Annotated in this window: 49 protein-coding genes and 1 pseudogene; 17 read left to right on the top strand and 33 right to left on the bottom strand. The window is 69.4% G+C overall.

Annotated elements, in window-relative coordinates:
- Nucleotides 1–93 precede the first annotated feature (93 nt).
- Complete coding sequence (locus KYX17_RS30565) at nucleotides 94–1200, top strand: DUF262 domain-containing protein (RefSeq protein WP_243233348.1); 1107 nt, start codon at nucleotides 94–96, stop codon at nucleotides 1198–1200.
- Nucleotides 1201–1205: 5 nt separating this feature from the next.
- The gene (locus tag KYX17_RS30560; protein WP_243233344.1) at nucleotides 1206–1913 is read left to right on the top strand and encodes a hypothetical protein; all 708 of its coding nucleotides are present in this window, start codon (nucleotides 1206–1208) and stop codon (nucleotides 1911–1913) included.
- A 79-nt stretch (nucleotides 1914–1992) separates the two neighbouring features.
- Here KYX17_RS30560 and KYX17_RS30555 read toward each other — a convergent pair.
- The 9 genes and pseudogenes from KYX17_RS30555 to rsmA form a co-directional block, all read right to left on the bottom strand.
- Nucleotides 1993–2454: pseudogene (locus KYX17_RS30555) on the bottom strand (ATP-binding cassette domain-containing protein); the annotation flags it as partial.
- A 79-nt stretch (nucleotides 2455–2533) separates the two neighbouring features.
- Nucleotides 2534–3655: a sugar-binding protein gene (locus KYX17_RS30550; RefSeq protein WP_243233342.1), complete on the bottom strand. Its 1122-nt coding sequence runs from the start codon at nucleotides 3653–3655 to the stop codon at nucleotides 2534–2536.
- Nucleotides 3656–3689: 34 nt separating this feature from the next.
- Entirely contained in the window at nucleotides 3690–5042 is a 1353-nt protein-coding gene (gene mmsB, locus KYX17_RS30545; protein WP_243233339.1) for a multiple monosaccharide ABC transporter permease, read from the bottom strand.
- A complete protein-coding gene (mmsA, locus tag KYX17_RS30540) occupies nucleotides 5039–6559 on the bottom strand; it encodes a multiple monosaccharide ABC transporter ATP-binding protein (protein WP_249224526.1) in 1521 nt (506 codons plus the stop codon). Before mmsA ends, mmsB begins: the two co-directional genes overlap by 4 nt.
- Nucleotides 6560–6727: 168 nt before the next feature.
- Entirely contained in the window at nucleotides 6728–7741 is a 1014-nt protein-coding gene (locus KYX17_RS30535) for a LacI family DNA-binding transcriptional regulator (RefSeq protein ID WP_243233338.1), read from the bottom strand.
- A gap of 160 nt (nucleotides 7742–7901) precedes the next feature.
- Nucleotides 7902–8321, bottom strand: a complete 420-nt coding sequence (locus tag KYX17_RS30530) for a hypothetical protein (protein ID WP_243233337.1) — start codon at nucleotides 8319–8321, stop codon at nucleotides 7902–7904.
- A gap of 93 nt (nucleotides 8322–8414) precedes the next feature.
- Nucleotides 8415–9350 carry a 4-(cytidine 5'-diphospho)-2-C-methyl-D-erythritol kinase gene (locus KYX17_RS30525; RefSeq protein ID WP_243233336.1) on the bottom strand — a complete coding sequence of 312 codons (936 nt, stop codon included), beginning with the start codon at nucleotides 9348–9350 and terminating at the stop codon, nucleotides 8415–8417.
- 31 nt (nucleotides 9351–9381) lie between these two features.
- Entirely contained in the window at nucleotides 9382–10449 is a 1068-nt protein-coding gene (mgrA, locus tag KYX17_RS30520) for an L-glyceraldehyde 3-phosphate reductase (RefSeq protein WP_243233334.1), read from the bottom strand.
- Nucleotides 10446–11306 (bottom strand): 16S rRNA (adenine(1518)-N(6)/adenine(1519)-N(6))-dimethyltransferase RsmA, encoded by an 861-nt coding sequence (gene rsmA, locus KYX17_RS30515; RefSeq protein WP_243233332.1) that lies wholly within the window; start codon nucleotides 11304–11306, stop codon nucleotides 10446–10448. The genes mgrA and rsmA overlap by 4 nt, the downstream gene beginning before the upstream one ends.
- A gap of 34 nt (nucleotides 11307–11340) precedes the next feature.
- Between rsmA and KYX17_RS30510 the strand changes: the two genes are divergently transcribed.
- Complete coding sequence (locus KYX17_RS30510; RefSeq protein WP_243233330.1) at nucleotides 11341–12594, top strand: MFS transporter; 1254 nt, start codon at nucleotides 11341–11343, stop codon at nucleotides 12592–12594.
- A gap of 1 nt (nucleotide 12595) precedes the next feature.
- Here KYX17_RS30510 and KYX17_RS30505 read toward each other — a convergent pair whose 3' ends face one another.
- The 4 genes from KYX17_RS30505 to rsmI all read right to left on the bottom strand — a co-directional run bounded on the left by KYX17_RS30505 (nucleotide 12596) and on the right by rsmI (nucleotide 16815).
- Nucleotides 12596–13480 (bottom strand): TatD family hydrolase, encoded by an 885-nt coding sequence (locus KYX17_RS30505; protein ID WP_243233328.1) that lies wholly within the window; start codon nucleotides 13478–13480, stop codon nucleotides 12596–12598.
- A 66-nt stretch (nucleotides 13481–13546) separates the two neighbouring features.
- Nucleotides 13547–15124, bottom strand: a complete 1578-nt coding sequence (gene metG, locus KYX17_RS30500) for a methionine--tRNA ligase (protein WP_243233326.1) — start codon at nucleotides 15122–15124, stop codon at nucleotides 13547–13549.
- A gap of 124 nt (nucleotides 15125–15248) precedes the next feature.
- Nucleotides 15249–15878, bottom strand: coding sequence for a class I SAM-dependent methyltransferase (locus KYX17_RS30495; protein WP_243233324.1), 630 nt, complete (start codon nucleotides 15876–15878; stop codon nucleotides 15249–15251).
- Nucleotides 15879–15993: 115 nt separating this feature from the next.
- Entirely contained in the window at nucleotides 15994–16815 is an 822-nt protein-coding gene (gene rsmI, locus KYX17_RS30490) for a 16S rRNA (cytidine(1402)-2'-O)-methyltransferase (RefSeq protein WP_243233322.1), read from the bottom strand.
- Between the two features lie 36 nt (nucleotides 16816–16851).
- On the opposite strand from rsmI, the gene KYX17_RS30485 reads away from it, so the two are divergent.
- Together KYX17_RS30485 and KYX17_RS30480 are read left to right on the top strand one after the other, a co-directional pair.
- A complete protein-coding gene (locus KYX17_RS30485) occupies nucleotides 16852–18408 on the top strand; it encodes a dolichyl-phosphate-mannose--protein mannosyltransferase (protein ID WP_243233320.1) in 1557 nt (518 codons plus the stop codon).
- A 21-nt stretch (nucleotides 18409–18429) separates the two neighbouring features.
- Nucleotides 18430–18651 carry a hypothetical protein gene (locus KYX17_RS30480; RefSeq protein ID WP_243233317.1) on the top strand — a complete coding sequence of 74 codons (222 nt, stop codon included), beginning with the start codon at nucleotides 18430–18432 and terminating at the stop codon, nucleotides 18649–18651.
- A gap of 6 nt (nucleotides 18652–18657) precedes the next feature.
- Here the strand turns inward: KYX17_RS30480 and KYX17_RS30475 are convergent, their stop codons facing one another.
- The 6 genes from KYX17_RS30475 to KYX17_RS30450 form a co-directional block, all read right to left on the bottom strand.
- Nucleotides 18658–19401: a phosphotransferase gene (locus tag KYX17_RS30475; protein ID WP_243233316.1), complete on the bottom strand. Its 744-nt coding sequence runs from the start codon at nucleotides 19399–19401 to the stop codon at nucleotides 18658–18660.
- A gap of 9 nt (nucleotides 19402–19410) precedes the next feature.
- Nucleotides 19411–20883 carry an HNH endonuclease signature motif containing protein gene (locus tag KYX17_RS30470; RefSeq protein ID WP_243233314.1) on the bottom strand — a complete coding sequence of 491 codons (1473 nt, stop codon included), beginning with the start codon at nucleotides 20881–20883 and terminating at the stop codon, nucleotides 19411–19413.
- A 90-nt stretch (nucleotides 20884–20973) separates the two neighbouring features.
- Nucleotides 20974–22776 carry a thioredoxin domain-containing protein gene (locus tag KYX17_RS30465; protein WP_243233312.1) on the bottom strand — a complete coding sequence of 601 codons (1803 nt, stop codon included), beginning with the start codon at nucleotides 22774–22776 and terminating at the stop codon, nucleotides 20974–20976.
- Nucleotides 22777–22892: 116 nt separating this feature from the next.
- Nucleotides 22893–23729 (bottom strand): aldo/keto reductase, encoded by an 837-nt coding sequence (locus KYX17_RS30460; protein ID WP_243233310.1) that lies wholly within the window; start codon nucleotides 23727–23729, stop codon nucleotides 22893–22895.
- Nucleotides 23730–23783: 54 nt separating this feature from the next.
- On the bottom strand, nucleotides 23784–24074 hold the full coding sequence (locus KYX17_RS30455) for a transcriptional regulator (RefSeq protein ID WP_243233308.1): 291 nt from the start codon (nucleotides 24072–24074) through the stop codon (nucleotides 23784–23786).
- Nucleotides 24071–24721 carry a hypothetical protein gene (locus KYX17_RS30450; protein WP_243233307.1) on the bottom strand — a complete coding sequence of 217 codons (651 nt, stop codon included), beginning with the start codon at nucleotides 24719–24721 and terminating at the stop codon, nucleotides 24071–24073. The genes KYX17_RS30455 and KYX17_RS30450 overlap by 4 nt, the downstream gene beginning before the upstream one ends.
- Between KYX17_RS30450 and hrpA the strand changes: the two genes are divergently transcribed.
- The 5 genes from hrpA to KYX17_RS30425 all read left to right on the top strand — a co-directional run bounded on the left by hrpA (nucleotide 24621) and on the right by KYX17_RS30425 (nucleotide 33418).
- The gene (gene hrpA, locus KYX17_RS30445; RefSeq protein ID WP_374209007.1) at nucleotides 24621–29072 is read left to right on the top strand and encodes an ATP-dependent RNA helicase HrpA; all 4452 of its coding nucleotides are present in this window, start codon (nucleotides 24621–24623) and stop codon (nucleotides 29070–29072) included. The genes KYX17_RS30450 and hrpA overlap by 101 nt on opposite strands.
- A 9-nt stretch (nucleotides 29073–29081) precedes the next feature.
- Nucleotides 29082–30026 (top strand): NADP-dependent oxidoreductase, encoded by a 945-nt coding sequence (locus KYX17_RS30440; protein ID WP_243233304.1) that lies wholly within the window; start codon nucleotides 29082–29084, stop codon nucleotides 30024–30026.
- A gap of 70 nt (nucleotides 30027–30096) precedes the next feature.
- The gene (locus KYX17_RS30435; RefSeq protein WP_243233303.1) at nucleotides 30097–31413 is read left to right on the top strand and encodes an O-acetylhomoserine aminocarboxypropyltransferase/cysteine synthase family protein; all 1317 of its coding nucleotides are present in this window, start codon (nucleotides 30097–30099) and stop codon (nucleotides 31411–31413) included.
- 60 nt (nucleotides 31414–31473) lie between these two features.
- Nucleotides 31474–32457, top strand: a complete 984-nt coding sequence (locus KYX17_RS30430; RefSeq protein ID WP_243233302.1) for a Gfo/Idh/MocA family protein — start codon at nucleotides 31474–31476, stop codon at nucleotides 32455–32457.
- 4 nt (nucleotides 32458–32461) lie between these two features.
- On the top strand, nucleotides 32462–33418 hold the full coding sequence (locus tag KYX17_RS30425; RefSeq protein WP_243233301.1) for an NYN domain-containing protein: 957 nt from the start codon (nucleotides 32462–32464) through the stop codon (nucleotides 33416–33418).
- Between the two features lie 27 nt (nucleotides 33419–33445).
- On the opposite strand, the gene KYX17_RS30420 is transcribed toward KYX17_RS30425, so the two are convergent.
- The 6 genes from KYX17_RS30420 to KYX17_RS30395 form a co-directional block, all read right to left on the bottom strand.
- Complete coding sequence (locus KYX17_RS30420) at nucleotides 33446–34300, bottom strand: sugar phosphate isomerase/epimerase (RefSeq protein ID WP_243233300.1); 855 nt, start codon at nucleotides 34298–34300, stop codon at nucleotides 33446–33448.
- Nucleotides 34301–34365: 65 nt separating this feature from the next.
- A complete protein-coding gene (locus KYX17_RS30415; protein WP_243233299.1) occupies nucleotides 34366–35574 on the bottom strand; it encodes a substrate-binding domain-containing protein in 1209 nt (402 codons plus the stop codon).
- Complete coding sequence (locus KYX17_RS30410) at nucleotides 35574–36653, bottom strand: ABC transporter permease (protein ID WP_243233298.1); 1080 nt, start codon at nucleotides 36651–36653, stop codon at nucleotides 35574–35576. The genes KYX17_RS30415 and KYX17_RS30410 overlap by 1 nt, the downstream gene beginning before the upstream one ends.
- Nucleotides 36650–37729 (bottom strand): ABC transporter permease, encoded by a 1080-nt coding sequence (locus KYX17_RS30405; protein WP_243233296.1) that lies wholly within the window; start codon nucleotides 37727–37729, stop codon nucleotides 36650–36652. Before KYX17_RS30405 ends, KYX17_RS30410 begins: the two co-directional genes overlap by 4 nt.
- Entirely contained in the window at nucleotides 37726–39252 is a 1527-nt protein-coding gene (locus KYX17_RS30400) for a sugar ABC transporter ATP-binding protein (protein ID WP_243233290.1), read from the bottom strand. Before KYX17_RS30400 ends, KYX17_RS30405 begins: the two co-directional genes overlap by 4 nt.
- Nucleotides 39249–40358 (bottom strand): Gfo/Idh/MocA family protein, encoded by a 1110-nt coding sequence (locus tag KYX17_RS30395; RefSeq protein ID WP_243233288.1) that lies wholly within the window; start codon nucleotides 40356–40358, stop codon nucleotides 39249–39251. Before KYX17_RS30395 ends, KYX17_RS30400 begins: the two co-directional genes overlap by 4 nt.
- Before the next feature lie 114 nt (nucleotides 40359–40472).
- Between KYX17_RS30395 and KYX17_RS30390 the strand changes: the two genes are divergently transcribed.
- From KYX17_RS30390 to KYX17_RS30380, 3 genes are read left to right on the top strand one after another with little or no spacing between them, the layout of a single operon-like run.
- A complete protein-coding gene (locus KYX17_RS30390) occupies nucleotides 40473–41666 on the top strand; it encodes an ROK family transcriptional regulator (RefSeq protein WP_243233285.1) in 1194 nt (397 codons plus the stop codon).
- Nucleotides 41667–41695: 29 nt separating this feature from the next.
- Complete coding sequence (locus KYX17_RS30385) at nucleotides 41696–42313, top strand: DUF4166 domain-containing protein (RefSeq protein WP_243233283.1); 618 nt, start codon at nucleotides 41696–41698, stop codon at nucleotides 42311–42313.
- A complete protein-coding gene (locus KYX17_RS30380; RefSeq protein ID WP_243233281.1) occupies nucleotides 42310–43281 on the top strand; it encodes an epimerase in 972 nt (323 codons plus the stop codon). Before KYX17_RS30385 ends, KYX17_RS30380 begins: the two co-directional genes overlap by 4 nt.
- A gap of 7 nt (nucleotides 43282–43288) precedes the next feature.
- Here the strand turns inward: KYX17_RS30380 and KYX17_RS30375 are convergent, their stop codons facing one another.
- Both KYX17_RS30375 and KYX17_RS30370 read right to left on the bottom strand, forming a co-directional pair.
- A complete protein-coding gene (locus KYX17_RS30375; protein WP_243233272.1) occupies nucleotides 43289–43669 on the bottom strand; it encodes a PLDc N-terminal domain-containing protein in 381 nt (126 codons plus the stop codon).
- 31 nt (nucleotides 43670–43700) lie between these two features.
- Complete coding sequence (locus KYX17_RS30370) at nucleotides 43701–44630, bottom strand: aldo/keto reductase family oxidoreductase (protein ID WP_243233270.1); 930 nt, start codon at nucleotides 44628–44630, stop codon at nucleotides 43701–43703.
- 50 nt (nucleotides 44631–44680) lie between these two features.
- Between KYX17_RS30370 and KYX17_RS30365 the strand changes: the two genes are divergently transcribed.
- A complete protein-coding gene (locus tag KYX17_RS30365) occupies nucleotides 44681–45283 on the top strand; it encodes a GNAT family N-acetyltransferase (protein WP_243233268.1) in 603 nt (200 codons plus the stop codon).
- Nucleotides 45284–45310: 27 nt separating this feature from the next.
- Here KYX17_RS30365 and KYX17_RS30360 read toward each other — a convergent pair whose 3' ends face one another.
- The gene (locus KYX17_RS30360; protein WP_243233266.1) at nucleotides 45311–45520 is read right to left on the bottom strand and encodes a hypothetical protein; all 210 of its coding nucleotides are present in this window, start codon (nucleotides 45518–45520) and stop codon (nucleotides 45311–45313) included.
- Between the two features lie 133 nt (nucleotides 45521–45653).
- On the opposite strand from KYX17_RS30360, the gene KYX17_RS30355 reads away from it, so the two are divergent.
- Nucleotides 45654–46262, top strand: a complete 609-nt coding sequence (locus tag KYX17_RS30355; RefSeq protein WP_243233264.1) for a flavodoxin family protein — start codon at nucleotides 45654–45656, stop codon at nucleotides 46260–46262.
- 37 nt (nucleotides 46263–46299) lie between these two features.
- A complete protein-coding gene (locus tag KYX17_RS30350; RefSeq protein WP_243233262.1) occupies nucleotides 46300–46584 on the top strand; it encodes a hypothetical protein in 285 nt (94 codons plus the stop codon).
- Nucleotides 46585–46620: 36 nt separating this feature from the next.
- Here the strand turns inward: KYX17_RS30350 and KYX17_RS30345 are convergent, their stop codons facing one another.
- Genes KYX17_RS30345 through KYX17_RS30335 form a run of 3 tightly spaced genes read right to left on the bottom strand, consistent with a single transcriptional unit; the run spans nucleotide 46621 to nucleotide 48652 of the window.
- Nucleotides 46621–46992 carry a YciI family protein gene (locus KYX17_RS30345; protein WP_243233260.1) on the bottom strand — a complete coding sequence of 124 codons (372 nt, stop codon included), beginning with the start codon at nucleotides 46990–46992 and terminating at the stop codon, nucleotides 46621–46623.
- A complete protein-coding gene (locus KYX17_RS30340; RefSeq protein ID WP_243233249.1) occupies nucleotides 46989–48302 on the bottom strand; it encodes an RNA polymerase sigma factor in 1314 nt (437 codons plus the stop codon). Before KYX17_RS30340 ends, KYX17_RS30345 begins: the two co-directional genes overlap by 4 nt.
- Nucleotides 48302–48652, bottom strand: coding sequence for a YciI family protein (locus KYX17_RS30335; protein WP_243233247.1), 351 nt, complete (start codon nucleotides 48650–48652; stop codon nucleotides 48302–48304). The genes KYX17_RS30340 and KYX17_RS30335 overlap by 1 nt, the downstream gene beginning before the upstream one ends.
- A 186-nt stretch (nucleotides 48653–48838) precedes the next feature.
- Between KYX17_RS30335 and KYX17_RS30330 the strand changes: the two genes are divergently transcribed.
- The gene (locus tag KYX17_RS30330) at nucleotides 48839–49024 is read left to right on the top strand and encodes a hypothetical protein (protein ID WP_243233245.1); all 186 of its coding nucleotides are present in this window, start codon (nucleotides 48839–48841) and stop codon (nucleotides 49022–49024) included.
- Nucleotides 49025–49036: 12 nt separating this feature from the next.
- On the opposite strand, the gene KYX17_RS30325 is transcribed toward KYX17_RS30330, so the two are convergent.
- Both KYX17_RS30325 and nrdF read right to left on the bottom strand, forming a co-directional pair.
- Nucleotides 49037–50338: a hypothetical protein gene (locus KYX17_RS30325; RefSeq protein ID WP_243233243.1), complete on the bottom strand. Its 1302-nt coding sequence runs from the start codon at nucleotides 50336–50338 to the stop codon at nucleotides 49037–49039.
- A gap of 141 nt (nucleotides 50339–50479) precedes the next feature.
- Nucleotides 50480–51460, bottom strand: a complete 981-nt coding sequence (gene nrdF / locus KYX17_RS30320; protein WP_243233241.1) for a class 1b ribonucleoside-diphosphate reductase subunit beta — start codon at nucleotides 51458–51460, stop codon at nucleotides 50480–50482.
- Nucleotides 51461–51552 lie beyond the last annotated feature (92 nt).

Below are 51552 nucleotides of genomic sequence, written 5' to 3'. Positions count from 1 at the left end.
GCCATCGCTTCAAGGGTACGCAGGTGGATACCGACTCCCGCGCGTAGCCAACATTGGGATCGCCAGAGAGTTTCGGGGCTGTCGAACCACCGCATGTCGCGGTTCGACCGCTACCTTGGGAGCGTGAAAACTACTTCGGAAGAACTCCCCAGCGACCTCGAGCTTCAGGCTGCGCTGCAAGAGCGCCGTCAGCGTGTCGACACTGACTTCTTCGACCTGAGCTTGCGTGAGCTCGTTCGAATGGTGGATGAGGACGAGCTTCAAGCGCGGCCAGAGTACCAGCGCAAGTTTAGGTGGACTGAGAAGACTCAGTGCGAGTTGATCGAATCGCTCCTGATGGGACTCCCGATACCTGCCGTTTTCGTTGCAACAAACGCAAATGGCTCGTGGGACGTGGTAGACGGTCTCCAGCGAGTAAGCACCATTGCGCGCTTCATGGGCACTGAGAAGACGCGAAAGAAGCTGGGCATGGACGGCCCGCTGATCCTCCGGGACCTACCCCAGTTACAGAGCTTTGAGGGCGTAAGCTTCGAAGCACTGCCTCGACAAATCAAGTTCCTCCTCGAGAAGCGTTACGTCCGGGTGCAAGTCCTGAACGACCAATCCGTCCATGAGGTGAGGTTTGAGCTCTTTCGACGACTGAATGCCGGAGCAATAGCTTTGACCCCGCAGGAAGTTCGAGGAGTCCTTTATCGCGGGCCGTTTAACGCGGCACTCGAGGAGTTGTCAGAATATCCGAGCTTTCGTAGCTTGATCAAACTGAAGCGGTCTGACAAGGACAACGGAACCTACGGAGAGCTTGCGCTAAAGTTCTTCGCCTACCTGGATTGGCAAGAGAAATTCACGGGCGCGGTCACCGACTTTCTCAACGACTACATGGACAGTCGAAAAGACGACACAGACGTTGCCGATGACGTAGCGCTCTTCACAAGTGTGAGCGACGAGCTGATGCGGGTGGTCGGCGGACCCATTAAGCGACCAGGTGTGGGTTGGACTCCGCAGAACCAATTCGAGGCCGTCATGGTCGCAGCGGGGAGGCTAATCCGAAGCGGAACAACCTCGTTCAGTCCGCGTCCTGGTTGGCTTGAGGATCGCGTTTTGGTCAACAGCTCGACGAAGGGCACAAACACGCCGAAGGCCCTCGCGACCCGCATCGATCGATCGGTGCAGCTCCTGACAGGCGCGGCTCCGTCGAAGTAACCGATGTGGCAAAGTGGCAGATTGAGCAGCCGTTCGAGGACTGCCTAGAACGGCTCGAATGGCAACGCCGTAATTTACAGACCCGTGACGTCCAGTGGCGAAAGGCCAAACAGGCTCAACGGATCGCGCAGGACGCACAGTCTCGCGCTGAACGAGCCTTCACCTTCGTCTTCGCGGCGGGTGCGCTGGAGGACTTATTCCGCCGGATCGACACTGATCTCCCTGACGACCTGCGGAGACTAGAGGTAAAGAGACGGCATCTACGGCCCACCGCCATGGCGATGCTGATGCCGGAGGCGTGGGAGTCAATCAGCACCGACCGTGTTCTTCGCATGACGAGGCGATCGGAGGTGGTGCGGGCGGCGAACAACTTCTACATCGATGAAGAGCCGCTCGAGTTCGGCCAACTGCGGCAACTCGGGATCTCTGATGGCAGAACAGTGAATGCCCACCATTTCGAGGCGCTTTGGGAAGGTTTGTGCCTATCAGCAGGTTCCGAGCCCGTTTGGGAGTCTCCGGCTCACAGGCAGGCTGTCGCGAAGTTGGCTGAGACGCGCAATCTCATTGCGCACTTCGAGACGGATCCCCGCCAGGAAGCGTTCCGCTCCACCTACGGTGACCTCGAGACCACGATCAAACGAGTAATCGAGTCCGTGACTCGCCTTAACGAGCACCTCGTGCTTTGGCTCGACAGGTTTGAGAAGGTCCTTTAAGGACTGATCGTGGGTGCGCCCTGCAGAGCTCATCAGGGCTTCGGTCTTGGCATGTTCTGCCGCGCATTGCACGCAGTGCTTCCAACTGGTTGGTCGGCTCATCCAGGGCGATGATGTCCCAGTCCCGGGTCAGCAGCGCGGCGAGCGCGACGCGACGGCGCTGGCCGCCGCTGAGGGCGTCGACGGGCGCGTCCCAGTCGAGATCCCCGAGCAGACCGTGGATCACGTCGCGGACCCGCGGATCACCCGCCCACTCGTGCTCGGGGGTGTCGCCGACGACCGCCTGCCCGATCGTGTGACCGTCGTCGAGCGTGTCCGCCTGATCGAGGACTCCGACCCGGGTTCCGGCGCGCATCGTGACCCGCCCGGCATCCGGCTCCTTCCGGCCGGCGAGCATCGCCAGAAGCGACGACTTGCCGTCGCCGTTGCGGCCGACGATGCCGATCCGGTCCCCCTCCTCGATGCCGAGGGTGACGGAGTCGAAGACGACCTTGGTCGGGTATTCCAGGTGGAGGCCCTCGGCCCCGAGAAGATGTGCCATGTCCTCTCCAGGGTAGTCGCGGGAGAACGCGAGAGCCGCCCGGGTCGGAACCCGGGCGGCTCTGGCTGCACGTCGTGACTTACTGGTAGGACTCGACGATCTCGAGGAGGCTCGGGACGTTGGCGTACGCCTCGGCCGCGTTCTCCTTCGTGACGATCAGCGGCTCCAGCAGGTAGGACGGGACGACCTTGACGCCGTTGTCGTACGACTCGGTGTCGTTGACGTCGACCTCCTCGCCCGCCTGGAGCTGGCCGACCATCTTGATGGCCTGCTCCACGAGCAGCGTGGTGTCCTTGTTGATCGTGGAGTACTGGATGCCCTCCATGATCGACTTCACCGACTCCACCTCGGAGTCCTGACCGGTCACGACCGGCACGGGCTTCCCGGCCTGCTGGACCGAGGTGATGATGGCGCGCGCGAGCGTGTCGTTCGGGGACAGCACGCCGTCGAGCACCGTGTCGCCGCTGTACGAGCCGGTGAGGATCGTGTCCATCCGGTTCTGCGCGTTCTCGGCCAGCCAGCCCTCGGTCGCCGTCTGGGCGATCTCGGTCTGACCCGACACGACGTTCAGCGTGCCGTCGTCGATCTTCGGCTGCAGCACGCTCATCGCGCCGTCGAAGAAGACCTTCGAGTTGGCGTCGTCCGGAGATCCGGAGAACAGCTCGATGTTGTACGGCGCCTCGTGACCGGCGCGCTCCTCGAGACCCTGCAGCAGCGCGTTGCCCTGCAGCTCGCCGACCTTGAAGTTGTCGAAGGCGACGTAGTAGTCGACGGCCTCGGTGTTCTCGATGAGACGGTCGTAGGCGATCACGTAGGCGCCGGCGTCCTTGGCCGCCTGCACCTGCGTGGCCAGCTGCTTGCCGTCCTTGGCGCCGATGATGATGACCTTGGCGCCGTTCGTCACCATCGCCTGGATCTGGTTCTGCTGCTCGGCGACGGTGTTGCTGGCCGGGGCGTACTGAACGTCCGCCTTGAAGCCGGCCTCGGCGAGTCCGTCCTCGAACAGCTGTCCTGCCAGGACCCAGTTCTCACTGGTCTTGTCCGGCAGGGCGACGCCGATCGTGGAGCCGGCCTCGAATCCGGCGTTCTCGCCGGAGCCCGAGCCCTCCTCGGACCCGCCGCCTCGCTGGGAGGAGCAGCCGGTGAGGGCGAGCGCTGCTGCGGCGACCAACGCTGTCGCCGTCACTGCCATTCTCTTCATGCGATCTCTTTCTCTGATGGTGCGGACACTGCCGTCAGGACGACGGAGTCTCCTTCTTCCCGCTCGCGGTGCCCGCGGCGGAGGTCGGATAGTCGGTGAGGTTCGGGGCGTCCTTCTGGTGGCGCCGGCGGGTCAGCAGTCCGATGAGCGACGGCCGCCCCTGCTGCTTGTTCCACACGTCGATGCCGACAGCGAACAGCAGCACGAGGCCCTTGATCATCGCCACGACGTCGGCGCCCTGACCGAGCAGCGCCAGGCCGTTGTTGAGGAACGCCATCACGAGGCCACCGATGATCGAGCCGATGACTGTGCCGATGCCGCCGGCGACGGCCGCGCCGCCGATGAAGACGCTGGCGATCGCGTCCAGCTCCCAGCCGGTGCCGTCGTTCGGACCCGAGGCCTGGGAGCGGGCGACGAAGATCATGCCGGCCAGGGCCGCGAGCATCGACATGTTCATCATGACGAAGAAGTCGACCCAGCGGTCCTTCACTCCCGAGAGGCGCGCGGCCTGCCGGTTGCCGCCGACGGCGTAGATGTGGCGGCCGAAGATCGTGTTGCGCGTGAGGAACGAGTAGATGATCACGAGCGCCAGCAGGATGAGGCCGGGGACGGGGAAGCTGGTCCCCGGACGCCCCGTGGCGAACATCCATCCCGCCGCGAGGACGACGATCGACAGCAGCACGACCTTGGTGACGCTCACCCACGCCGGCGCCATCTCCGACCCCATCCGGCGCTGGACGCGTCGGGTGCGGATCTCCCAGAAGATGAGCCAGGCGACCGCGACGAGGGCGAGGAGCATCGTGAGCACGTTGAAGTTCAGCGGGATCGCGAGCTCGGGCAGATACCCGGTCCCGATGACCTGGAATCCCTTCGGGACGGGAATGGTCTGCGCGTCGCCGATGAACTGCTGAGCGCCGCGGAAGAACAGCATGCCGGCCAGCGTCACGATGAACGCCGGAACGCCGACGTACGCGACCCAGAATCCCTGCCAGGCGCCCACGAGCGCACCCACACCCAGTCCGAGGAGGATCGCCAGAGGCCAGGGCAGGTTCCACTCCGCCATCGACTTCGCCACGATGATGCCGACGAAGGCCGCGACCGACCCGACGGACAGGTCGATGTGACCCATGATGATCACCATCACCATGCCGATGGCGAGGATCAGGATGAAGGAGTACTGGTTGACGACGTTGATCAGGTTGCCCGGCGTCAGCGTCGCCCCGCCGGGGCCGTTGTGCAGCAGCGTCAGCAACTCGAAGAGCAGGACGATGACGATCAGGCTGCCGAGGATGCCGAACTGGCGGAGAGATGACGTGTTGCCGCCGAACATCTTCCTGATGTCGCCGAAGTGGAAGCCCTGCTTCGGTGCCGGGGTGGTCGTCGTCATGCGTTCGCCTTCTGGTTCGTGGAGGTCATGCTGCGCATGAGCGCCTCCGGGGTCGCCTGTTCGCTGGGGATGCAGTCCGTGACGCGTCCCTCGAAGATGGTGTAGATGCGGTCGGAGATGCCCATCAGCTCGGGCAGTTCGCTGGAGATGACGATGACGCCCTTGCCCGCCGCCGCGAGCTCGTTGATGATCGAATAGATCTCGTACTTGGCTCCGACGTCGATGCCGCGGGTGGGCTCGTCGAGGATGAGCAGGTCGGGATCGGTGAACATCCACTTCGCCAGGACGACCTTCTGCTGGTTGCCGCCCGAGAGCTTCGCGACGCCCTCCTCGACGTTCGGCGTCTTGATCCGCAGCGCCTTGCGGTACTGCTCGGCGACCGCGTACTCCTGGCGGTCGTCGACGACACCGCGCTTGGCGATCTTCGACAGCTTCGCCGAGACGATCGAGCGCTTGATCGTGTCGAGGAGGTTGAGTCCGAGCACCTTGCGGTCCTCGCTGACGTACGCCAGGCCGTGGCGGATCGCCGTGGCGACGTCGGGGAGTTCGATCTCCGCCCCGTCCTTGAACAGGCGGCCGCCGAGGTACGTGCCGTAGGAGCGCCCGAAGATGCTCATGGCGAACTCGGTGCGCCCTGCGCCCATGAGCCCGGCGATCCCGACCACCTCTCCGCGACGGACGTTCAGGCTGGAGCCCTTCACGACCATGCGCTCGGAGACGGTCGGATGCTGGACCCACCAGTCCTTCACCTCGAACATCACCTCGCCGATCTCCGGCGTGCGATCCGGGTACCGGCTCTCGAGCGACCGGCCCACCATGCCGCGGATGATGCGGTCCTCGTTGATCTCGCCCTGCGTGATGTCGAGCGTCTCGACGGTGCGCCCGTCGCGGATGATCGTGATCTCGTCGGCGATCTGCTCGATCTCGTTGAGCTTGTGGCTGATCATGATCGACGCGATGCCCTTGGCCTTGAGGCCGAGGATGAGCCCGAGCAGGTGCTGCGAGTCGTTCTCGTTGAGGGCCGCGGTGGGCTCGTCCAGGATGAGGAGCTTGACGTCCTTGTTGAGCGCCTTGGCGATCTCGACGAGCTGCTGCTTGCCGACGCCGAGGTGCTTGATGGCGAGATCGGGGTCCTCCTCGAGCCCCACCCGAGCGAGCAGCTCGGTGGCTCGGGTCTTCGCCGCCTGCCAGTCGATGCGACCGCCCCGGGCGATCTCGTTGCCGAGGAAGATGTTCTCGGTGATCGACAGCTCCGGGATGAGAGCCAGCTCCTGATGGATGATCGCGATACCGGCCTGCTCACTGGCGGCGATGTCCTTGAAGCGCTGCTCCTGGCCGTAGAGGAGGATGTCGCCGTCGTACGACCCGTAGGGGTACACGCCGGAGAGGACCTTCATCAGGGTGGACTTGCCCGCCCCGTTCTCGCCGCAGATCGCGTGGATCTCGCCGGCTCGGACGGTGATCGAGACATCGGACAGCGCCTTGACGCCAGGGAACTCCTTGGTGATGCCGCGCATCTCCAGGATCGGCCCCGACACGACAGGCAACGTTGCTGTGCTGCTCACGGATCTTCCTCGAAACTTGACGGCCACTCCCGATGTGACCGTTCACATGAGAGTCAATATTGCGCTTCCGTCGACCCGCTGTCAAGTGGGCCGGTGATTTCGGCGAGACCGGCGGAACGCCTACCGCGGCGCGCTCGACGAGCGCACGCGCAGGAGCGGGTCCGCGGGACCGAACTCCGGTGCCCGCTCTCCGCGGATCTCCGCGAGAAGGATGGCCACGGCCCTGCGCCCCAGCTCGGGGAAGTCCTGATGAACGGTGGTCAGCGGCGGCCACACGTGCGCGGCGACCGGGATGTCGTCGAAGCCCACGACGCTGACGTCCCGCGGCACGTCCAGCCCGGCATCCCGGAAGCCGTGCATGAGTCCGATCGCCATGAGGTCGTTCGCCGCGAACACGGCGGTGAAGCCCCGCCGGCGGGCGAGCTCGGTGCCGGCGAAGTATCCGAAGTCCGCCGTCCAGTCGCCGCGGATGGGCGGGAAGGTCGGGAGGTCCGCCTCGCGCAGGGCGTCCAGGTAGCCGCGCATACGGGACTCGGCCTCGATCCAGTCCTGGGGACCCGCCAGATGAAGGATGTCGGAGTGGCCGAGCCCGATGAGATGCTCGGTGATCGAACGCGCGCCGGCCACCTGGTCGGCGGAGTGGGTGAACCCGTCGGACCCCGATGCGGTCTGCAGGCTCACCAGCGGCACACCCACGGCCATGCCGCGCAGCACGTTGAACACGCGCACCTGCGGGGCCAGCGCGACGATGCCGCTCACCTGCTCCCGCCCGAGCTGGCGGATCGCGTCGCCGATCGCCTCAGGAGAGGTCGCCGGCAGGTTCACCGTGTTGACGGAGTACCCCTCGGCCCGCGCGGCATCCTCGATCCCGGCGATCGACGAGGTCGGACCGAACTCGCCGATCGTCGCCGACAGGATGCCCAGCGTGCGCGTCGTGCTCGTCACGAGCGCCCTGGCCGCGAGATTCGGCCGGTAGTCCAGCACCGCGATCGCGTCCTGGACCCGCTTCTTCGTCTCCGGGCGGATGCTCGGGTGATCGTTGAGGACGCGCGAGACGGTCTGATGCGAGACGCCGGCCAGCCGCGCGACATCGCGGATGCTGGGGACCCGTGCACGCTCGCCGGAGGACGCCATGGCATCGCCTCCTTCGCGTGTGCACGGTCACATCGATCTTTCCATTATGTCGGGATGGCACAGCAGACGCATCCCGCCGGCGTCCGGAGCGGTCGATGGCGTACAGAAACGGGGCCGGAGTGCTCCCCCGCACCCCGGCCCCTGGGTTCGCTCCGCGACGTCAGGTGCGCGGCGCGAGCCCGGCATACAGCAGGTGTCCGTTCTGCGGCTCCCGCAGCACGAGCACCTTCTCACCCACCCTCGGGATCTCCAGGCGGGACACCAGCGTCGCGACCGCGACCTGCTGCCCCTCCACGTCGAGGGTCAGGACGATGTTCGGGTTGTCGTTGATGGTCTGCCCGGTGTCCTGCATCCCGAGGACGGTCGCCTCCCGGGTGGGCACGCCGGTGGCGCGCAGCTGCGCGACGTACTCGGCCTGGTGCATCGAGGTCGTGGCGCTCTGCATGGCTTCGGTGAAGTCGCGCCCCATGAAGGCCTGGGTCATCTTCCCCATGAGGCCGCGCCCCTGGGCGATGTCGTCGGCCATCTGCATGGCCTCCTGCTGACGCTCCTGCTGCGTCCTGCGGCTGAACAGTCCCATGATCACTCCTGACGTCTCGTGATGTTCGGTCAGGACGACGTTACGAAGCGGCGACCGGCTCCCGATCACAGGTGCGAGAAGACCCGGTGAACGTCAGGCGGACAGGATGCGCGCTCCCGACACCGGGCCGTGCACATGCAGGGCGTCGCGCCCCTGCGCCTCGAGCTCCTCCTGCACATAGCGCGCCGATTCCGGGGTGTCGCACAGGAAGGCGATGGTGGGCCCGGATCCGGAGACGATTCCGCTGAGCGCTCCGGCGTGCAGACCTTCGCGGATGACCTCCTCGAGCGCCGGCCTCTCCTCCAGGGACGCGACCTCGAGGTCGTTGTGCATGCTCGCGGCGAGCGAGTGCGGGTCTCCGGCGCGCAGCGCCTGCAGGACCGGGATGGGCACCTCCAGCGACATCGGGGGGTCGTCGGCGAGCGCCTCGCCCCGCGCCCGGTGCTCGTCGAGACGCTGGTAGATCAGGGGCGTGGACATCCCCTCGTCGCTCATCACCAGCACCCAGTCGAACCGGCCGCGGGCGAGGGCGGGGTTGAGCTGATCCCCGCGCCCGGTGCCGACGGCCGTGCCGCCGTGCAGCGCGAACGGGACGTCCGCGCCGAGCCGGGCGGCGAGAGCGCTCAGCCGGGACGGAGCAAGCCCCGTCCCCCACAGCGTGTCGCAGGCGAGGAGGGCGGCTGCGGCATCCGCCGACCCGCCGCCCATCCCGCCGGCGACGGGAACGCTCTTGCGCAGCTCGAGCGCAGCTCCCCCCTCGTACCCCGTCACCGAGGCGAGCAGCTTGGCCGCCCGCATCGCGAGGTTGCGGTCGTCGAGCGGGACGGATGCCGGATCCGCCACGCCCTTGACGACGATCGAGAAGTCGTCGGCCGGTCGGGCGATGACGTCCTCGTAGAGCGAGACCGCCTGGAAGACGGTCGCGAGGGCATGATAGCCGTCGTCGTGACGGGCGCCGACGCCGAGGTAGACGTTGATCTTGCCCGGCGCGCGCACGTGCACCGCATCCGGAAAGGGCAGCAGGCTCATGTCTCGGTCCTCTCTCGGCGCGGCGGGAGTGTCAGAGTGCGGAGGACTTCGCCCACAGGTCGACGTCGATGCCGTGCGACAGCGCATCGATGCGCGCGAGCTGATCCGCCGTGAAATCCTCCCCCTCGAGCGCGGCGACGTTCTCGTCGAGCTGCTCGGGGCGCGATGCTCCGATCAGTGCGGATGCGACCACCGGATCGCGCAGCGTCCATTGCAGCGCCATCTGCGCAAGACTCTGTCCGCGCTCGGTCGCGATCTCATCGAGCGACCGCAGGATCGCGAGCCCCTCCTCGCTGAGCGGCTTGTCCGGCAGCGAACGGCGCTTCTGCGCACGGTCCGCCGTGCCCCCGGCGAGGTACTTGTCGGTGAGCAGGCCCTGCGCGAGCGGGGTGAAGGCGATCGCCCCGAGACCTTCGGCCCTCAGGGTGTCGGTGAGACCGTCCTCGACCCAGCGGTTCAGGATCGAGTACGCCGGCTGATGGATGACCAGCGGCGTGCCGAGTTCGCGCGCGACCGCGACGGCCTTCTCCGTGCGTTCCGCGCTGTAGGACGAGATGCCGACGTACAGCGCCTTGCCCTGACGGACCAGGGTGTCGAGGGCGCCGATCGTCTCCTCGATCGGAGTCACCGGATCGACGCGGTGCGAGTAGAAGATGTCGACGTAGTCCAGGCCCATCCGGGTCAGCGACTGGTCCGCGCTCGCCAGGATGTACTTGCGGCTGGCGAGGTCGCCGTAGGGACCGGGCCACATGTCCCAGCCCGCCTTCGACGAGATGATGAGTTCGTCGCGGTACGGACGCAGATCTTCGGCGAGGATCCGGCCGAAGTTCTTCTCCGCCGAGCCGTAGGGCGGACCGTAGTTGTTCGCCAGGTCGAAGTGCGTGATCCCCAGATCGAACGCGTGACGCAGCAGGGCGCGCTGGTTGTCGAGAGGGATGTTGTCGCCGAAGTTCCACCACAGGCCGAGCGAGATCGGCGGGAGGTAAAGGCCGGACGTGCCGACCTGACGGTAGGCGAAACGGCCGTAGCGACCGGCATCCGCCGCGTACGGACGGTGCAGCTCGGGGACGTCGGGACGGAAGCGGGGGTTCTCGGTCACGACTCCAGGCTAGCCGCCCGGGCCTCGGCGATCCGCACGAAGTCGTCGATGGTCAGCTGCTCCCCGCGCGCCGTCGGGGCGACGCCCGCGCGTTCGAGCACCGCGGATGCCGAGGCCGATGATCCCCCGAGCACTCCGGCGAGCGCCTGCCGCAGCATCTTGCGACGTTGCTGGAACGCGGCGTCGACGACGTCGAACGTCGCACGGCGCAGGTCCTCCCCTCCGCGGACCTCGGCGGAGCGCTCGAACGCGACCAGCACGCTGTCGACGTTCGGCACGGGCCAGAACACCTGCCGCGAGATGGTCCCCGCGAGTCGCCACGGCCCGTACCAGGCCGCCTTCGCGCTCGGAGCGCCGTACGCCTTGCTCCCCGGCGGGGCTGCGAGTCGCTCGCCGACCTCCGCCTGCACCATGACGACGCCGCGGCGCAGGTTCGGGAAGGTCTCCATGAAATGCAGCAGCACCGGCACCGACACGTTGTACGGCAGGTTGGCGACGAGCACCGTCGGGTCGCCCGGAAGCTCCGCCACGCGCAGGGCGTCGGAGTCCACCACGGTGAGGAGGCCCTCCGGAACGCCGTGGTCCGCGGCGGTCTGCGGCAGCCGAGCAGCCAGGCGGTGGTCGATCTCGACCGCCGTGACGCGCGCGCCGGCCTCGAGGATCGCGAGCGTCAGGGATCCGAGGCCCGGGCCGACCTCGACGACGCTCTCCCCCGGCTGCACAGCGCCGGCCTGGACGATCTTGCGGACCGTGTTGGCGTCGACGACGAAGTTCTGACCGAGCTTCTTGGTGGGGGTGACGTCGAGGTCTGCGGCGAGCCTGCGGATCTCGGCCGCGCCGAGCAGAGTGACGGTCATTCCCCCATTCTTCCCTACCCGCTACTCTGAACGGATGCCCTCGCTCGGTGACCTGATCGCTCCCCGCCGGATGGGCAGGGATTTCCGCTGGCTGCTGGCGTCGTCCTGGACGAGCAACGTGGGCGACGGGGTCGCTCTGGCGGCCGCTCCGCTGCTGATCGCCTCCATGACCTCCTCCCCGATCCTGGTCGCCGCCGGAGCCGTGCTGCAGTTCCTCCCGTGGCTCGTGTTCGGCCTGCATGCCGGCGCCATCGCCGACCGCTTCGACCGCAGACGTCTCGTGATGTTCGCGAATGCGGCCCGGGCCGTGGTGCTCGCGGCGCTGTGCGTGTTCCTGGTCACCGGCACCGCGAACATCTGGATCGTGCTCGCCGTGGCGTTCCTGTACGGCACGGCCGAGGTGTTCGTGGACACCGCGGGCAGCACCCTCCTGCCCATGATCGTGAAGCCCGCGGACCTGGGCATCGGCAACGCACGTCTACAGGCCGGCTACCTCGTGGCGAACCAGTTCGCCGGTCCGCCGCTCGGCGCCTTCCTCTTCGCGGCGGGGAGCGCCTGGCCGTTCCTGATCGAGGTGCTGTGCGTGTCGCTCGCCGTCGTGCTGATCTCACGGATGGCGCGGACTCCCGTGCCGCCGCGCGAAGAGCATGCGCCCGTGCACACCGACATCGCGCAGGGGCTGCGGTGGCTGTGGCGCAATCCCCCGGTGCGCACGCTCGTGCTCATCATCCTCGTCTTCAACGTCACGTGGGCGGCGCCGTGGGGAGTGCTCGTGCTGTACGCCACCGAGCACCTGAACATGGGCGCCGTGGGGTACGGCGCCCTGACGACGGCGTCGGCAGCGGGCGGGCTGCTCGCGACGATGAGCTTCGGATGGCTGGAGCGGCACGTCTCGTTCGCCACGCTCATGCGCGTCGTGCTCTCGATGGAGGTGCTCATGCACCTCGCGTTCGCCCTGACGACCTCGGGCTGGGTCGCCCTGGTCATCATGTTCGTGTTCGGCGCCTACGCGTTCGTGTGGGGCACGATCTCGACGACCGTGCGCCAGCGGCTGGTTCCGACCGCCCTGCAGGGCCGGATCGCCTCGGTCAACATGGTCGGCGTCTTCGGAGGCATGGTGTTGGGGCAGGCCATCGGCGGCGTGATCGCCCAGTTCTGGGGACTCACAGCGCCCTGGTGGTTCGCCTTCGTCGGGGCCGCCCTGACGCTGCTGCTGGTCTGGAAGCCGATCTCGCACATCGTCAGCGCGAAACCGGTGAGCGACCCCGAGCCGGACCCGGTGGCCTGAATCAGTCCTCGAACGGGCCGTAGACGGCCAGGGTGTTGGCCGCGAGCTGCGCGGACAGCTCGTCGACGTCGAGGCCGAGCTCGGCGGCCATGAACCGCACCGTGATCGGCACGAGGTAGGGGGCGTTGGGCCGCCCGCGCAGCGGCACGGGGGTCAGGAACGGCGCGTCGGTCTCGACGAGGATCCGCTCGATAGGGGTGACCTTCAGCGCGTCGCGCAGGTTCTGCGCGTTCTTGAACGTCACGTTGCCCGCGAAGGACAGGTGGTAGCCGGCTTCCGCCGCGATGCGCGCCATGGCGTCGTCGCCGGAGAAGCAGTGGAACACGGTCCTCTCGGGAGCGCCGACGCGGGTCAGCGTCTCGAGCACCGCGTCGTGGGCATCCCTGTCGTGGATCTGCATCGCGAGGCCGTGCTTCTTCGCCAGGGCGATGTGCGCTTCGAAGCTCTCGAACTGAGCGGGGCGGCCCGACTCTTCGGTGCGGAAGAAGTCCAGCCCTGTCTCGCCGATCGCGCGGGTGCGGGGATGCGCGGCGAGTTCGTCGATGACGGCGATCGCCTCGTCGAGCCGCCCCTGTCCGGCGTACACCGGGGCGTCGTTGGGATGGATCGCGACCGCGGCCAGCACGCGCGGATCCTGCTCGGCCGCCGCCACGGCCCAGCGGGAGGACTCGATGTCTCCCGAGGCCTGGACGACGCCGGCGATACCGACGGCCGCGGCACGATCGAGCTGCTCGACGAGGGTCAGGGGCTCATCGCCGTCCAGGATCTCGAGGTGCGCGTGGTTGTCGTACACGGGCACCGCCAGCGCGGCCGGGGCCTCCGGGTACCGCAGGTCCTTGCGCCCGCTCGTCGAGCGTTCGCGGACGTAGGTCTCGGGATCGGTCATGCGTTTCGACTCCTCGCTTCGCTCGTCGCTCAACGAGCGGGTGAAGGGTGTGCCCGTCGCTCGACGTCAGGCCTGCGACTCCACCCGCGGGAACAGCGGAGCGAGGCCGTTCACGTTCGTCCCCGGCTTCAGGATGCCCCACGCGCCGGCCTCGCGGATCGGCTGCTCGTGCAGGCGGCCGATGCTCTCGGCGGCGCCCAGCGCGATCCACAGCTTCTCGGTGGCCTGCGGCATCACCGGCGACAGCAGCACGGAGAGGGCCCGAAGACCCTCGGCACACGTGTAGAGCACCGTTCCGAGGCGTCCGCGCTGATCCTCTTCACGGGCGAGGGCCCACGGCTCGTTCTCGGTGATGTAGCCGTTCAGGGCATCCACGATGGTCCAGATGCGCGCGATCGCCTCGTCGATGCGGAACTGCTCGATCGCGGCATCCGCTGCCGTCGCGGCGTCCGCGACGATCTTCTGGATCTCCAGATCCGCCTCGGTGTACTCGCCGGCAGGCGGCACGATGCCCTCGAAGTAGCGCTCGATCATCGCGACCGTGCGCGAGGCGAGGTTCCCGAACCCGTTGGCGAGCTCGGCCTGGTAGCGGGCGGACAGGTCCTCCCAGCTGAACGAGCCGTCCTGGCCGAACGCGATCGCGGACAGGAAGTAGAACCGGTACGCGTCGGAGCCGAACACGTCGGTGATCTCGGTCGGCGCGATGCCGGTGAGCTTGGACTTCGACATCTTCTCGCCGCCGACCAGCAGCCAGCCGTGCGCGAAGACGCCCTTGGGGACGTCGAGGCCTGCAGCCATCAGGAGCGCGGGCCAGATGACGGCGTGGAAGCGCAGGATGTCCTTGCCCACGACGTGGTAGGCGGGCCAACGGCGCTCGAACTGCGCCTCGTCCGAGCCGTATCCGACGGCGGTGGCGTAGTTCAGCAGCGCGTCCACCCACACGTAGATGACGTGCGACTCGTCCCAGGGCAGCGGAATGCCCCAGTCGAACGTGGAGCGCGAGATCGAGAGGTCCTTCAGCCCCTGGCTCACGAACGAGACGACCTCGTTGCGCGCCGAGTGCGGGCGCACGAAGTCGGGCTCGGTCTTGTAGAGCTCGAGCAGGCGGTCCTGGAACTCGCTGAGCTTGAAGAAGTAGTTCTTCTCCTGCAGCAGCTCCAGCGGCTTGGAGTGGATCGCGCAGACCTTCAGACCCTCGAACGGGCCGGTGCCGTCGACGATCTCCGACTCCGGCTTGAACTCCTCGCAGCCCACGCAGTACAGCGCCTCGTACTCGCCCGCGTAGATGTAGCCCGCGTCGTACAGCCGCTGGAAGAACACCTGGACGTTGGTCTCGTGCCGCTCCTGCGTGGTGCGGATGAAGTCGTCGTTGGCGACGTCCAGCGTCTTCAGCAGCGGGAACCAGCTCTCGGTGACGAGCTTGTCCACCCACTCCTGGGGCGTGACGTTGTTGGCCGCCGCGGCCCGCAGCATCTTCTGACCGTGCTCGTCCGTACCGGTCAGCATCCAGGTGTCATCGCCCGCCTGGCGGTGCCAGCGCGCGAGCGTGTCGACCGCGACCGACGTGTACCCGTGGCCGATGTGCGGCACGTCGGACGGGTAGTAGATGGGCGTGGTGATGTAGAAGGAATCGCCTGCGGGCATGCGCACAATTCTAGGTGCGAATCCGCGCGCGTTACGCCGGGCGGCCGGCCGTCACACCCAGGCCGGCGCCGTTGCCTGCGCAGGAGGAGTCCCCCGTCGGACGGGCCGCTGCTTCCGCTCCGACCTACGCGATCTCTCCGATACCATGGCGAACCGCGACGACGGAGCCGTGCGGTCGTGTGCTCGGTTCGCCGGCGACGCGCTCGCGGCGTTCATGCGCGGTCACGGTGAACCCGGCATCCCGCAGCAGGATGCCGAGCGATTCGGCGTCCCAGAAGTACGCGGTCGTGACGGCATGCGCAAAGGGCTCCCCCGGCGTCCCCTCGAAGTACCCGATCAGGAGGGAGCCGCCGGGTGCGTGCACGCGGGCGAGCTCGGCCACGATCGCGGGAAGCTCCGCAGGCGGAGTGTGGATGAGCGAGTACCAGGCGAGGATGCCGCCGAACGAGGCATCCCGGAAGGGAAGCGCCCGGAGCGACGCCCGTTCGAATCGCAGTTCCGGATGCCGCGCCAGCGCCGTCGCGAGGAACCGCTCTGACAGGTCGACCCCGACGACGTCGCGGCCGCCGTCCCGGAGGAAGCGCGTCCAGTGCCCCGGGCCGCATCCGGCGTCGAGCAGCGCACCGGGCGTCGCGTCCCGCCAGGCCGCGATGAGGCGACGGTCGGCGGCGTCCATCTGCTCGATCGAACCGGCGACGTCGACATAGTCCGTCGCGCGGGAGTCGTAGGCGGCGGAGATCGAAGCGTCGGTCATGATGAGGAGCCTACGGTCCAGCCACGCGGCGCCCGTTCCCCGCAGATCAATACCGATCTCGCAGGAATCCGGCAGGAGTCTTCGAGATGCGCGTCGTCCTGCGAGATCCGCGTCGTCATGCCTTCTTCGCGGCGAGCGCCTGCTGATACAGGTCGCGCGAACTGAGCCCTGTGACCGCGGCGACTTCGGCGCAGGCATCCTTCAACCGCATGCCGGAGGCCACGAGCGACTGGACCTGTGCGGCGGCGTCCTCGGCGGACACCTCGACGGGAGCCGCCCCCTCGACGACGACCACGATCTCGCCCTTGACGCCCTGCTCCGCCCAGGCCGCGAGCTCGGATGCCGTGCCTCGCCGCACCTCCTCGTACAGCTTCGTCAGCTCGCGGCACACCGCGATGCGGCGGACGTCGCCGAAGGCATCGCCCATGTCGGTCAGCGTCGCGGCGAGCCGGGACGGCGATTCGAAGAAGACGAGAGTGCGGGATTCTGCGGCGAGCGCGGCGAGGGCTGCACGCCGCTCCCCCGGCTTGCGCGGCAGGAAGCCCTCGAAGGCGAACCGGTCGGTCGGCAGGCCCGAGATCGCGAGCGCCATCAGCACGGCGCTCGGCCCGGGGATGGCGGTGACCGTCACCCCGGCTTCGACCGCCGCCGCGACCACGCCGTAACCGGGATCGCTGACCGCGGGCATCCCGGCGTCGCTGACGAGGACGACGTCCTGAGCGGCGGCGAGTTCGACGAGCTCGGAGGCCTTGTGCTTCTCGTTGTGGTCGTGGAGGGCGATCAGCCGCGGGCGGTTCGAGATGTGCAGCGCCTGCAGCAGCCGCTGTGTGGTCCTGGTGTCCTCGGCCGCGACGACCTCGGCGTTCTCGAGCACCTCGATCAGGCGCCGCGACGCGTCGCCGAGATTGCCGATCGGGGTGGCGGCCAGGATGATCACACGTTCAGCTTAGGCGGCACGATCTAGGCTTGAGCCGTGACCGAGCCCGTGCCCCTGCTGCCGCCTCCGGCCCAGCGCTCGACCCTGTGGGGGCGGTTCCGGATGCGGTTCCTGGCGGACCCGGAGTGGGCGGGCATCCTCCGATGGTTCGTGCCGCTGCTGATCACCACCCTCGCTGCGGTGCTGCGTCTGGTGAATCTCGACCGGCCGCACGAACTGGCCTTCGACGAGACCTACTACGTCAAGGATGCCTGGTCGCTGTGGGCGCTCGGCTACGAAGGCACCTGGGGGGACGGCGCCAACGAGCAGCTTCGGACGGGAGACACCGGTGCTCTGGACGCCCGCGGCAGCTTCATCGTGCATCCACCCCTCGGCAAGTGGATCATCGCGATCGGCATGGGGCTGTTCGGGCCAGGGTCCAGCGGAGGCTGGCGGCTCACGACCGCGATCCTCGGCACGGCGACGGTGCTCGTCGTCTACCTGGTGGCACTCGTCCTGACCCGCTCTCTCCCGGTCGCCGCGATCGCCTCGTCGCTGCTCGCGATCGACGGGTTGAGCATCGTGATGAGCAGGATCGCGCTGCTCGACGGCATCCTGACCTTCTTCATCGTGCTCGGGTTCCTGTTCATCCTGCTCGACCGGCGACGCACCATGCCCGTTCTCGAGAGGCCGGACGACACGGCCCCCGATCCGCTCTGGGGACGTGTCCTGTGGCGACGGCCGTGGATCGTGGCGGCGGGCCTCGCGCTGGGTGCGGCCACGGCGGTGAAGTGGTCGGGGCTGTACGCGCTGGCGGGCCTCGGGATCTACCTGGTGGTGACGGACGCCCTCGCCCGGCGGCGCGCCGGAGTCCTGTACTGGCCGATGGATGCCGCGGCGCGCCAGGGTCCGATCACGTTCCTGCTGCTCGTGCCGCCGGCTCTGCTCGTATATCTCGTCTCGTGGACGGGATGGCTGGTCACGAGCGCCGGGTACGACCGGCAGAGCGACGCGAATCCGCTCGTGGCGCTGTGGAACTATCACCAGTCGATGTACGGGTTCCACACCGGTCTGACGAGCGGGCACGCCTACGCGAGCCCGGCGTGGCAGTGGCCGTTGCTGCTGCGTCCGACGGCGGTGTGGGTGGACAGCGCCGACCAGTCCTGCTGGGGCACGGATCACTGCATCGCCGTCATCAGCGCCGTTCCCAACCCGCTGATCTGGTACGGCGGCGTCGCGGCCGCCGTGTACTTGCTGTACCGCTTCGTCCGCGGGCTCGTCCGACGTCAGCCGATGCCCTGGCAGTACGGCGTGCCGCTGGTCGGCCTCGCCGTCACGTACGTGCCCTGGCTGCTGGTGCCGGGACGACCCATCTTCCAGTTCTACACGGTCGCCATGATGCCCTTCCTGGTGCTCGCGCTCGCCCTCGCGCTGCGGGATCTCGCCGGATCTCGACGCGACCCGCTCTACCGCCGACAGGCCGGCGAGCGGACCGTGATGGTGTTCCTCGTGCTCGCGGTTCTGATCTCGGTGTTCTTCTATCCGATCTGGACGGGGATGAACGTGCCCTACACGTTCTGGCTGGTGCACAACTGGCTGCCGGGGTGGGTGTAGACGGTCGGGTACCCTCGTCGGATGACTCCCGCTCCGAACGGCTTCGCGTACGTCGTCCACGGCCAGGACGTCGTGATCACGCACCACGGCGCACGCGCCGGAGTCCTGCGCGGCGCGAAGGCTACTGCCTTCCTGGATGCGGTGGACGAGACCGACCTGCAACTGCTCATGGCGAAGGCGACCGGGAACTACCGTCACGGCAATGAGCGCACGGCGAAGAGGCATCCGCGCAACCAGGGGTGAGCGGGTTCACCCCCGCTCCGCCCGCGCTCGCAGGCGCGCTGCGTCCCTTTCGTACATCGCGGCGTGTCCGTCCAACTCGGGCCGCGTCTGCGCGCGACGGCGGGAGTCCTCGGCCAGGGCATCCAACCGCGTCGCCATCATCAGCCAGAGCTCCTGTGCGCTCGCGTCCGAGCCGTACGCCGACAGGAGCAGTTCCCGGCGCCGCTCCTCTGCGTCGAGGACGTGCACGGGCGCACCGGCATCCTCGACGTACGGGACCAGGCGGTAGGCGAGATACGCGAGATCCCAGAGCCGCGGCCCCGGGGAGGCGGTGTCGAAGTCGATGACGCCGACGAGCCGGTGTCGGTCGAAGATCAGGTTGTAGGGCGCGAAGTCGTTGTGACAGACCACCTCGACGGGTTCCCTGACGGGGCTGCGCCATCCCGTCCCGATGCGCGCAAGTCCGGCGCTCGCGTCGTGGATGCGGCGCAGCAGGCGCGCCGAATCCATCAGGATCGCGTCATCCCACAACCACTCGGGCAGCGGATAGTGCGCGGCTTCGCCCGGGAGGTACGAGAGTCGCTCACGGCCGTCCGGTGCTATGCCGAGGGCGCGTGGCGTCTCGGAGATCCCTGACCGCTCGAGCGCACGAAGAAGCGCGTGCACGTTCGCCGTCCATGCCCCGGCCGGTCGCCGCACCTCGGCACCCGCGCGCACGACGGCGTTCATGTTGCCGCCGGCGAGCACGGTCTCGCTCGCGCCCTCGATCATCCCCCGATGCTACGCGGGTGCGCGGGCGGGATGGCGCCTGCGATGCGGCGACCGGGCGCGGTGCCAGTGCTGATGCGGATCCCACCAGGCGGGGCCGCGGACCTCGGGGACACCGCGATTCATCCGGATCGTCCATTCGGTCAGGTGCAGGCTGCGATGATGCCACCAGCACAGCAGCACGCCGTTGTCCGTATGCGTCGGACCGCCGTCGGCATGCTCGCGCACATGGTGCACCTCGCACCATGTCGCCGGCACCGTGCATCCAGGGATGATGCACCCGCCGTCGCGGACCGTGATCGCCCGCCGTTGCAGCGCGTTGAAGATACGCGCGCTGGTCCCGATGGACGCGATGCGTCCGCTCTCGTCGAACAGCACCCGCTGGATCCCGCCCGCACATCCGGTGCGGAACGCGCTGGACAGCGGCACCGGGGCTCCGGTGTTCAGGACCGTTCCCCACCCGCTCCCCCGGGCCAGATCCTCCGCGGTCGCCGTGACGACCAGAGTCGGCGCGGCTCCCCCGACATGAGGGAGAGCGTCAGCCGCGGCGGCGACATCGAGGATCGTCGCGAAGGCGTCGTGCAGCTTCTGCGCCCGCGTGCGATCGTCGACGAACAGGATGTCTTCGGGGGCGTGGTCGAACGAGAGGTCCTCGTCGTCGCTCGGCTCGAAGCGCACGCCGTCCGCCCCGACGGCCGCACCCGGGACGTCGGCCCGAGGACCGAGGACGCTGTCCAGCAGCAGCATCAGCTGCGCGGCCACCTCGGGCAGGACGCTTCCCCGCAGGGCGTGACAGCCGTCGCGCAGCCTCCCGATCGAGAGGAACCGCGAGCGAGCGGCTTCCTGCGCCGAGGGCTCCGCGCCGTCCGGATCCAGGTAGGCGACGATCACCCGCGCGTACGTCTCCAGGTCCTCGGGCAGCGCCGCGGGGCGGGGGACGGTGTCCGTGTCCCGCTCGTCCGGATCGAGCCCGCACGCCAGAGCGGCGAGCTGCTCGTCCGCCGCCAGCCGGTCGTCGTCGGCGATTCTTCGGACGGCATGCTCCAGCGGGCCCGTCGCCGCCAGCAGTCCGCTCACTCCGACCGCTCCGGTCGTGAGCGCTGTGCGCATCGCCGGGTACGACGGGGGCAGGAACTCGCCGTCGCTGATGCCGCGGATCCGGTTCACCAGGCGTGATGCCTTCACCAGCCGCGACGCCGCTCGCGTGTCGGATCCGGTCAGCAGCCGCACCAGATCGACCGGACGCGAGCATCCGTACGCCGCGGTCATCTTCTCGTCGCGGCACCCCTCGGACCGGGTGCGGATGACATCCGCCGCCTCGACCTGCAGCCCCTCGACCCGACGCTGGATGCGCCCCGTGATCGTCAGCAGTTCGGCGACCTCGGCATCGGGCAGTCCCTGGATCTCATCCGTCGAGAACGCGTCGCGCGCCGCGGCGTCCAGCGTCTCTTCGAGACTCCGGAGCCGAGCGACGATGCTGTCCATGCCTCTGATTCAACACCGGGCCTCCGACATCCGAACATCGATTCCGCCGCCGTCCTCGACCCGATCGCACCCCTCGTCGGATGCCCGTCCTCAGCGTCGCGGGACGAGAGCGACAGGATCCTCCGTCGGCAGGCGGCAGACGAAGGATCGGCAGTCGTACGCGACGTTCTCCGCCTGCGCCTTCCCCTCGAAGAGCTCGAATCCGGCATCCGCGAACGCCTGCGCCTCGGCCTGCGTGACCACGGCGACGACGTCGGCGTCCGTGGCGCGGGCCGCCGATGCGAGCGGGGACTGGGCATCCGCCGTCACGACGACCACCTGCCTCGGCGGGTCGGCGAGCCCGGCGGCGACGAGGAGCAGACTCCCGTGCCCGAACGGATGCCGCAGCGCGGCCTCGCCGTGCCGCCGGACCCGCTCGACGGCCGCTTCCCGGTACCGTTCCCCTGCGCCGAGCAGCCACGCCGAGAGCGCGGCGCGGGCGACCGCGGCGATCCCTGACGGAAGATCGCCATCCGTCTGATCCGGCGCCGGAGCGATCCCCTGCGCGCTCAGCACCGGGTCGCGCTCCGCCCCGTCGTCGAGGATCCCGTCGAGCAGCGAGCGCGCCGTGACCGCCCACGACGCCGTCCCGGTCGCGAGAGCGAGTGCGAAGAGCCCGTCGGCGAACAGGCCGACATCGGATGCGGTCGCGACCGCGGGTGACGCCATCCCGTCCAGCGACGTGCGCACCAGACGTCCGGACGCATCGCGGTTCGTCTCCAGCACGAACCCGGCGGCGTGCGCGGCGGCATCCACCCAGGCGGGATCGCCGAGCGCGACGCCGGCCCTGGCGAGGGCTCCGACGGCCAGCCCGTTCCATCCGGTGATGACCTTGCCGTCGACCGCCGGCGGCTCGAGGCCGGCGCGGTCCACGAGAGGCCGGAGGTAGAACCCGCCCTCGCTGCGTTCTCCGTCGATCCAGGATTCCGAGTCCTGCGCGGCCCCGAATCCGCCGTCCTCACGACGCAGCACGTCGAGCAGGAAGGACGCGATGCCCCGGGCGATCTCTACCTCGCCCTCGCGCACGGCGACGTCCAGCAGCTGGGCGTTGTCGGTCAGCATCCGCTCGTAGTGGGGCACGGTCCAGTCGCGCTGCGTGGCGTAGCGGAAGAACCCGCCGTCGAGATCCCGCAGAGCGGATGACGACATCGCGGTCAGGGCACGCGAAGCGGATGCCGCGGCATCCGGTGCGTGCGCGCGCACCGGGCGGGACTGCAGGAAGCCGAGCGTCGTCGCGACGGGGAACTTCGGCGCGCCGCCGAACCCTCCGAACGAACGATCCTCCTGGGCCGCGATCGACCTGGCCGCCGCGGCGAGGTCCTCGACCGAGGGCAGATCCACGGGGGCGGACTCGGATGCCTCGGCGAGTGCGCGGGCGACGGCATCCGCGGTCTCGAAGACCTGCGCGTGACGGAGCATCCACGCCTCCCGCACGGCGGCCAGCACGTCACGGAATGCCGGCAGGGGGCCGCGTGCCTCGGGCGGCCAGTAGGTGCCCGCGAAGAAGGCGCGTCCGTCCGGGGTCGTGAACACGGTCAGCGGCCAACCCAGGTTCTGCGTGAACGCGGAGGCTGCGGCCATGTAGGCGCCGTCGACGTCCGGATGCTCCTCGCGATCGACCTTGACGGCGACGAAATCGCGGTTCATGATCTCCGCGGTCTGCGGATCCGAGAACGACTCCCGCGCCATCACATGGCACCAGTGGCACGTGGAGTACCCGATCGAGATCAGGACCGGCACGCCGCGCCGCCGCGCCTCGGCGAACGCCTCCGCACCCCAGGGCCGCCAGTCCACCGGATTGTCCGCATGCGCGCGCAGGTACGGGCTCAGGGTCGCGGCGAGCCGGTTCGTCATGGTCCCCACGCTACGCCCGCGGGGCGCCGGACGGGTGCGGGATCAGCCCGTGAGCGCCGAACGCGAGGACGCCCCGCGTCGCACGGAGCGACACGGGGCGTCCAGGAGCCGACGACTCAGTTGAACTCGTTGGGGTGCGTGCCCACGCGCCCGGACCCGTCCTGCGGGTCGAGTGCGTCGATCGCGGCGATCTCAGCGTCGGTGAGCGTGAAGTCGAAGACGTCGATGTTCTCGCGCAGGCGCTCGGCGTGCACCGACTTCGGGAAGACGATGAAGTCCTTCTGCAGGTGCCAGCGGAGCACCACCTGCGCCGGGGACTTGCCGTGCGCGGCTGCGGCCTCCGCGACAGCCGGCGTCCCGAACAGGTCGTACTTGCCCTGCCCCAGCGGACCCCAGGACTCGATGCGGATCCCCTTGTCGGCGGCCCATGCGGTGACCTCGCGCTGCTGATAAGCGGGGTGCAGCTCGATCTGGTCCACGGCAGGGACCACCTGGGTCGCCGCGACGATGCGCTCCAGGTGCGGCACGAGGAAGTTCGAGACACCGATGCTGGTGGCGAGCCCCTTCTCGCGGATCTCGATCAGCTTCTCCCACGCGTGGACGTAGTTCTCCTTCGCCGGAGTCGGCCAGTGCACGAGATACAGGTCGACCCGGTCGAGACCGAGCTTCTCAAGGCTCTCGGCGATCGCCGCATGCGGGTCGTCGCCGTCGTGGCGGTCGTTCCACAGCTTCGTCGTCACGAAGAGCTCGCCGCGCGGGATGCCGCTGGACGCGATCGCCGCACCGACTCCTTCCTCGTTGCCGTAGATCGCGGCGGTGTCGATGTGGCGATAGCCGACCTCGAGCGCCTCGGAGACCGCGCGCTCGGTGTCGGCCGGATCGACCTTGAAGACGCCGTAGCCGAGCTGGGGGATCGTGTGGCCGTCGTTGAGGGAAAGCGTGGGAATGGTCATGAACCAAGCCTAGAACCGGTCGACCGGTTCGGCACGGATCATCTGTGATCCCGATCAGCCGCCCAGCACCTGGCGGAGCGCGGCCGTGTAGTCCTCGAACGCGCGCCGGCCGTGCACGGACAGTGACACGTAGGTGACAGGGGTGCGTCCGCGATGCGCCTTCTCCACGACGACGTATCCGGCGTCCTCGAGCTTGCGCAGGTGCGTCGAGAGGTTGCCGGCCGTCATGTCGAGAAGCTCCTGCAACCGAGGGAACGTGATGCTCTCGTCGGCCGCGAGCGTCGCCAGCGCCGCGGTGATCCGCAGACGCGCAGTGGCGTGGATGACGGGGTCGAGGTCGGTCATGAGGCATCACCTCCGCCGACGCGACGCCGAGCGCGCTCGGTCCAGACGAAGGTCCAGACGGCTCCGGCGAGGAACCCGCCGCCGCCCGCGATCGCGAAGACGAGGAAGTGCGCGGGTGCGCCCGCGAACGGTGCGACCGCGCTCACGAGGATCGCCCAGGCGCCGAGGACGACCATCGGAACGGCGCGCCAGAGCGCGCCACCGACGAAGTACATCAGTCCCGCGAAGAACACGTATGCCGACGGATAGAGGATGCCGAGCAGCTCGGGTTCCATACCGTTCGCGACCATGCCCTGCGCGATCGCGAAGATCGCGATGCCGCCGACCCACCAGGCCTGTCCGTACACGGCCCCGACGAACGCGGCGTCCTTCCCGGTGCGCACGCCCCGGTTGGAGCGGATGCCCAGGACCACCGACACCGCGCCAGCGGCGAGGAACAGGACCACGCAGACCGGTGCGGCGACCGCCATCGGGATCGACACCGGGCCCGCCTCGAGCCACAGCACGAGGAACCCGCCCAGCCAGGCGACGGCCCACGCCAGCAGGATGTACGGCACGAAGACCCCCATCCGTCCGTTCACGCTGCGCTGCTGGTCGCGCGCGAGCGCGAGCATGTCAGCCGGATCCGGTTCTGTTCCGTGGATCATGTCAGGCTCCGTTCTGAGTGAGGAGGGACGGCGTCGTCCGTTGACTTTGTACTGCAAAGTCGTTTGTCAGTCAAGACACAAGCGCGGACGAGTCCCTCGCGGCGTCGTACGATGGAGGGCTATGTCTTCCCCCGTGATCTCCTACCCCCCGGAGCTGCCCGTCAGCGCGGCCAGGGGCGAGATCGCCGACGCCATCCGCGAGCATCAGGTCGTCATCGTCGCCGGCGCGACAGGTTCGGGGAAGACGACCCAGCTGCCCAAGATCTGCCTGGAGCTGGGGCGCACCGACATCGCGCACACGCAGCCGCGACGCCTCGCCGCGCGGACCATCGCCGAACGGGTCGCCGAGGAGCTGCAGGTCGAGCTCGGCGGACTCGTCGGATACAAGGTGCGGTTCACGGATCAGGTCTCGGACGCCACGCAGATCGCCCTGATGACGGACGGCATCCTGCTCAACGAGATCCATCGCGATCGCCTGCTGCGCCGCTACGACACGATCATCATCGACGAGGCACACGAGCGCTCGCTCAACGTCGACTTCCTGCTCGGCTATCTCACCCGGATCCTCCCCGAGCGGCCCGACCTCAAGGTCATCATCACCTCGGCGACCATCGATCCGGAGAGCTTCGCCCGGCACTTCGCCGCAGCGGACGGCACCCCCGCGCCGATCATCGAGGTCTCCGGACGGACGTTCCCGGTCGAGATCCGGTACCGGCCGCTGATCGACGAGAACGCGGATGCCGAGACGGACCGGGAGCCGGCCGACGAGGTGTCCGCGATCGTCGGCGCCCTGGCCGAGCTCGACCGCGAGGCGCCGGGCGACGTCCTCGTGTTCCTCCCGGGCGAGGCCGAGATCCGGGACGCCGCGGACGCCGTGCGCGCCGCGACCGCCGCGGACCGCGCGCCCACCGAGGTCCTCCCCCTGTACGGCCGGCTGTCCGGGGCCGAACAGCACCGCGTGTTCGAGCGCAGCCGCGTCCCTGGTCTGCGCCGCCGCGTGATCCTCGCGACCAACGTCGCCGAGACCAGCCTCACGGTGCCCGGCATCAAGTACGTCATCGACGCGGGAACAGCGCGCATCTCGCGCTACAGCAGCCGTTCGAAGGTGCAGCGCCTGCCCATCGAACCCATCTCGCAGGCCTCCGCGAATCAGCGCTCCGGGCGCGCGGGACGAACGAGCGAGGGCATCGCGATCCGGCTGTACGGGCAGGAGGACTTTGACCGGCGTCCGGAGTTCACGGAACCGGAGATCCTGCGCACCTCGCTCGCCTCGGTCGTGCTGCAGATGCTCTCGCTCGGGTTCGGCGACATCACCGCCTTCCCCTTCCTCACGCCGCCGGACTCGCGGGGCATCAAGGCCGCCTTCGACCTGCTCACCGAGCTCGGCGCGGTGTCGCTCGCGGGCGAGACGCCGAAGCTCACCCGGGTCGGACGGGACATCTCGCGCATGCCGATCGATCCGCGGTTCGCCCGGATGCTGATCGAGGCGCACCGGACCGGCGTCGTGGCGGAGGTGCTCCCCATCGTCGCGGGGCTGTCGATCCAGGACGTCCGCGAGCGTCCCTCGCAGGATGCCCCTCAGGGCATACGCGACGAGGCCGACCGGATGCACGCGCGCTTCGCCGACCCGACGAGCGACTTCCTGGCGATCCTGAACCTGTGGAACCACCTGCGGGAGCAGCAGCGGGAGCTCGGATCGAGCGCGTTCCGACGGATGTGCCGCAGCGAGCACCTCAACTATGTGCGCGTGCGGGAATGGTTCGACGTGCACCGCCAGCTGCGCACGCTCGTTCCGGCTTCCTCTCGCCCGTCGAGCGAGCGCACCTCCCCCCGTTCGCTGAGCGAGCGCACCTCCCCCCGTTCGTTGAGGGAGCGCTCCTCCCCCCGTTCGTTGAGCGAGCGCTCCTCCCCCCGTTCGTTGAGCGAGCGCTCCTCCCCCCGTTCGTTGAGCGAGCGCTCCTCCCCCCGTTCGTTGAGCGAGCGGAGCGAGTCGAAACGCGGTCGCGACGAGGAACGCGTCCCGCCCCGGTCGGATCCGCCGTCCTCGGACACCGAGCGAAGCGAGTCCACGCGGGACGACCGAGGGGCCGCCGATCCGGACGCCGTGCACCGGGCGCTGCTGGCCGGGCTGCTCTCGCAGATCGGCATCCTGGACGAACGCACCACCGCGGCGAAGGGCCAGCGCAAGACCCCGGCGAAGGACGCGAAACGGCGCGTCACCGAGTACCGCGGCGCGCGCGGCATCCGCTTCTCGATCTTCCCCGGGTCCGCCCTGCGCAAGAAGAGTCCGCGTGCCGTGATGGCGGCCGAGGTCGTGGAGACCTCCCGCACGTTCGCGCGCACGGTCGCGGCGATCGATCCCGCCTGGGCCGAATCCCTGGCCGGCGATCTCGCCAAGCGGCAGGTCTCGGAGCCGCACTGGTCGAAGGACGCCGGTGCCGCCGTGGCCTTCGAGAAGGTCATCCTGTTCGGCGTCGAGATCATCCCGCGCCGGCGCGTGCAGTTCGCGCGCATCGACCGCGCGGCGGCCCGGGAGCTGTTCGTGCGTCATGCCCTCGTCGAGGGCGAATGGGACCCGAACCGGATCGACAAGCGCGTCAGCGCGTTCTGGCGCAGCAACGGCGAGCTGCGCCGGAGGCTCGAGAAGCTCGAGGAGCGCGAGCGCCGCCGGGACATCCTCGCCGGAGACGAGGCGGTCTTCCGCTTCTACGACGAGCGCATCCCGTCCGATGTCTTCGACGTGCGCTCCTTCGAGCGGTGGTGGCGCGAAGCGCTTCAGAAGACGCCGAAACTGCTCGTCATGCGCGAGAGCGATCTGATCGATGACGACAGTCGTGCGGATCAGAGCGAGTTCCCCACTCGCTGGGCGCAGGGCGATCAGGTCCTGGGTCTCGCCTACCGGTTCGAACCCGGCGCGCCGGACGACGGCGTCAGCGTGGTCGTCCCGCTGGCGCTGCTGGCCCAGATCGAGGATCGCGGCTTCGACTGGCAGGTCCCAGGTCTGCGCGCCGAGCTCGTGACGGCGCTGCTGCGCGCTCTGCCGAAGGCGATCCGACGGCACGTGGTCCCCGCCGCCGACTGGGCGGAGAGATTCGGCGCCGAACTCGCCGCCGACGGTCCGGAGCACCATGCGGGCCTGCCGCCGCGATCGCTCAAGGAGTCGCTGGCGAAACTCATCCAGCCGCTCGCGAATCAGCCGGTCTCGGCATCCGACTTCGACGACGAGCGTGTCCCTGGGCACCTCCGGATGAACTTCCGCGCGGTCGACGAACGCGGGCGGGTCGCGGGATCCGCACGCGACCTCACGCGCCTGCAGGACGAGCTGTCCGATCGCGCCAGGGAGAGCGTCGCGCGCTCGATCGCTCGGCCGCCTGCCGGACGGGAAGCCCGCCCGGAGACCGCGGTCGCGGCGGCGCTGCGCCAGGCCAGGGACGGCCAGGACACCGCGTCAGGTCATCGGGCGACCGGGGCCACCGCCTTCAGCGCGCAGGACGGGCTGACCGCCTGGACGTTCGGAGAGCTGCCGCAGGTGCTGGACACGCGCGTCGCCGGCGGCGTCGTCCGCGGATACCCCGCGATCGTGGATGCCGGCAAGACGGTCTCCGTGCGCGTCGAGGCGACCGCGGAGGCCGCCGAGAAGGCGACGCGCGACGGCATCCTCCGCCTGGTGCTGCTGAACGTGCCGTCACCGGCGTCGTACGTCCAGGAGCACTTGACCAGCCAGGAGAAGCTCGCTCTCGCGGCATCCCCGTACCAGAACGCCGCCGCGCTGATCGAGGATGCCAGAGCGGCCGTCGTCCGCGCGATGATCGATGACGCGGCTCCCGGAGGGATCGTCCGCGACGAGCCCGGCTTCACGCGCGTGCGCGACACCGTCAGCGCAGGTCTCGTCGATCGGCTGTTCGCGTGCGTGTCGCTCGTCGCGAAGATCCTGGCCAAGGCGCGGGAGGTCGAGCGCGGGATCAAGGCGCAGAACTCGCTCGCGCTGCTCGCTCCCCTGAACGACATCCGCACGCAGCTGGCCGGGCTCGTCCACCCCGGCTTCATCTCCGCCACCGGCGCGGAGCGCCTCGTCCACCTGCCGCGGTACCTCGACGGGATGCTCGAGCGCCTGAACACCCTCGCCAACGAACCGGGCAAGGACCGCGCGCGACTCAGCGAATACGAGCGGATGGCGAAGGCGTTCGAGGATGCCGGAGGCACCATCCCGCTCCCGGCCGACGCACCGCCCGCACTCCTCGAGACCCGCTGGCTGCTCGAGGAGTACCGGATCAGCGTGTTCGCGCAGCGCCTCGGCACCGCCCAGCCGGTCTCGCCGCAGCGGATCCAGAAGGTGCTGACCGGCCGCTAGCCTGGGTTCATGGCACGCGCGATCGTCTACACCGAAATCGGCACCCCCGACGTCCTGCAGCTGGTGGAGATCCCGGTCCCCGTCCCGGAACCCGGACAGGTCGTCGTCCGGATCGAGGCGGCGGGCGTGAATCCCCTCGACGCCAAGCTGCGGCGCGGCGCGCGACCCGGACCGCCGATCACCGAGCCCCGGCGCGTCGGATTCGACGGGGCCGGCGTCATCGAATCGCTCGGCGACGGAGTGACCGGGCTCGCGGTGGGCGACCGCGTCGCCATCCGCGACACGGTCGGCACGTACGCCACGCACCTGGCGGTGCCCGTCGATCACCTGTCCCTGCTGCCCGACGCGGTGACGGCAGACGAGGGCGCGAGCCTCGGCATCCCGATCGGCACGGCCTACCAGTGCCTGCGCTCGCTCGGAGTCGGCCCCGAGGACACCCTGCTCGTGCACGCCGGATCCGGAGCGGTCGGGCAGGCGGCGATCCAGTTCGCGGTGTCCTGGGGCGCCCGCGTCATCGCCACCGCCAGCCCCGCTCGTCACGCCCAGCTGCGCGAACTCGGCGCCGTTCCGGTCGCATACGGCGACGGCCTCGCGGATCGGGTCCGCGAGGCGGCGCCCGAGGGCGTGACCGTGGCGCTGGACTGCATCGGGACGGACGAGGCGATCGACGTGTCGAAGCAGCTCGTCGCGGATCACGAACGCATCGCGACCATCGTCCGCGGCCCCGACGCCGCGGAGCTCGGCATCCGCGCCTTCAGTGGCGGCTCCCCTCAGCCGCTCACGGAGCAGGAGCGCGCCTGGCGCGCCGAAGCCGTGCCGCTGGCGATCGCGAAGCTCGCGGCCGGCGACTTCCAGATCGAGCTCGGCCCCGAGCTCCCGCTCGCCGAGGCATCCCGCGCGCACGAGCTGATCGAGCAGCACGCCGCCCGCGGCAAGATCGTCCTGGTCCCCTGACCTCGCGACCACGGCTGCAACACTTCGACACAGGCACGCGCGGCGTGATCGCGGTCAGGACAATGGACGGATGACCGCATCCGCCGAGCCCGGCTCGACCGCCTTCGCCACCCGCCAGATCCAGGCCGGGTACGTTCCCGGCACGCCGCAGAACAGCGCCGTTCCGCCGATCTATCAGACGGCGGCGTACCAGTTCGCCTCGCTCGCGGATGCCGCCGACCTGTTCGCGCTGCGTCAGGCCGGCAACCTGTACAGCCGCAACGCCAGTCCCACGCAGCAGGTGCTCGAGGAGCGCGTCGCCGCTCTCGAGGGAGGCGTCTCGGCGGTCGCCGTCGCCTCGGGACAGGCCGCCGTCGCCGTGACCCTGCTCGCTCTCGCCGGGCGAGGCGGCCACATCGTCGCAGCGAACCAGCTGTACGGAGGCACGGTCGATCTCCTCCAGGACACCTTCGACGACTTCGGCATCCCGGTCACCTTCGTCGACCAGGACGACGCCGATGCGTGGCGCACCGCGATCCGACCCGAGACGCGAGCGCTGTTCGCGGAGTCGGTCGCCAATCCGATCGCCCAGGTGCTCGACATCCGCCTCGTCGCCGACATCGCGCACTCCGCCGGAGTGCCGCTGGTGATCGACAACACCGTCGGCACGCCGTTCCTCGTGCGTCCAGGTGAGCACGGTGCGGACTTCGTCGTGCACTCCGCGACGAAGTTCCTCTCCGGCCACGGCACCTCGCTCGGCGGTGTGGCCGTCGACCAGGGGACGTTCGACTTCGGCGCCGAACCCGAGCGCTGGCCGCAGTTCACCGGCCCCTACCCGCGCTTCGGCGACCTCGTGCTGTGGGAGCGCTTCGGCATCGGGTTCGCGTTCGCGGCACTGGTGAAGTCGAAGTACGTGCACGATCTGGGCCCGTCGCTGTCCCCGTTCAACGCCTGGCAGATCCTGCAGGGCATCGAGACCCTAGATCTGCGCGTCTCGCGCCAGAGCGCGAGCGCGCTGGCAGTCGCCGAGCACCTCGCGCAGCATCCCCGGGTCGCGGCCGTCCACCACCCCGGCCTCGCCGGCAACCCGTGGCACGGACTCGCCGGGCGGTATCTGCCCCGGGGCGTGCCCTCGGTGTTCTCGTTCGATCTCACCGGCCCCGAGGATGCCGGGACGCAGGAGCGCGTGGCGCAGGTCATCGATTCCCTGAACGTCATCCGGCTCGTCGCGAACATCGGCGACGCGCGCAGCATGGTCGCGCACCCGGCGTCCATGACGCACTCGCACCTCAGCCCCGCCCAGCGTGCGGCGGCCGGGATCTCCCTAAACACGATCCGCTTCTCCGCCGGCCTGGAGGACCCGGCCGACCTGATCGCCGACCTCGATCAGGCCCTCGCCCGCCTCTGACATCCGGGAACGGGGAGGCCGGTTCGGAGCGGCGGCGGAGCCGCCCGCTACGCTGAGAGCATGACTGGTCTTCGCTGGGGAATCCTCGCCACCGGCGGCATCGCCGCCGCGTTCGCCTCCGATCTGCGCACCGCGGGTCTCGACCTCGTCGCCGTCGGATCGCGCTCGCAGGCGTCCGCGGACGCGTTCGCGGCACGTTTCGACATCCCTCGCGCGCACGGCTCGTACGAGGCGCTGGCCGCGGACCCGGACGTGGACATCATCTACGTCGCCACACCCCATCCGATGCATCATGCCGACGCCCGCCTGGCGCTCGAGAACGGCAAGCACGCGCTCGTCGAGAAGGCGTTCACGGTGAACCGCGCCGAGGCCGAGGACCTGCAGCGCCTCGCCCAGGAGAATGGTCTGCTCGTCATGGAGGCGATGTGGACCCGGTATCTCCCGCACATGATCCGCATCCGCGAGCTGATCGCAGAGGGAGCGCTCGGCGAGATCCGGGCGGTCACCGCCGATCACACCCAGCTGATCACCGCGGATCCGGCGCACCGCCTGAACGCCCTCGAGCTGGGCGGCGGCGCGCTGCTGGATCTCGGCATCTACCCGATCTCCTTCATCTGGGACATCCTCGGCGCCCCCGAGACCGTCAAGGCGGTCGCCCGTCTCGGAGACACCGGCGCGGATGCCGAGGTGGCCACGGTCATGACGCACGCGGGAGGTGCGGTGTCCACGAGCCTGTCGTCGTCCCGCGCCGCGGGCCCCAACGCGGCATCCGTCATCGGCACGGAGGCGCGGATCGACATCGACCGGGTCTGGTACACGCCGACCTCCTTCCGCCTCGTCGGTCCCGACGGCACGGTGCGCGAGAGCTACTCCTCCGAGGTCGACGGACGGGGAATGCAGTATCAGGCGCTGGCGGCCGAGCGCCTCGTGAGCAGCGGAACGCTCGCGGGCGACGTCCTGCCGATCGCCGAGAGCGCCGCCATCATGGGCACGCTCGACGAGATCCGCGCCCAGATCGGCGTGCGGTACCCGAGCGAGGGGTGAGGACATGGCCGACACGCAGGACACCCGCGTCGCCGTCTACCTGGACTTCGACAACATCGTCATCTCCTGGTACGACCGCGTGCACGGCAGGAACGCCTACGGCAAGGACCGCCAGCGCATCACCGAGAACCCGGACGACCCGGAGGTCGCCGACCGCCTCAAGCGAGCCATGATCGAGGTGGGCGCCATCATCGACTACGCCGCCTCGTTCGGCACGCTCGTCCTCACCCGCGCGTACGCGGACTGGTCTTCGCCCGTCAACGCCGAATACCGCTCTCAGCTCGTCGCGCGGGCGGTCGATCTCGTGCAGCTGTTCCCGGCGGCCGCGTACGCCAAGAACGGCGCCGACATCCGCCTCGCCGTGGATGCCGTGGAGGACATGTTCCGCCTGCCCGACCTCACGCACGTCGTGATCGTGGCCGGCGACAGCGACTACGTGCCGCTCGCTCAGCGGTGCAAGCGGCTGGGCCGCTACGTCATCGGCGTCGGCGTCGCCGGCTCCACCGCCAAGTCGCTGGCCGCCGCGTGCGACGAGTTCGAGTCGTACGACTCCCTGCCGGGCGTGGCTCGGCCCGCCGCGAAGACGCCGGCCGTGCAGCCCGAGCCCGTCATCGCGGAACCGGATCCGGCGGCAGAGGCGCCCGCGAAGACCAAGACGCCCACCCGTTCGCGCGCCAAGAAGGCCGCAAAGGCCCCCGAGCCGGAGGCGCCCGCGCTGACCGAGCAGGAGGAGGCGACGCAGCTGCTGGAGCGCGCGCTGCGCCTCGGGCACGACAAGGCGGATGCCGACGAGTGGCTGCACAGTTCGGCCGTCAAGACGCACATGCGGCGCATGGACCCGTCGTTCAGCGAGAAGGCGCTGGGATACCGCTCGTTCTCGGACTTCCTGAAGTCCCGGGACGACATCGCCGAGCTCGAGGAGACCGGGCACGAGCGGCTGGTCCGCCTGCGCGAGCGCTGACGCAGGGCGCCGACGCCGCACCGGAGGTCACGCCGCGCCGAGCTCCCTCAAGGCCTGGATGCTCCGCTCGGCGAGGGCGTCCTGCGACGGCGCGAGCGGACGCCACACGGACGCGGCGACCGCGATGGTCGCGTTCTCGCCCGTGAAGCTCTCCAGTCCCAGGACGCCCTCGTAATCGGCATCGTCCAGCGCACGAAGGATCCCGGGCCAGTCGGTGTGATCGTCGCCGACGGCTCCGCGGTCGCTGCCGCAGACCTGCACGTGCGCGATGGCGGATCCCGCGCTTCGGATCGCGTCGGCCGGTTTCTTCTCCTCGATGTTCAGGTGATAGGTGTCCAGCGCGAGGCCCACCCCCTCCCCGAGCAGCGGCCCGAGGACGTCGAGGGCCTGCTCGACCGTGTTCAGGATGCTCGTCTCGTACCGGTTCAGCGGTTCGATCGCGAGCGTCTTCCCCGACGCCGCGGCCGCGTCCGCGAGGGGTGCGAGGTTCTCGCGCAGCTCCGCGACGACGCGGGCGCGCTCGGCGCCGTCCATCCGCCAGGTGACGCCGGTCGGCGCATAGAACGGTCCCGCCAGCACCGGCGCTCCGAGGACGGCGGCGGCACGGACGCATGCGGACAGGTAGTCCTGGGTCGCCGCGACATCCCCCGCCCGCGAGACCAGCGAGCGGCCGGGGCCCATGGCCCCGATGACGACGGCGCCGAGCCCGAGCCCGTCGAGCACGTCCCTCGCGCGGGCGGGATCCCAGTCGTCCGGGTTCTCCAGGGGCAGCTCCAGCGCGGTGTAGCCGAGCGCCGCCGCCTTGCGGGCCAGCGGTTCGAGCGAAGCGTCGGTGAGCGGAGACGTCCACACCCAGGTGTTGACCGCGATCGTGCGCAGCATCCGATGTCCTTCCGCACGCGGGCGACCGGAGGAGGATCCCCGGTCGCCCGTGTGCTGATCGTTCCCTACGGGATGACCCGCTCCTGCCACACCTGCGGGTAGCCCGGCAGGTTCTCCCCGCCGAACTTCGCGTAGTGGCCGTCGGGCATACCCTCGTTCGCCGCGAGATACTCGTCCAGCTCGGCAGCCGTGATCGGGCTCTGCGGCAGGATCCACTCCTTCGGCACCTCCTCGCCGGCGAAGATCTTCTGCGCGGCGAGCAGCGGCGTGCGCCACTGGAAGTTGGAGTACACCGGGGCGAGCCCCGTGAGTCCGGTCTCCTTCCACTTGCGCAGGAAGCTCATCTCGTCCTCACCCGTCATGACGGGGTAGTCGACTCCGGCGTCCTCGAAGGCCTCGATCGCGGCGACCGCTCCGTCTCCGGCATCCATCCAGATGCCGTCGACATCGCCCTTGGCCAGCTCGTCGCTGATGATGTTCTTGATCTCCGCCGGGTCCGCGCCGGTGAAGTGATCGACGGCCTCGATGCCCGCCTCGTCGAAGAGCTTCTTGGCTCCCGCCCAGCGCTGTTCGAGGACGTCGACGCCCGGGAGGATCCGCAGACCCACGACCTTGTCGCCCTCCTCGAGGTTGTCGATGAGGAACTCGGCGGTGTCGATGCCCCACGCGAATCCGCCGATCGGATGGATGAAGGTGACCGGGCAGTCCGTGTTCACGCCGCGGTCGAACACGATCACCGGCTTGCCCGTCTCGCAGGCGCGTTCGACGGCCGGGGTCATGGCCGCGGTGCTGTTGGGCGAGATGAGGAAGACGTCGCAGTCCCCCTCGGCGATGAAGTAGTCGATGTCGGCGATCTGGGTGTCATCGGAGTCCTGCGCATCGCGGGTCTCCATCTCGCTGATCGCGCCGGCCTCCTGGAGCACCTTGAGCTGCTCGTTCATCGTGATCCAGCCGGTCTGGCGCCACGGGTTCGAGATCGACGCGTTCGCGAAGCAGGCCTTCTTGGGCCCTTCGCTCGCGAACTCGGAGGTGTCGACCATCTCGGCGTTGATGTACTGCAGGTACGGCTCGTCCTCCGGGCCCTCCGGGACGACGTCGCGCTCGGCGTCCTGCTTGTCGAACAGCTCCTGGTCGAACCACTCGGTGGTCTCGCTCGACGGCTCCGTCTCCTCGGACTCGGGCGGCGCCACGGACGGGTCGGTCGTGCACCCGGCCAGCGCGATGAGTCCGAAGACGGCCACCGCTGCGGTGGCGATCTTCCTTGATCGTCGCATTACTGAACTCCTCTGGTTTCTGTGGAACCCTCGGATGCGAGGGCGGATGGTGCGGGCGGTTGAGCGGGTCCGCCCTGTGGCGGCTCCTGCTCCTTCCCCGGATCGGGGGAAGATCTCGCAGCGCGCCTGCGGCTGCGGAACGACACGGCGGAGTACGCCACGGCGGCGATGATGATGACGCCCTGGACGGCGTCCCGGAGCGTGGACGGGACCCCGGCGATGTTCAGCAGCAGGAACAGGGCCTCCAGCACGAACGCGCCGGCCACCGCCGAGACGATCCAGCCACGGCCTCCGCCCAGGACCACACCGCCGAGCACGACCGCGGTGATCGCGATGAACTCGTAACCCGTGCCGACGGACGGATGCACCCCCGCGTAGCCCACCAGCAGCACGGCGGACAGTGACGCGGAGAGCGCCGAGATGACGAACGCCTGGATGGTGTCCCACGACCGCCGCGCTCCCGCGTAGTCCACGGACCGGGCGTTGTCGCCGATCGCGATGAGGAGCTTGCCCAGCGGACGCCGCGTGACCCAGATGCCCAGGGCGAGCCAGGCCGCGAGGATCAGGACCGACCACGGGATGAAGTCCAGCAACGGGACGTCGCGGATTCCTCCGCGCCCGATCTCGCGGAAGCTGTCCGCGGGATTTCCGGTCGCCGCTCCCCCGGTCCACCATTTGACCCCGCCGAGCAGCGCCAGCATCATGCCCAGCGTCACGATGAACGAGGGCACCTTGAGCAGCGTCGTCAAGATGCCGTTGACCAGACCGACCACGACGCCGAAGACGAGCATGAGCCCGAGCACCGGCAGCGTGCGGGCGTCGTCCTGGCCGACGAGGTTGCCGGCGATGATGACCTGCGCCGTGATGAGCGATCCCTGCGACAGATCGAACTCCCCGGCGATGATCACGAAGTACTGCCCGATCGCGACGATGGCGATCGGCGCGACCCGCTGGATGAACCGCATCAGTTGGCCGGGCTCGGCGAAGTTCGGGTTGAGCACCATGACCGCGACCAGCAGGATCACGAGCAGAAGGAACACGGCCCCCTGGGGGCTGACGAGTGCGCGCAGCGCCTTCATGCCCGGCCTCCGTCCGCCGGCTCGGCGTTCTCGAGGTCGGCCGCCGCCGCGGCCATCGCGGGCTCCGCAGCCCGTGCCGCGTCGTCCCCTCCGGTCCTCGTCCCGCCCGGCCCGAAGCGCGGCCGGCGCCGCACGATCGCGCGGCGGCTGTAGACCGCGACGGCCGCGACGATGACGACACCTCGGACGACGTCCTTGAGGAACGGGTTCACCTGCATGACGCTCATGACGTTGTCGACGACCGCCAGGATCGCGACGCCTCCGATCGTGCCCCAGATCGAACCGCGCCCGCCCAGCAGCAGCGTGCCGCCCAGGACCACCGCCGCGATCGAGAGCAGCGCGTACCCGCCCTGCTGCCCCACGGTGGGACTTCCCACTCCGAGCCTGCTGGCCAGCAGGAGCCCGGCGAGTCCCGCGAACACCGAGCACAGCACATGCGCGGCGATGAGCGGCGGTCGCGTGCGGACGCCGGACAGGCGGGCGATCTCGGGATCGCCGCCGACCGCGAAGAGGTGCGCGCCGGTGCGCGTGCGATCGAGCAGGAACCAGACGAGGACGGCGAGCGCGATCATGATGATCGTCGACACCGGCACGGGACCGAGACCCGTCGCCCCGATCAGCTGGAACTCCCACGGCACGGCGCCCGCCGAGCCCTCGAAGTTCGTGTTCAGCACGCCCTGCAGGATGAGCCCGACTCCGAGGGTCGCGATGAAGCCGTTGACCCTCAGCACGGTGACGATCAGCCCGATGACCAGGCCGATGCCCGCGCACACGAGCAGCGTCACCGCGACGGCGGCCGGGATGTTCGCGGGGTTGCCCGCCATGATCGTGGCCGCGAGGAGGCTCGACAGGCTGATCACGTAGGTCACGGACAGGTCCAGGGACGCCCCCAGCACCACCAGCGTCTGGCCGATCGCGACGAGTCCCAGCACGCTCATCCCGGTGAGGATGTCGCGGATGTTGCCGGCGCTGAGGAAGTTGCGACCGACCGTGGACACCAGCACGGCTCCCACGATGAGCGTCAGGACCAGGATGCCGAGGACGATCATCGTGGAATCGATGCGCACGCGCTTCATCGCGTCTCCCCCTCCGCGTCGGAATCGGCTGGGCGGCTCGCCCCGGTGGCGGCGGCGAGCACCTCGTGCTCCGCCGCGCCGCCCGCGAGCTCGGCCACGAGCTCGCCGTCGTGCATCACGAGGATCCGATCGCTCATGCCGATGACCTCCGGCAGCTCGCTGGACACCATGAGCACCGACTTCCCCTGCGCGGCGAGTTCGCGCATGAGCTGATACACCGCGTACTTCGCCCCCACGTCGATGCCGCGCGTCGGCTCGTCGAACAGCACGATCTGCGGTTCCGTCAGGAGCCACTTCGCCAGCACGACCTTCTGCTGGTTGCCGCCGGACAGGAAGCGCGTCTCCTGATCCAGACCACGGGAGCTGATCTCCAGCGCGCTGAGGATGCCCGGGACCTGGCGTCGCGCGGCGGCGGTCCGGCCGGCGAACACGCTGCGGATCACCAGCAGCGCGTTGTCGAGCACGGACTGCCCCAGGGCGAGCCCCTGCGCCTTGCGGTCCTCCGAGACGAGCGCGAGGCCGGCCCGGACCGCCGCGCGGGCGCTGCGGATCTGAACCGGCGCCCCGTCGACGCGCAGCGAGCCGCGGGCGAAGGCCTGGACGCCGAAGATCCCCTCGACGAGCTCGGTACGGCCGGAGCCCTGGAGACCGGCGACCCCGAGGATCTCTCCGGCTCGCAGCACGAGCGACACCCCGTCGACGAATGCGTTGCCGCAACCGTCGAGCTCGAGCCTCGGTCCGCCGGTGACGGTTCCCTCCGAGCGATCCGGGAAGTACGACTGGATGGACCGGCCGACCATCCGGCGCACGAGCTCGTCCGTGGTGAGGTCGGCGGCGTCGTCGGTCGACACGCGTACGCCGTCCTTGAGGATGGTGATCCGATCGCACAGATCGAAGATCTCCTTCAGTCGGTGCGACACATAGATCACCGCCACTCCGCGAGCGGTGAGGCGGTGGATGATCGCGTAGAGCAGCTCCACCTCGCGGTCGCTCAGTGCCGCGGTCGGCTCGTCCATCGAGATGACCCTGGCCTCGAAGGACAGCGCCTTCACGATCTCGACGATCTGCTGCTCCGCCACCGTGAGCGAGGCCACGCGCGCCCGCGGATCGATGAACGCGACGCCGAGGTCGTCGAGCAGGGCGCCGGTGCGCTTGATCATCGCCTTCTGGTCGACGAACCCGAACCGTCGCGGCTCGCGTCCGAGGTACACGTTCTGCGCCACCGTGCGCTCCGGCAGGAGCGTGAACTCCTGGAACACCGTGACGATCCCGGCATCCATCGCCTGGCGGGGGTGCGTGTGGTGCACCTCGGCGCCCTGGTACTCGATCACACCGCCGTCCGGCGACTGCACGCCCGCGATGATCTTCATCAGCGTCGACTTGCCGGCGCCGTTCTCGCCGACGAGCCCGTGGACCTCGCCGGGGCGGACGTCGAAGTCGATGTCGGACAGGACGCGGACCCCGAAGAACGACTTCCCGACGCCGCGCACGGTCAGGACCGGCTCGGCCTGCTCCGTGGTCATGCCGCCACCTCCGTCCATCGTCCGCCGTCGGCGGCGGACGCGAGGACGGCCTCGGTCAGCTCCGCGGCCCGCAGCCCGTCCGCGAACGTCGGCAGCCCCTCCGGCTCGCCGCCGGCCACGGCGCTGTGCACGTCCGCCATGAAGGCGTCGAACGCGTCCTGATAGCCCATCGGATGCCCGGCAGGAAGCCGCTGGAGCCGCGCGGAGTCCGAGGACGAGACTCCCGGGTCGCGCAGGAGCATCCGCGATTCGCGTCGCGAACCGAGCCAGAGCTCCTCCGGTCGCTCCTGTGCAAAACGCATCGTCTCGCGGGATCCGTGCAGCTCGATCGTCAGGGCGTTCTTGCGACCCGCCGCGGTCTGGGAGACCAGGAGCGTGCCGATCGCCCCGGAGGCGGTCTCCACCAGCAGCGCCGCGATGTCCTCGGTGTCGACGGGGTGCCCGGCGCGTTCGCCGAACACCGTCCGCGTCCGTGCAGTCAGCGCGGCGATCCGATCCCCCGTGACGAACTCGACGAGGTCGCACAAGTGGGATCCGATGTCGGCGAACGCCCGCGACGGACCGCCGAGGGCGCCCCGCGTGCGCCAGTCGTCGTCCTCGGGGAGGAGCATCCAGTCCTGCAGATAGGAGCAGTCCAGGCTCAGCAGGTCGCCCAGTTCCCCGCTGCGGACCCGCGCCCTCGCCTCGCGGACCATCGGGTGGTAGCGGTAGACGAACGGGACGGCCGCGACGCGTCCGGCCTGGTCCGCGAGCGCCACCAGCTCCCGCGCATCCGCCGCGGATGTCGCCAGCGGCTTCTCGCACACCACGTGCTTTCCGGCCCGCAGCGCTTCGGTCGCGAGAGGGACATGCGACGCGTTCGGCGTGCAGACGTGCACGATGTCGATGTCCGCGGAGGAGATCAGCTCCGAGGCGTCCGAGGCCGCGCGGGCGGCCCCGAGCGCTGCGGAGGCTCGCACCGAACCGTCCGGATCCGTCGTCGCCACGGCGATCAGCGCTCCCCCGGCCGCGCGGGTCGCGTCGCGGTGCACACGGGCCATGAAGCCCCCGCCGAGGATGCCGGCGCGGATCGTCCCGATGCCGGAGTCGATGACATCCGTTGTCATGGTCCGGAGTCTGACACAGCCGCGAGACTTTTGCTAGATGTTTGTCAAAAGTCTCGAGTTCGACATCAGGAAGAACTTCGTTACGAACGCGAAAGCGTGTGGTTTACTGGCGCAATGGTCGAGGCACTGCGCGCGGGCACGGCCCCCAGCCCCGGGGCGGGAGAGATCTTCCAGCTGCTCCGGGACGGGCGGGCCCGCACCAAGGCGGAACTCGCGTCCCTCACAGGCCTCGCCCGATCCACGGTCGCACTGCGGGTCGACGCCCTGCTGTCGGCGGGGCTCCTCGCCCCCGCCGGAGAGGCCGCCTCGACCGGGGGGCGTCCGCCCGTGCGCGTGGCGTTCAATCCCGCGGCGGGGCGCACGCTGGCCGTCGATCTCGGCGCGACGCACGCGACGGTCGCCGTCGCCGATCTCGCCGGAGGCATCCTCGAGTCGCGCACCCGCGCGATCGACATCGCCGACGGCCCCGAGACTCTGCTCGATGCCATCCTCGCCGACGGCGCGGCGCTGCTCGAGACCGCGGGAACCGGGCCGTTGCTCGGCGTCGGCATCGGGGTCCCGGGCCCCGTCGAGCACTCGACCGGACGCCCCACCAATCCGCCGATCATGCCGGGCTGGGATCGGTTCGACATCCCGGGATACGTGCAGCGGAGGTTCGCCGTACCGGTCCTCGTGGACAACGACGTCAACATCCTCGCCCTCGGCGAGCAGGTCACCTCGTGGCCCGGGGTCGACGACCTCGTCTTCGTGAAGGTCGCCACCGGCATCGGCGCCGGGATCATCGCCGGAGGGGAGCTCCAGCGAGGCGCGCAGGGTTCGGCGGGCGACATGGGACACGTGCAGGTGCCGCACGGCACCGGCGGAGAGCGCGACCCCGGCGACGAGCGCGATCTGGAGGCTCTCGCGAGCGGCTCGGCGATCGCGGCGTCCCTGCGCGCGCAGGGACTGGAGGCGGCGAACAGCTCGGACGTCGTCTCGCTCGTCCGCGCCGGCCACCCCGCAGCGATCGCCGCCACCCGGCAGGCGGGGCGCGATGTCGGGGAGGTGCTCGCCACGGTCGTGAACCTGCTCAACCCGTCCATCATCGTGCTCGGAGGCAGCATCGCCCGCGCCGGGGAGCATCTGCTCGCCGGCGTCCGCGAGGTCGTGTACCGCCGCTCCATCCCCCTGGCGACCCAGCACCTCGCGATCGTGCAGACGCAGGCCGGAGAGCGCGCAGCGGTCGTGGGCGCCGCCATCATGGTCGCGCGCGAGGTGCTCTCCCCCGCGAGCGTCGACGCCTACGCCGCCGCCTCTGCGGCGCGTTGAGCTCGCACCGCGCGAGTACGCTCGAGGGCATGAGGCATCCCTCCACGTCCCCGTACGCCCGTGCCCTGGGCTCCCGGATGCCGCTGCTGGACGCGTCCACCCGGCGCTACTTCTCGGCGATCCCCGAGGGCCGCGTCGGCGTCGGCGAGGGCGTGTTCGAGCGCGTCGGCACGCGTCGCGGCTGGCTCGCTCCGCTGCTGCGTCCCCTGCAGCGCCGCGGCATCCTCGTGGCGGGCTGGTACGAGGACGTCCCGTTCCGGATCGAGAACCGGACGGTCGCCGGACGTGCCATCGCCGAGCGCACGCTGCGGCTGCCCGGCGGCGACTGGGTGATGCGCGACGCCGTGGCGCTGAAGCCGCACGGCCGGCTGGTCGACGAACTGGGCGAGCCGCCGCTGCTGGCCGCGAGCTTCGACGTCGGGACCGACGGCGGGTCCCTGCGGCTGACGAGCCGCGCGATGGGCCTGCGCGTCGGCCGGATGCGTCCGCGCCTCTCCGGCCGGCTCGCCCCGCGCATCCGGCTGCGCGAGGGGGCCGACGAGGCATCCGGTCGTCAGCGCGTCGAACTCACGGTCGATGTGCCCCTGATCGGCCGGATCTACGAGTATGCGGGCACGTTCACCTACCGGATCGAGGAGGAGTCATGAGCGCGGGCCGGGTCGTCATCGGCGGATCCTCGGGGTTCATAGGGCGCCATCTGACGGACGAGTACCGATCCGAGGGCCGAGAGGTCGTCACGATCTCCCGCTCCGGCGCCGACCTCTCCTGGCCCGACCAGGCCGGCATCGACGCCGCGGTCGACGGTGCCGCGCTCGTCATCGGACTCGCCGGCAAGAGCGTGAACTGCCGCTACACGCCCGAGAACCGCGCCGAGATCTTCTCCTCGCGGCTCGAGACGACCGCGGCGCTCAGCCGGGCGATCGGTCGCGCCGCTGCGCCGCCGCCGCTGTGGGTCAACTCATCCACGGCGACGATCTACCGGCACGCGGAGGACCGCCCGATGACGGAAGCCGACGGCGAGCTGGGCACAGGCTTCTCGGTCGAGGTCGCGAAAGCCTGGGAGCGCGCACTGTTCGCGGATCCGTTGCCGCGAACACGTCGCGTCGCCCTGCGCAGCGCCATCGTGCTCGGACACGGCGGTGTGCTCGGGCCGCTGCGCACCCTGGCACGGCTCGGCCTCGGCGGCGCCCAGCACGACGGCCGGTGGCCGGTGCCCGCCCGGCGACGGGATGCCGGGACGGCGCACCTGCCGGGGGCCCGGCGCGGTCGGCAGCGCTTCAGCTGGGTGCACGTCGACGACGTCGCCGGCATCATCGACTTCCTCGAGGAGCATCCCGAGCTCGAGGGTCCGATCAACGCAGCGGCGCCGGCCCCGGTGGACAACGCGACGTTCATGGCGACGATCCGCGGAGTGCTCGGCGTGCGGATCGGTCCGCCGCTGCCGCGCTGGATGCTGGAGATCGGCGCCATCGGCATCCGCACCGAGACCGAGCTGATCCTCAAGAGCCGGTGGGTCGTGCCCGAGAAGCTGTCCGCGGTCGGCTACGCCTTCCGCCACCCGACGCTCGAGCCGGCGCTGCGCGAGTCCTTCGACCTCGTCCCTGCTGCGGGCTGAGACGGCGTCAGGCCTCGCCGCGCTCCTGCTTGCGCTTCTCGATCTCCGCCCGCAGCCGCCACTCCTCGATCTCGCGATCCAGGTCGGCGATCTGCTCCTCGGTCGTCCTGGTGTCCACCGGCCGCGCCGGCGGAGCGGTGGGGGCGGCCGCTCGCGGGGTGCGCTGCGCGCGCTCTCGACGCGGCATCCGGGGCATCGCGACGCCGTCGGAGGAGTACTCGCGCCCGAGGGCGAACCACAGGACGCTCCCGATCAGCGGAAGCAGGATCACGATGATGATCCAGACGAGTTTCGGCAGGTGGCGCACCTGGGAGTCATCGCGCGTGATGATGTCGATCAGGGCGCCGATCATCAGCGCGATGACCAGGAGCGAGAAGACGAACGGCATGGCTACAGGGTAGACGACGACGCGCGGCGGGTCAGGGCAGCAGGTGTCCGGCGGCGCGGTACAGCTCGTACCATTCGGTGCGGCTGAGCCGGACGTCGGCGCCCTGCGCGGCCGCCGACAGGCGCTCGGGAGTGGTCGTCCCCATTACGACCTGCATCGCGGCGGGATGACGGGTGATCCACGCGACGGCGATGCCGGTCGGCGTCGATCCGTGCGTGTCGGCGAGACGGTCGAGCACAGCGTTGAGCTCCGGGTGATCCGCGCTGCCGACGAAGGAGCCCTGACCGATGGCGGCCTGCATCGGAGACCATGCCTGGATCGTGATGCCGTTGATCCGGCAGTACTCGAGGATGCCGCCGCCGTCGCGGGTGATGCTCTGATCGGTCGCCTCCCGGTTGGCGGCGATGGGCCCGGCGATGATCGACGCGTGCGTGAGCGACAGCTGCAGCTGGTTGGCGACGAGCGGCTGCGCCACCGCGGTGCGCAGCAGGTCGATCTGACGCGGCGTGTGGTTGGACACGCCGAAGGCGCGGACCTTGCCGGAGGACTCCAGCTCGTCGAAGGCGCGCGCGACCTCGTCCGGTTCGACCAGAGCATCCGGCCGGTGCAGCAGCAGGACGTCGATGCGATCCGTGCGCAGCGCGGCGAGAGATCCGTCGACCTGACGGAGGATGTGCTCGGCCGAGAAGTCGTAGGCCCCTTCGGCGGGGACGATGCCGCACTTGGTCTGCAGCGTGATCTCGTCGCGTTCGGACGGACCCAGCTGCAGGGCCTCGGCGAACCGCTCCTCGCACCGGTGCATCCTCCCGCCGTAGATGTCGGCGTGATCGAAGAAGTCGATGCCTCCGGCGCGCGCCGCGTCATAGAGCGCACGGATGTCGGCATCGTCCTTGTCGTGGATGCGCATCATCCCGGCGACGACGGCGGGGGCGGTGGCCTGAGCGAACGGAACGATCTTCATGGGCATCACGCTAGCGCGGACCGCGCACGGCCGGCTGATTGAATAGACGCATGGCCTTCCGCATCGCCCCCGCACCGCTCACCCTTACCGGTCGCCTCGTGGAGCTCCGACCGCTGGAGCGCTCGCATCACGACGGCCTCGTCGAGGCGGTGCAGGAGGGCGAGCTGTTCACGACCGCGTGGTACACCTCGGTCCCGGCGCCGGACGGAGTGGCCGCGGCGATCGAGGAGCGACTGGCGAAGGCCGAGCGCGGTGAGATGGTGCCGTTCACGGCGTTCGATGCGACCGGACGCATCATCGGCCAGACCGCGTTCTACGACCTCGCCGCCGACGTCCCCCGGCTGCACATCGGCTACACCTGGAACCGGCCGTCGGCGCACGGGACCGGGACGAACGCCGAATCCAAGTACCTGCTCATGCGGCACGCCTTCGAAGAGCTCGGGGTGTACCGCGTGGGTCTGACGACGCAATGGGTGAACTTCCAGTCCCGCGCGGCGATCGAACGACTCGGCGCCAAGCAGGACGGCGTGATGCGCGCGGTGATGCGCTATCGCAACGGAGCCCTGAGGGACAGCGTGGAGTACTCGATCATCGAGCCGGAGTGGCCTGCCGTCAAGGCGAACCTGGAGATGCGGCTCGCGAAGCGCGCCTGAGTCCTTGCATGCGCCGGCGCATGCGGCTCAGCTGGCCGAGGGTCCGCCGTCCCAGTTGTTCGAACGACGCGTCGCGCCGCTGCGTCCCTCGCGCATCATGAACGCCAGCGCGATGCAGATGAGGGCGAGTCCGCCGAGGAAGGCCAGCGCCTGGAACTCCGGGAGCCCGAACGAGATGCCCATCAGCCAGAAGCCCCCGAGGAAGAGGATCATGAAGAAGATGAAGCTGAGGATCATCGGGCGCTCCTGACGTCGGGAAATCTCGCTCCGACCAGGATACCGGGACGAGTGGTCGCGACTCGACCTAGCGCACCTCGAAGGGGGATGAAACCCCCTCCTGGGCTCCGCTCGGGAGACCTACCGTTCCGGTATGGATGCACAACTCACCGCACTCGCGATCAACTGCACGCTCAAGCCCTCTCCCGCGGAGTCGAGCTCGGAGGTCCTCGGCCGGCAGATCCTCGAGGCTCTCGCCGGGCACGGAGTCATCGGCACCATGGTCCGGGCCGTGGACCACTCCTTCGCCCCGGGCGTGGGCAAGGACATGGGTGACGGCGACGAATGGCCGGCGCTGCGCGCCCAGGTGCTCGCCGCCGATGTCCTCGTCTTCCTCACCCCCACCTGGCTCGGCCAGCACTCCAGCGTCGCGCAGCGGGTTCTCGAGCGTCTCGATGCCGAGTTGAGCGAGACGGATACCCGCGGTCGCCCCACCCTGTTCGACAAGGTCGCGATCGCCGGGATCGTCGGCAACGAGGACGGTGCGCACCACATCGCGGCCGTCCTGTTCCAGGCTCTCGACGACGTCGGATTCAGCATCCCGGCCCAGGGCTCGGTGTACTGGAACGGTGAGGCGATGCAGACCACCGACTACAAGGATCTGCCCGCCACTCCCGAGAAGGTCGCGCAGTCGATCGCGACGGCGGCCGCGAACGCCGCCCACCTGGCCAGGATGCTGCGGGGAAGCGGATACCCGGCGTGAACAGGCCGCGCGCGGGCGTGCCGGATACGCTCGAGGCATGGACGACGACATCCAGGTCAACGCGCTCGCACTGAACGTCGACATCCCGGCGCATCTGCGGTGGGAGGACGAACGACGCGGCGAGACCTTCGAACTCCAGACGCTGACGGTCAGGTTGCTGCCCGACGACACCCTCGCCGTGAAGGCGTACGGACGGCCCGTCGCCGGAGGCCGCGGCGCCTATGTGTCCTTCCCCGCGCGCCGCTCCCCGGAAATCGACGCGCTCATCGAGGCCGCCGCTTCCGAGGCCGCGAGGCGCTGGAGCGCCAACCGGGGACTGTGACCTGTGACAGGCCCTCGATCAGGGCGTGAACGACCTTCAAGAATCGGCAGCCGCGGCCTGCTCCCAGGGCAGTGTCACGACCGGGAGGATGTACATCCTCCCGGACACGGCGGTCGGGTGCGCGCTCATGTACGCGGCGGCATCGTCGATCGATTCGGCCTCGATCAGGTCGTATCCGGCGAACCATTCCTTGAACTCCGGGAACGGGCCGTCCGTGATGAGCAGCTCGCCGCCCCGGACGGCGACGGATTTCGCCTGCTCGGGCCCTGCGACAGGCGCTCCGGGTCCGAGCATCCCCGCGTCCCTGCCCCTCTCCGCCCAATCGCCGAGCATCCGACGATCCTCCGATTCGGGAAGGGCCGACCCCGTCGAGTCAGTCATGTGGATGACGAGATACCTGCTGGTCATGAGATTCCTCCGTTGTCGTCGATGGTGATGCTCTTGGACCCGGTCGACGCGATCTCTCCGCGCCGGCGGACGAGGTGGGCGGTCTCGGCGGAGTTGACCGCCAGCTCGATCGCACGATCATAGGCTCCGCGGGCGGCGGCGAGGCGACCCGTCAGACGCAGCAGCTCGGCGCGCGTCGCGTGGAACGCGTGGTGACCGTCGAGGGCGGAGCCGAGATCCTCGACGAGCGCCAGGGCGACCTCCGGCGAGTCGTACTCGGAGATCGCGATCGCCCTGTTGAGTCGGACGATCGGGTTCGGGTCGAGGTGCTCGAGTTTGTTGTACAACGCCACGATGCGCCCCCAGTCGGTGTCTCGTGCGTGCCGAGCCGATACGTGCACGGCGTTGATCGCTGCGAGGATCTGATAGCGTCCGGGGCCGTCGTCGGCCGGTCGGCGCCCTTCCCGCTCGTCCAGCAGCGCGATGCCCTCCTCGATCAGGCTCCGATCCCAGGACGTGCGGTCCTGCTCATCCAGGCGGACGAGCGTTCCGTCGACGGAGAGGCGAGCGCCCGCCCGCGCCTGGGTGAGCAGCATCAGTGCGAGCAGCCCCGACGCCTCGGCATCCTCGCGGGAGCCGGGGGGAAGGAGTGCTCGCACGAGTCGCGCGAGCCGGATGGCCTCGTCGGTGAGGTCGCGGCGGATCGGTTCGACGTCCGTTCCGGACGCGAAGTAGCCCTCGTTGAAGATGAGGTACAGCACGGCGAGCACGCCGTCGATGCGCAGGGGGACGTCCTCGCGCTCGGGTAAGCGGAACGGCACGCGCGCTGCCCTGATCCTGGCCTTGGCTCGGCTGATCCGCTGCCCCATGGTCGTCTCCTGGACGAGGAACGCCCTCGCGATCTCGGAGACGGTGAGACCACCGACCATCCGCAGGGTGAGCGCAACCCGGGCTTCGATCGACAGCACGGGATGACAGCACGTGAAGATCAGTCGCAGTCGATCATCGTCGATGATGCCGACGGGTTCGGCCGGCGAGTCGTCCTGCATCAGGAGCGCCTCCTTCTGCTTGTCCGCTCTCTTCGCCTCACGACGAAGCCGGTCGAGCGCCTTGCGGTGCGCCGTGGTGGTGATCCACGCGCCGGGATTCGGAGGCACTCCGTCAACGGGCCATCGTTCGACAGCCGTCACGAAGGCTTCAGCGGCCGTCTCCTCGGCGATGTCCAGGTCGCCGTAGCGGCGAACAAGACCGGCCACGATCCTGGTCCACTCCTCACGGTGCGTGCGCGAGATGACGACGTCGGCGTCGGGCGACGTGTTCTTCCCGCTCACTACTGCCCGCTCGCGGGTACGAGGTACATCCGACCGATCCGCGCGGTCGAGTGCGACTCGAGCAACCGCGTCGCCTCTTCGATGTCGACGGCCTCGATCCATTCCACGCCGAGAAACCACTCGGTGAACTCCGGGAACGGGCCGTCAGTCACCACGACCTCGCCGCGGTGGGCGGTGATGCGCCGCGCCTGTTCGGGGCCCGACACGGTCTGGCCGTTGGCTTCCCACCCATCCGGGCCGTCGCGGAACTCCAGCCAACGCTGCAGCGCGACGCCGTCGATGTCGGGATCCCAGTCCGCACCGGCCCGGTCCGTCATGTGGATGACCAGGAACTTCTGTCGCGCTGTCATCGCGCTCCTCTCGATCGCACGTGCGGCGACCCTCATCATCACCACGAACACGCCCCTGTCGATTCGACAGCACGGCGCGAAGAAGTCGCAAGTTCTTTTCCGATGGCCGTGTCGAAGTCCGCACTACGCGTTCGTGGTCCTGGTGAGGGCGACGGAAGGCGACGCCCCGGTTCGAGAGGACGCGACATGCGACACGACATCATGAGCCCCGACGAGGCGCGCGAGTTCAGCGACCGGATCCGCGAGATGCGCTGGGAACAGCGTCAGGCGCGCGCGGCGCGGAAGCGGGCCGTCGCGGAGCGCCGCGCGGCCTTCGTGCGATCGATCCCGGCGTCCTTCGCCCTGCTGTTCGAGGCGAGAACGCGCAACTGACGGGCGAGGGCCTCACCAACGAGGAGGTGGGTGCGCCCCGATCACGATCGTGCGGATGCCGGCCTCGGTCGCGACGACGAGAATCGCCTGATGCTCGTCGTTCGTGCCGAGAAGAGCCACGTGGCCTGCTCCGCTGTCCACGACCGCGGCGGCCTCCTGGGTCGAGGTCACCGTGCCGATCAGCTCCCGCGTCTCGAGTTCCGCGCCCTGGATCAGGAAGTCGTCGCCGCTCTCGGACTGCGTCACGACGAACCCTTCACGCGCACCAGCGGGCTCGGCGGTCGACTCCTCCAGCAGCACCACGGCGTCCGCGCCCGTCGCCCAGTCGGGCTCGAGCTCATCGCCGCCCGGAAGCCGCACGGTCCGGCTCGTGACGGACCAGGCCTGCGGGTCGAAGGAGTTGCCGGGGATGTTCACGTCCGGGGCCGGAGCGGAGCGGTCGGTCGACAGGATCTCGCCGGTGGCGGCATCCAGCGCGACCAGGCCGTCCGTCGTGCTGACGGTCGCCCGCCGCCCGTCGAGCGCTGTCGGCACGGCGTCGTAGCGCTGATCGGGATCACCGGCGAGGAGCGTGCTCCACAGGCGATCGCCGCTGTCCAGATCGAACAGCGCCGCCTGCACGCTGCGACCGTCCGAGAGCACGCGCGCGAGGTCCGGTGCAGGGAACGTGTCGAGCCGGAACGTGACCAGCGCGACGGTCCGGTCGCCGACCGTGCCGACGACCAGGGCCGGAGCCGCCTGTGTGCGCGCCGGCGGGGAGGCGAGTTGGAGCGCGGCGAGCGGCGCCGCGAGCGCGATGAGCACGGCGAGCGCGCCCCAGAGCGTCCGCCGCTTTCTGCGCGGCCGTGATGCGCCGTCGCCGCTCTCCGCGTTGCGCTGAACCCTCGCCGCGAACGGGAAGAGCAGAGCTCCGACGACGACCAGGACGGCGCCGACCATCAGGAAGGCCGCGCCGTTGCGGTCAGGAATCCGTTCCTCATCGAACGCGCCGGTCGCCAGAGGGATGCTGGAGACGACGAGTCCGATCCCGAGGCCGAGCGGGAACGCGCCGAAGATCCGGGCGGGCGCGAGGCTCGGATCGGCGCCGCGCGCGCGGCAGGTGAGCAGGTCGATGCCGACCGCGACGGCACTCGCGACGAGTCCGATCGGCACGCCGACGGCCGTCCATCCCTCGAGCCGATAATCGAGCGCCCAGGGCGGGAGGGGGATCAGCGCCGCCCCGAGCGCCGTGATCAGGATCGCGCTGATCCACGCCGCCCGCCATGCCGCGTGCGCGGAGCGCGGCCGTTGCCACCACCGACGTCTCTCGGACACGCGCACCTCCCGGACTGTCGGATCAGTCTGGCCGATGCCGCCGGCTCCCGATCACAGGTTCCGACAGGCGACACGGGAAGGGGCCCGGGTCTGCAGTCTCCTGCATCCCGGGCCCCTTCCAGAGGTCCTGCTGACAGACGGTCAGAAGTCCCAGTCGTCGTCCTCGGTGGCCTCGGCCTTGCCGATCACGTAGGACGAGCCCGACCCGCTGAAGAAGTCGTGGTTCTCGTCCGCGTTCGGCGAGAGCGCCGACAGGATCGCCGGGTTCACGTTCGTGACCGTCGAGGGGAACATCGCCTCGTAGCCGAGGTTCATGAGCGCCTTGTTGGCGTTGTAGTGCAGGAACTTCTTGACGTCCTCGGTCAGGCCGACGCCGTCGTAGAGGTCCTGCGTGTACTGCACCTCGTTGTCGTAGAGCTCGTAGAGCAGCGAGAACGTGTAGTCCTTCAGCTCGTCCTTCTTCGCCTGGTCCAGCGTCTCGAGCCCCCGCTGGAACTTGTAGCCGATGTAGTACCCGTGCACGGCCTCGTCGCGGATGATGAGGCGGATGAGGTCGGCCGTGTTGGTCAGCTTCGCGCGCGACGACCAGTGCATCGGCAGGTAGAAGCCCGAGTAGAACAGGAAGCTCTCCAGCAGGGTCGAGGCGACCTTGCGCTTGAGCGGCTCGTCCCCGCGGTAGTAGTCCATGACGATCTGAGCCTTCTTCTGAAGGTTCGGGTTCTCCACGGACCAGCGGAACGCCTCGTCGATCTCCTTGGTCGAGCACAGCGTCGAGAAGATCGACGAGTAGCTCTTCGCGTGCACCGACTCCATGAACGCGATGTTCGTGTAGACGGCCTCCTCATGCGGCGTGATCGCGTCCGGGATGAGCGAGACCGCGCCGACGGTGCCCTGGATGGTGTCCAGGAGCGTCAGCCCCGTGAAGACGCGCATGGTGAGCGTCTGCTCCTCGGCGGTGAGCGTGTTCCACGACTGGATGTCGTTCGACAGCGGCACCTTCTCGGGCAGCCAGAAGTTGTTCACCAGGCGGTTCCAGACCTCGAGGTCCTTGTCGTCCTGGATGCGGTTCCAGTTGATCGCCTGGACGCGGTCGACCAGCTTGAGGGGTTCGTGCGGAGTCATTCTTCGTCGTCTCTCGGGTTCGGGATCGGGCTCAGAGCATGCAGGAGACGCACTCGGTCATGTCGGTGCCCTCGAGCGCCAGCTGACGCAGA

The organism is Microbacterium sp. CIAB417, assembly GCF_022788845.1.
This window is presented reverse-complemented; position numbering and strand designations above follow the sequence as displayed.

What these genes read in the sequence shown, in the direction of transcription:
- KYX17_RS30380 (WP_243233281.1), top strand. Translation starts at nt 42,310, where the DNA reads ATGAGCGCGGGCCGGGTCGTCATCGGCGGATCCTCGGGGTTCATAGGG.
- KYX17_RS30400 (WP_243233290.1), bottom strand. Translation starts at nt 39,252, where the DNA reads ATGACCACGGAGCAGGCCGAGCCGGTCCTGACCGTGCGCGGCGTCGGG.
- mmsA (WP_249224526.1), bottom strand. Translation starts at nt 6,559, where the DNA reads ATGCGCGGCATCACCAAGGAGTTCCCTGGCGTCAAGGCGCTGTCCGAT.
- KYX17_RS30410 (WP_243233298.1), bottom strand. Translation starts at nt 36,653, where the DNA reads ATGAAGGCGCTGCGCGCACTCGTCAGCCCCCAGGGGGCCGTGTTCCTT.
- KYX17_RS30565 (WP_243233348.1), top strand. Translation starts at nt 94, where the DNA reads ATGTCGCGGTTCGACCGCTACCTTGGGAGCGTGAAAACTACTTCGGAA.
- KYX17_RS30480 (WP_243233317.1), top strand. Translation starts at nt 18,430, where the DNA reads ATGACTCCCGCTCCGAACGGCTTCGCGTACGTCGTCCACGGCCAGGAC.
- KYX17_RS30435 (WP_243233303.1), top strand. Translation starts at nt 30,097, where the DNA reads ATGACCGCATCCGCCGAGCCCGGCTCGACCGCCTTCGCCACCCGCCAG.
- KYX17_RS30440 (WP_243233304.1), top strand. Translation starts at nt 29,082, where the DNA reads ATGGCACGCGCGATCGTCTACACCGAAATCGGCACCCCCGACGTCCTG.
- KYX17_RS30530 (WP_243233337.1), bottom strand. Translation starts at nt 8,321, where the DNA reads ATGGGACTGTTCAGCCGCAGGACGCAGCAGGAGCGTCAGCAGGAGGCC.
- rsmA (WP_243233332.1), bottom strand. Translation starts at nt 11,306, where the DNA reads ATGACCGTCACTCTGCTCGGCGCGGCCGAGATCCGCAGGCTCGCCGCA.
- hrpA (WP_374209007.1), top strand. Translation starts at nt 24,621, where the DNA reads ATGTACGGCACGAAGACCCCCATCCGTCCGTTCACGCTGCGCTGCTGG.
- metG (WP_243233326.1), bottom strand. Translation starts at nt 15,124, where the DNA reads ATGCCCGCAGGCGATTCCTTCTACATCACCACGCCCATCTACTACCCG.
- KYX17_RS30455 (WP_243233308.1), bottom strand. Translation starts at nt 24,074, where the DNA reads ATGACCGACCTCGACCCCGTCATCCACGCCACTGCGCGTCTGCGGATC.
- KYX17_RS30415 (WP_243233299.1), bottom strand. Translation starts at nt 35,574, where the DNA reads ATGCGACGATCAAGGAAGATCGCCACCGCAGCGGTGGCCGTCTTCGGA.
- KYX17_RS30405 (WP_243233296.1), bottom strand. Translation starts at nt 37,729, where the DNA reads ATGAAGCGCGTGCGCATCGATTCCACGATGATCGTCCTCGGCATCCTG.
- KYX17_RS30395 (WP_243233288.1), bottom strand. Translation starts at nt 40,358, where the DNA reads ATGACAACGGATGTCATCGACTCCGGCATCGGGACGATCCGCGCCGGC.
- KYX17_RS30465 (WP_243233312.1), bottom strand. Translation starts at nt 22,776, where the DNA reads ATGACGAACCGGCTCGCCGCGACCCTGAGCCCGTACCTGCGCGCGCAT.
- KYX17_RS30345 (WP_243233260.1), bottom strand. Translation starts at nt 46,992, where the DNA reads ATGACCAGCAGGTATCTCGTCATCCACATGACTGACTCGACGGGGTCG.
- mmsB (WP_243233339.1), bottom strand. Translation starts at nt 5,042, where the DNA reads ATGACGACGACCACCCCGGCACCGAAGCAGGGCTTCCACTTCGGCGAC.
- KYX17_RS30335 (WP_243233247.1), bottom strand. Translation starts at nt 48,652, where the DNA reads ATGACAGCGCGACAGAAGTTCCTGGTCATCCACATGACGGACCGGGCC.
- KYX17_RS30420 (WP_243233300.1), bottom strand. Translation starts at nt 34,300, where the DNA reads ATGCTGCGCACGATCGCGGTCAACACCTGGGTGTGGACGTCTCCGCTC.
- KYX17_RS30370 (WP_243233270.1), bottom strand. Translation starts at nt 44,630, where the DNA reads ATGAAGATCGTTCCGTTCGCTCAGGCCACCGCCCCCGCCGTCGTCGCC.
- KYX17_RS30470 (WP_243233314.1), bottom strand. Translation starts at nt 20,883, where the DNA reads ATGGACAGCATCGTCGCTCGGCTCCGGAGTCTCGAAGAGACGCTGGAC.
- KYX17_RS30365 (WP_243233268.1), top strand. Translation starts at nt 44,681, where the DNA reads ATGGCCTTCCGCATCGCCCCCGCACCGCTCACCCTTACCGGTCGCCTC.
- KYX17_RS30525 (WP_243233336.1), bottom strand. Translation starts at nt 9,350, where the DNA reads ATGAGCCTGCTGCCCTTTCCGGATGCGGTGCACGTGCGCGCGCCGGGC.
- KYX17_RS30360 (WP_243233266.1), bottom strand. Translation starts at nt 45,520, where the DNA reads ATGATCCTCAGCTTCATCTTCTTCATGATCCTCTTCCTCGGGGGCTTC.
- KYX17_RS30375 (WP_243233272.1), bottom strand. Translation starts at nt 43,669, where the DNA reads ATGCCGTTCGTCTTCTCGCTCCTGGTCATCGCGCTGATGATCGGCGCC.
- KYX17_RS30450 (WP_243233307.1), bottom strand. Translation starts at nt 24,721, where the DNA reads ATGATCCACGGAACAGAACCGGATCCGGCTGACATGCTCGCGCTCGCG.
- KYX17_RS30535 (WP_243233338.1), bottom strand. Translation starts at nt 7,741, where the DNA reads ATGGCGTCCTCCGGCGAGCGTGCACGGGTCCCCAGCATCCGCGATGTC.
- KYX17_RS30430 (WP_243233302.1), top strand. Translation starts at nt 31,474, where the DNA reads ATGACTGGTCTTCGCTGGGGAATCCTCGCCACCGGCGGCATCGCCGCC.
- KYX17_RS30475 (WP_243233316.1), bottom strand. Translation starts at nt 19,401, where the DNA reads ATGATCGAGGGCGCGAGCGAGACCGTGCTCGCCGGCGGCAACATGAAC.
- KYX17_RS30460 (WP_243233310.1), bottom strand. Translation starts at nt 23,729, where the DNA reads ATGACCATTCCCACGCTTTCCCTCAACGACGGCCACACGATCCCCCAG.
- nrdF (WP_243233241.1), bottom strand. Translation starts at nt 51,460, where the DNA reads ATGACTCCGCACGAACCCCTCAAGCTGGTCGACCGCGTCCAGGCGATC.
- KYX17_RS30330 (WP_243233245.1), top strand. Translation starts at nt 48,839, where the DNA reads ATGCGACACGACATCATGAGCCCCGACGAGGCGCGCGAGTTCAGCGAC.
- KYX17_RS30550 (WP_243233342.1), bottom strand. Translation starts at nt 3,655, where the DNA reads ATGAAGAGAATGGCAGTGACGGCGACAGCGTTGGTCGCCGCAGCAGCG.
- KYX17_RS30350 (WP_243233262.1), top strand. Translation starts at nt 46,300, where the DNA reads ATGGACGACGACATCCAGGTCAACGCGCTCGCACTGAACGTCGACATC.
- KYX17_RS30495 (WP_243233324.1), bottom strand. Translation starts at nt 15,878, where the DNA reads ATGACCGACGCTTCGATCTCCGCCGCCTACGACTCCCGCGCGACGGAC.
- KYX17_RS30505 (WP_243233328.1), bottom strand. Translation starts at nt 13,480, where the DNA reads ATGACCGATCCCGAGACCTACGTCCGCGAACGCTCGACGAGCGGGCGC.
- KYX17_RS30510 (WP_243233330.1), top strand. Translation starts at nt 11,341, where the DNA reads ATGCCCTCGCTCGGTGACCTGATCGCTCCCCGCCGGATGGGCAGGGAT.
- KYX17_RS30390 (WP_243233285.1), top strand. Translation starts at nt 40,473, where the DNA reads ATGGTCGAGGCACTGCGCGCGGGCACGGCCCCCAGCCCCGGGGCGGGA.
- KYX17_RS30355 (WP_243233264.1), top strand. Translation starts at nt 45,654, where the DNA reads ATGGATGCACAACTCACCGCACTCGCGATCAACTGCACGCTCAAGCCC.
- KYX17_RS30385 (WP_243233283.1), top strand. Translation starts at nt 41,696, where the DNA reads ATGAGGCATCCCTCCACGTCCCCGTACGCCCGTGCCCTGGGCTCCCGG.
- KYX17_RS30425 (WP_243233301.1), top strand. Translation starts at nt 32,462, where the DNA reads ATGGCCGACACGCAGGACACCCGCGTCGCCGTCTACCTGGACTTCGAC.